Below are 42869 nucleotides of genomic sequence, written 5' to 3'. Positions count from 1 at the left end.
GATGAATCCACCCGCTTTCACCGATCCGGCGCCGATCCGGGCGGCACCGCCCAACCAACAGACCACGGCGACATCGGCTGGGAGACTCCGCGAAATTCGCTGTTTTCCGGGCTTGCCAAGGATGTTCCTCGGGCTATCTTTGCCTCGGAAACGGGTGCCGACGGGTGCCGCTTTCCATGCCGGGAATTCCATGCCTCCATCATTCCAGCACCGCCCGAAACGCCGCCCCACGCCAGTCGTCCGGGGAAATCGCGGGGTTGCCAGGCCTATCCGGACGGCCGCTCTGGTGTTTGTGGCGGTCGGAGGCTCGACTCTTGCGGCAACCGAACAGGTTCCGTCGCTTGGGATTTGCCCGGCGCCGAACGGCCAGATCGAACTGTCCTGGCATGGGGGCATGCTCCGGCCTTATCAAGTCGAGGTCAGCGAGGATCTCGTTTCCTGGACCGACTGCGGCTGCCTCCACATCGGAAACAACTCGGCCATCACGGCCCTGGTTCCGAAACCCGGGCTCCGGGGGTTTTACCGTCTGCGGGAGGGAGCGGTGAGGCCGGGCTTCGACCAAGTCGAAATGAGCCGGGGAGACGATCACTGCTACCCCCAATTCGCGGGTCCCGCGACCACGGTGGAACTCGGATTCGCCATCAACCTTTTCGGCGTCGCTCGCTCGTCTTGCTATGTGAATAACAACGGCAACATCACATGCGACGCACCCCTGTTCGTTTACACCCCGGAGAGCCTCATCAAAAAGCAGTCGGTGATGATCGCTCCCTTCTGGGCGGATGTGGACAGCCGCAACCCGCTCTCCGGCGTCACCCGCTTTTCCAGCCTTCCCGGCGTCGTCAACGGCCGCCAGGCATTCGGCGTCACATGGCGCGAAGTCGGCTACTTCAGCCAACATGTCGAGAAAACGAACACCTTCCAACTGATTCTCATCGAACGGGCGGACCGCAATCCGGGAGACTTCGACATCGAGTTCAACTACAACCGGATCGAATGGGAAACCGGCGACGCCAGCGGTGGCAGCTACGGATTCGGCGGCTCCGCGGCGCGGGTCGGCTGGACCAATGGCCAAGGGCTTTTCATGGAGTTCCAAGGATCCGGAACGTCCATGGCGCTCCTTGATCGGTTGTCCAACGATGATCCCAACCATGCGCAGGGCCTGATCTATCAGATGTGGAACAGCGGTGTACCGGGGCGCATCATTATTCCGGTGGTCAACGGCCTTCCCCAGACCGAAACCGGTTTGGATTTCTCCGTCAACGCCGGTTCGGATTTCAGCCTCATGGCGAGCGCCGGCCGGGTTTTCAACCTTAACGCCACGATGACCCCGACGGACACCACCGGCGTCACCTACACGTGGGTGCAGGAGAGCGGAACACCCGAAGCGGTCATCACCAACGGCAACACCCTCACCCCGACCATCCAGATCGCCGATACCGGCCAATACACGTTCCGCCTCTACGGTGTGAAACAGGGAACCTTCACCGCATCTTCGTCGGATGCGATCAATGTCGTCCACCCCGGGACCTTCGAGATCGCCACCGGATCCTATCAGCGCGCGTCCGCGGATCCCCTTTCGGTGCAGCTTTCCGACGCCTATGCCAAGTTCAACGGACAAAACGTGGCCACGGTGCTCTGGACCCAGACCGAAGGTGAGAAGGCCAGTATCCAGAACGCCAGCTCGATCAATCCGACTGTGGTGTTGCCGCACTCCGGCGTTTATCGGTTCAAACTGACCGCCACCACCAACCACAATCCGCCGTTTGTGAAAACGATGGAGACCTCGGTGATTCACGGCGATTGAAGCCGGTTCCAACCGAAAGTCGGCAGGAGATCGCACGCCTTCGCCGACCACTCCGCCCACTTCGCCTCCGACCACGGGCGGGGCCACTGCAACTTATCCCGGAGCCGCTCGACCCGTTGCCAGGCGTCGCCTAACACCGGAATGGGCAGCTTGGCCATCCCCGCAGCAATGGCGGAACCCATCGCCGCGCCATCCGCCAATAGAATCAGATCGCATCCGGCTTCAACCGCCTTGCGCGCGCAATCGGCCGGAGGAATGCCGGAAACCGCGGACACCTCAGCCAAATCCGCGCTGACAACGGCGTGATGATCGAAACCCAGGCGGTCCCGCAGCAGTTTGCCAACGACACCGGAAGCCATGGTGGCGGGCAGTCCCGATTCGATCCCGGCCATCTCCCCCGCCGCCATCCGGATCGCATCCAGTTCCGGCATCAGCGCGGTGTAGGGCAGCAGGGGGCCGCGTTGCAGGGTATCCGCATCATCCTCGCTGCGGGCCGCATTTCCGATGGGAAACCGTCCCGCGCAACACACCGCGCCGCGTTTCCTCAGCCAGCGGTTCCACTGCCCGGCATGGTCGATCACCCGCTGGGGATCCCTGCTCCACGCGCCCGCCGCACCGCCCGGATCGCCGAGATCCAGCACGGGTCCCAGACACATGTTGATACCTAACAAACCAAACATCTCGCCAGTCAGCATGCCGGCGGTTGCGGTCGTTTTCAAATCGCTATTTCCTATCAAATCCGCAGCCCCCGGCAGGACGGGACCTCCTCCCGCGGCCGCCAAACGCCTCGCGACTTCGAACCCCACCGCCACCACCGGCTGCCGCCCGCTCAGCTTCCGCAAGCTGTCAGTCAACGCGCGCATCTCCCGCGGCCCGGCACCCAATACGGCGTCGATCAGAAAACCGACCGGCTGCAAGTCCCTAACCAACCGTTCCTCGTCCGCCGTGAGCGTCGCCCCCGAAAGTCCCATCAGCATCAGGGCGCCATGCATTTGGATAGAGAGGGAGTTCTTCAGTTCTGAACCACCTTGACCCGCATAAAGCGGCGGGTGCTGGACCCGATGGCCGCAACGTCCTTCACCGTCACCTGCGTGCGGTCGGCCTGTGAAACGGCGGAAACCACCTGCGCATGTGAGAATCCGTCAGTCGAACTCCACACGGTAGTCCATGATCCGTCGAGGCCGGTGTTGGATTCAACCGTGTAGGTCAGCCCGGTGGTGAACTTTCGGACCGGAAATGCCAAAGTCATGTAGCGGGCACCCGGAGCGATTCCCGTCGTGCCGTTCACGGGAAGCGCCGGTTGCGCCGAGGTTGAAGGATTCCCGAAAAACGCGTATTCCTGCAGGTTGTTCAGCGCATCTCCGTCCCCGTTCTGGGTCATCGCGCTCAGATTGTTGGAAAACGTCGTGCGCGACGCCCAGGTGCTGTAGGTGTCAGAGGCGTTGACGGTCACAAGGAACGTGTCATCCACCGTGTTGCCCACGCTATCGGTCGCCCGGATTGTGATTGTGGTGGACCCGGTTTGACCGGACACCGGGGTCACGGTCAGATTGCCCGCGTTTAGGACGGCCGAGGCAAGGGCCGAATTGCTGTTGGAAACCACCGAATAGGTTAGGATCGAGGATTCCCCCGCCTGACCGGCCGGGAGGGGTTCCAGCGTGACGCTTTCGAAGAGGATCGAATAATCCGGCCACGACTGCCCGATCCCGTCCACAAACGACTGGAAAAGCGGGAGTTCGTTGAGCGCGCCACCCGCATCCCAGATCGGAAAATCCACAGGATCTCCGAAAATCTGGGCATTGCCAAAGGTGCCTTTCGTGACCCTGCCGAAAACCGTGAATCCTCCGTTCTGGGGATCCAGGGTATCCGAGTTGGCTCCCAGGCTGACAAACCACTGGCTGGTCGCGCTGTTGGGATCGCCTCCCAGTTTGGCCATGGCGATGGTCCCGAGCGTATTCGAAACCCCGAACTCATTCACCACCGGAGGATCGGTCGGAACGGATTCCAACCCACCGGTGCCAAAGCGAAACCCACCCCCTTGGATTACAAAACCCGGAACACTCCGGTGGATGATGGAATCGACGTAATCCCCACCATTCACATAATTGAGAAAATTCGCCCGGGTGGCAGGCGTTCGTTGGCTGAACAGCGCGAAGTCGAGCACCACCGGCGCCCCACTTAACGAATACCATGAGGTGAACCTCACCACCTGATCGTCGATCGCCTCGGTTCCAAAAACCTGATTGAGATTGACCACAATCGGCGCCACCTCAACGGTGGCCATATTGGCGATCGGCTGGTTGAGAACAGGCAGTCGTTTGGAACCGGCGTACGCCTGTGTCAGCAACGCGAGCACGGATAGGGCGAGAAGTTTCGATTTCATGGGATTGTTCGAACACGGAGGAGCATCGGGGGCTTCCCCCGCTCGCCCAGTGTCTATGTGTTCTGCGGATTGGTGTCAAGATCGCGCGAACTTCCCAAATCCGCGGAGGCTCCCATCCCCCTCACTTCACCCTCAGCAGGGCCACGCCGTGGCGCGGGATGGTCCGGGTGATCTTGCCGCTGGCGGGAGCTTCGTTTTTCTGGCGCCACAGATCACGGACCTGGGCGGCGCCCCTGATGTTGAGCAGCGAGAGGTCGCACGAGACCTGGAGCGGCGCGGTGCCGCGGTTGAACAATCCCACGGCCCATGATCCGTCAACCATTTGCTTGGCCCAGACTTCGCCGTTGCCATCCTTGGAAATGCGGCCTGCCTGTTTGCCGAGTTCGTCCTGATTGACTTCCAGCACTTCATCATTGGTGAGGAGACCGACGGTGAAATCGTCCAGCTTGGTGAGATCGCAGCCGATCAGCAGCGGCGAGGCGAGCAGGCTCCACAGCGAAATGTGGGTGTATTGTTCGTTAGGAGTCAGCTTGGTGGGATGCAGGGCCGGCCCCCAGCCGACATGGCCCACCACCAGCATGTCCGGATCATTCCAGCGTCCGGGTTTGGCGTATTTCTCCAGGCCCGCCTGTTTGAAACCGATCCCCGCCATGCTGCTCCAGGAGTCGTTGATGTCGCCGGTGGTGCGCCAACTGTTGCCGCCCACCATATCGCCCCATTCGCTGACATTTCCCATGCCGTATTGGCACAGGCTGTAGTGGATATCGCGCGGCTGGCGGTCCAGCGCGGCGCGCATCGTGGCGTAGGGGATCATCAGCTTGGGCTTCTCGTCGTTGGTGATGCTATCCAGCACGGAAAGTCGCGGCGCGGGTTTGGCACGGTCCTTTTCGGACTCGGGACGATACGAGCACCAATCGTGTTTCAGATAGTCAAATCCCCACTTGGCATAACTGGCGGCATCCTGTTCCTCATGGCCGAACGAGCCCGAGCATCCGCCGCAGGTCAGCGGTCCCGGCGAGGAATACAAACCGGCTTTCAAACCGAGCCCGTGAATGTAGTCGGTCAGCGCCTTCATGTCGGGAAAGCGCTTGTTGGTTAGAATATTGCCCTCCGCGTCGCGCTCGGGGCCTTGCAAGGTGGGATCATTGCTGCCGGGTTTCACCTGCCAGAAATCGTCGTTGTTCACATAGCACCAGCCGTGGTCCACCAGACTGCTTTCCGCCATCACGCGGGCGGCGTCGCGGATATTGCCATCGGTCACCGCGCCGGCGAAGCAGTGCCCGACGATGGACCCGGATTGGGAAAACCCGAACGGCGTGCCGATCCATGCCATCGTCTTTGGCGGCCGGCGCGCGGGCAGCAACGGCCTTGGGTGCCGGCGCGGCCTTCTGGGCCGCTGCCTTGGCGGCAGGCTTCTGGGCAACGGGTTTCTGGGTGGCCGGCTTGGGGGCCGGCTTGGACGCGGCAGGCTTTGCGGCCTTGGCCGGGTGCGCGGGCTGCGGCGCGGCGGAAGCATCGCTTCCGACCACCATCAGACCGAACGCCACCGCTGCCAGCGTAGCGAATAGGGGGTTCATTGGGTGTGTATCTCCTGCGAGGCCGGGCACGTCGAAACAGACGGCCGGCGGGGCGTGCACGGGTGGGGGCTGCCCACGGCACGAATAATCGGCGAATTCTACCGGAAAGTTGTCGGGCGACGGGCTTGCAGCGGCGGCCGGGTTTCTGCACCATGCGCCCTTTTTCCACGCCAGCAACCGTCCATGCTTCTGCCGATCGAACAACGCATTGCCGCCGAGTTAGGTGTACAACCCCGCCAGGTTTCTGCGGCGGTCCAGCTTCTTGACGAAGGCGCGACCGTGCCCTTCGTGGCCCGCTACCGGAAGGAAGTCACCGGCGGCCTGGACGACACCCAGCTGCGCAACCTCGAAGAGCGCCTGACCTACCTGCGCGAACTGGAAGACCGCCGCGCCGCGGTGATCGCGAGCATCGACGAGCAGGGCAAGCTCGACCCGGCCCTGCGTGACGCCATCGAGAACGCCGAAACCAAGCAGCGCCTCGAAGACCTCTACCTGCCCTTCAAGCAGAAGCGCCGCACCAAGGCCCAGATCGCCCGCGAAGCCGGCATTGAGCCCCTGGCCAACGCCCTGCTCGCCAACCCCAACCTGGTCCCCGAGACCGAAGCCGGCGCCTACCTCAACGCCGAGGCGGGCTTTGCCGACACCCGGGCGGTGCTCGACGGCGCCCGCCAGATCCTGATGGAGCGCTTTGCCGAGGATGCCGAACTGATCGGCAAGCTGCGGGAATACCTGGCCGACCACGGCGTTGTCGCCTCCACCGTGATCGCCGAGAAGGAAAACGACCCCGCTGCGGCCAAGTTCCGCGACTGGTTCGACTTCCGTGAATCCATCGAGACCGTGCCCTCCCACCGGGCCCTGGCACTGTTCCGCGGCCGCAACGAAGGCTTCCTGCGCCTGCAGTTGGGGCTGGACTCCGACCCCACTGACGGCAGCGCCCCCGGCCCCAACCCCTGCGAGGGACGTATCGCCGGCCACTTCGGCATCCGTGACGAAGGGCGCGGCGCCGACGCCTGGCTGCGCGAAACCGTGCGCTGGGCATGGAGCGTCAAGATCTCCCTGCACCTGGAACTGGAACTGCTCGGCCAATTGCGCGAAAAGGCCGAGGAAGAGGCCATCCGCGTCTTCGGCCGCAACCTGAAGGATCTCCTCCTCGCCGCCCCCGCCGGCCCCCGCGCCACCCTGGGCCTCGACCCCGGCCTGCGCACCGGCGTCAAGGTGGCGGTGGTTGACCAGACCGGCAAGCTTCTCGACACCGGAGTGATCTACCCCCACGAGCCCCGCCGGGACTGGGACGGCAGCCTGCACGCACTGGCGAAGATGTGCGAGAAGCACAATGTGTCGCTGATCGCCATCGGCAACGGCACGGCCAGCCGCGAGACCGACAAGCTCGCCGCCGACCTGATCAAGCTGCGCCCCGAGCTCCACATGACGAAGATCGTTGTCTCCGAGGCCGGCGCCTCGGTGTACTCGGCCTCCGAACTGGCCGCCAAGGAATTCCCGGACCTCGACGTTAGCCTGCGCGGTGCGGTGTCCATCGCCCGCCGCCTGCAGGACCCGCTGGCCGAACTGGTCAAGATCGACCCCAAATCCATCGGCGTCGGCCAGTACCAGCACGACGTCAACCAGACCCGCCTGGCCCGGGCCCTGGATTCGGTGGTGGAAGACTGCGTGAACGCCGTTGGCGTGGATGTGAACATGGCCTCCGCCGCCCTGCTCACCCGCATCTCCGGCCTCAACCCCACCCTGGCCGCCAACATCGTCGCCCACCGGGACGCCAACGGTCCCTTCCCGAGTCGCGAGGCCCTGCTCGACGTTCCCCGCCTCGGCCCCAAGACCTTCGAACAGGCCGCCGGCTTCCTGCGCATCAGCAATGGCAAGAATCCGCTGGATGCGTCGGCAGTGCACCCGGAAGCCTACCCGCTGGTGGAGCGCATCCTCGCCGACATCCGCAAGGACGCCCGCGAGGTGATGGGCGACTCCCGCACCATCAGCCAGCTCAAGCCCGAGCGCTACACCGATGAGCGCTTCGGCCTGCCCACCGTGCAGGACATCCTCAAGGAGCTCGACAAGCCCGGCCGCGACCCGCGCCCCGAGTTCAAGACCGCCAGCTTCAAGGAGGGTGTCGAGGAAATGAAGGATCTGGAGGTGGGCATGATCCTCGAGGGGGTAGTCACCAATGTCACCAACTTCGGCGCCTTCGTGGACATCGGCGTACACCAGGACGGCCTGGTCCACGTCTCGGCCCTGGCGGATCGCTTCGTGAAGGATCCACACAGCGTCGTGAAGGCCGGCCAGGTGGTGAAGGTGAAGGTCATCGAAGTGGACCTGCCGCGCAAGCGCATCGCCCTGACCATGCGGATGGGCGACCAACCCCAGGGCGGCGGCAAGCCGGCAGGGGATCGACGGGATGCCCCCCGCAGCACTGCCCGCCCAGCCGCAGCCAAGCCGAGCCGGGAACCCGCCATGGCCGGCTCCCTGGCCTCGGCCTTCGCCAAGGCGCTGAAGAAATAAGCCCGGGCACTGCTGCAGGCCGCTAAAATCCGCCCCATCCCCATGATTTTCCAGCGACGCCTCCCGGGGCGTCGCGCTGCTTCCGCACCATGACAACGATTTACGGCATCAAGAACTGCGACACCATGAAAAAGGCCTTTGCGTGGCTCGACGAGCACGCGGTGGCCTACACGTTCCACGACTACAAGAAGTCCGGCATCGACTCCGCCCGCCTCCATGCCTGGAGCAAGGCCATCGGCTGGAAGAGCCTCATCAACACCCGCGGCACCACCTGGCGCAAGTTGCCGGTCGAGCGCCAGGCCATCGACACCCAGAGCGCCGCCGTCGCGTTGATGCAGGAATTCCCCAGCCTGATCCGCAGGCCGGTCATCGAGACCGATGGCGGGCAACTGCTGGTCGGCCTCGACACCGCCCTTTACACCAGCTTTCTCAGCCCGGCAGGGACGACCGAATGAGCACCTCCATCCTCCAGCGCTTTCTGCTTGAAGATCTCGACATCCGCGGCGCCTTCGTCAGGCTCGACGACGTCTGGCAAGCCCTGCTGGCCTCGCGCAATTACCCGTCCACGGTGCGCGACCTGCTCGGCGCCATGAGCGCGGTAGCCAGCGTCATCGGCGGCAACCTGAAGCAGGCAGGCCGCCTCACCATCCAGCTTCAGGGCCACGGCCCCGTGAGCCTGCTGGTGGTGGACGTGACCGAGGCCCTCAACCTGCGCGGTTACGCCAAGGCCAGTGACGAGGTGGCCGGCAAGGTCAGCATCGCCGACCTGGTGGGTGACGGCCAGCTCCTGCTGACCCTGGACATGCCCGGCCTGCGCCACCCCTACCAAAGCTTCGTACCGATCGAAGGCAACTCCGTCGCCGAGATCTTCGAGCACTACCTCACCCAGTCCGAGCAGCAACCCGCAGCCCTGCACACCGCAGCCTCTTCCCGCGGCGCAGCCTGCCTGTTCCTGCAGAAGCTCCCCGATGCCGACCGCAAGGATCCGGACGGCTGGGACCGGATCACCCGCCTGGCCGCCACGGTGCGCGAGGACGAGCTCCTCGGGCTTCCCGCCGAGGAACTCCTGATCCGTCTCTTCCACCAGGAAACCGTGCGCCTCCTGGATGCCCGCGAAGTAACCCACGACTGGCCCCAGGACTGGGACAAAGTACGCGACATGTTGCGCTCCCTGGGGCGGCCCGAGCTTGAAGCCATGCTCGAAGAACACGGCGAAATCCTGATTCACGACGATCTGTCGAACCACGAATACCGCTTCGATGCCGAAGATGTGGCCGCCCTGTTCGCGGAGCCCCCCGCCGAACCCCGCATCCTGCATTGATCTTCAGTCATTTGGCGAGCGGACTTGCCCGAAACCCCGCTGAAAAGTAGACTTCACCGGTTTAAGTCCGCTAACCCTCCACCCGACATCCATGGCCGACGCTTCCCTGCAGGGCAAACTGATCGAGTTCAAAGGCGCCAGCCTGGCGGTGATGACCGCCCACCTCCGTGAAACGGAAGCCGTGCGTCTTGCCGACGCCCTGCACATGATGCTCGGCGGCATGCCGGACTTCTTCGCCGGCGAACCGGCGGTGCTCGACTTCGCCCAGCTTGTCAGCACACCGGACCGGGTGGACTGGACCGCCATCATCAGCCTGCTGCGCCGCTACCAGGTACAGCCGATTGGTGTGCGCAACCTGCCGGACTACCTGCACGACGGCGCCCGCCGCGCCAATCTGGCCATTCTCGGTCCGGAGGGCATTTCCCCCGAGCGCCCCATCGCCGCGCCCCAGGCCCCGCCACCGGCCCCAGCCCCAGCCCCCGTCGAAGCACCTCCGCCACCCCAGCCGGCTGCAGCGCCAGCCACGGCAGCGCCCACCATGGTCGTCGAACGTCCGCTGCGCTCCGGCCAGCAGGTGTATGCCAAGGGTGGCGATCTGGTCTTGCTGGCCGGCATGAGCCCGGGCTCCGAGGTCATCGCCGATGGCTGCATCCACTGCTACGGCCCTCTGCGCGGCCGCGCCCTGGCCGGCGCCCGGGGCGACACCGGTGCGCGCATCTTCAGCACCAATTTCGGCCCCGAGCTGGTCTCCATTGCCGGGGTGTACCGCACCTTCGAACGGGGCATCCCGCAGGCTGTCGCGGGGCGCGGTGCCCACGTCCGGCTGAGCGGATCCGACAATCTGCATACTCTCGAAATCATGCCGCTTCAGAACGACTGAAGCGGCGACTCATACGACTTAAGGGGACATCGTGGCACGCGTCATCGTAGTAACGTCCGGCAAGGGTGGCGTCGGCAAGACCACCACCAGCGCAAGCATTTCCACCGGTCTGGCCCTGCGTGGCTACAAGACCGCCGTCATCGACTTCGATGTGGGCCTGCGCAACCTCGACCTCATCATGGGCTGCGAACGTCGCGTGGTGTACGACCTGATCAATGTGGTGAACGGTGAGGCCAACCTGCACCAGGCCCTGATCAAGGACAAGCACTGCGAAAACCTCTTCATCCTGCCCGCCTCCCAGACCCGCGACAAGGACGCGCTGACCGAAGAAGGCGTCGAGAAGGTGCTCAAGGAGCTCGGGCACATGGGCTTCGACTACGTCATCTGCGACTCCCCGGCCGGCATCGAACGGGGCGCCGTGATGGCCCTCACCTTCGCCGACGAAGCCATCGTCGTGTCCAACCCCGAAGTCTCCTCCGTGCGCGACTCCGACCGCATCCTCGGCATCCTGCAAAGCAAGAGCCGCCGCGCCATGGAAGGCCGCGAGCCGGTCAAGGAACACCTGCTGGTCACCCGCTACTCCCCGAAGCGCGTCGAGGACGGAGAGATGCTCTCCTACAAGGACGTCCAGGAGCTGCTGCGCGTGCCGCTGATCGGCGTCATCCCCGAATCCGACGACGTGCTCCAGGCCTCCAACCAGGGCACCCCGGCCATCCACCTGAAGGATAGCGACGTCGCCACCGCCTATCAGGACGTCATCGCCCGCTTCCTCGACGAAGATCGGCCCCTGCGATTCGTCACCTACGAAAAGCCCGGCCTGCTGAAGCGCCTCTTCGGAGGCAAGTGAGATGTCCCTTCTTTCCTATTTCTTCGGCTCCAAGCAGAAGACCGCCTCCGTTGCCAAGGAGCGCCTGTCCCTGATCATCGCCCACGAGCGGGGCACCAACCGGGCACCGGACTTCCTTCCGGAACTGCAGCGCGAGCTGATCGCCGTGATTTCCAAGTACGTCAATGTGGGCCCCGACGACATCAAGGTCCAGCTCGAAAAGCAGGACAACTGCGAGATCCTCGAAGTCAACATCACCCTGCCGGAACAGCCCCAGCGCTGAAGCCCTCCCCGCCCGGATGGTGAAATTGGTAAACACAGCGGACTTAAAATCCGCCGGCGCAAGCCTTACGGGTTCAAGTCCCGTTCCGGGCACCATCGTGCACGACATCGCAAGTCGAAGCCTCCGGCCCTGGTCCGGGGGCTTTGTCGTTTCAGAGGGTGCGCAATGAATACCCTGCTGCTCGGCGGCGACATCGGCGGCACCAAAACCTTGCTGGCCCTGGCCTCTCTCGACGCCAAAGGTATCTCCATCCTGCGCGAGCAGCGCTACGCCAGTTGCGAACATGAAGGACTCGCCCCCCTGCTGGACGACTTCCTGGCGGGTGGCCCCATACCGGCGGCGGCCTGCTTTGGCGTCGCCGGGCCTACCGACGGGCAGACGGCGGACCTGACCTACCTGCCCTGGCACCTGTCCGCGTCAGCCCTGGAAAGGCGCTTCGGCATCGGGCATGTGGGGCTGGTCAATGATTTTGCCGCTGCAGCCCATGGCCTGCCCCTGGTCGCGCCGCAGCACATCGTACCGCTGCAGGCCGGCCAGCCACTGGCCCGGGCGCCCCGGGTTATCCTCGGCGCCGGCACCGGGCTCGGGGTGGCGGGCATTATCTGGAATGGCGAACGCAGCCAGGTGATTCCCGGCGAGGGCGGCCATATGGGCTTCTCGCCCCAGACGCCGGAACAACTGAAACTGGCGGAGGCGCTGCTGGCCCAAACGGGCCGGGTCAGCGTGGAGGACGTGGTGTCGGGGCCGGGCCTGGTGCGCATCCTCCGCTTCCTGGGTGGTCGGGCAGACAGCCCGGCCGGTGTGGGCGCCGCAGCCCTGGACGGCAGCGACCCACTGGCACGCCGGGCCCTTGACCTGTGGCTGGAAGCCTACGGCGCCTTCGCCGGCGACCTGGCCCTGCAGTGGCTCGCCCGGGGCGGGGTCTACCTGGCCGGGGGCATGGCCGCCAAGCTGCTCCCTGACGGTGCTGGTGCAGCGCCCTTCGTGACAGCCTTCAACGCCAAACGGGAGCATCGCCCGCTGGCCGAAGCCACGCCCATCCATCTGGTCACCGAAGAGCGCCTCGGTCTGCTCGGTGCCCTGGCCCTGGCGGCAACCCGCCTTCAGGCCGGTTGAAGGATCACCACGGCCAGGGGCGGCAGGTTTGCCACCAGACTGGCCGGCCGGTTCATCCAGGCCCCCTCGACCGCCTCAAGCCGCCCCCCGTTACCCAGATTGCTGCCCCCGTAGTGGGCTGAATCGGAGTTGAGGATCTCCTGGTAGATTCCCGCCCGGGGCACGCCAATGCGGTAGTCGCTGCAGGGCGCAGGGGTAAAGTTGGCAAGCACCACCACGAAACGGCCATCCCGGGCCAGACGCAGCCAGGCCAACACCGAATGCTCGCTGTCGTGGCAGTCTATCCATTCGAAACCCGCCTGCTCGAAATCCTGCTCGTGGAGCGCGGGCAGATCGCGGTAGAGGTGATTGAGGTCGGCGGAGAGGCGCCGGATGCCAGCGTGACCGGCGTCGGCCAACAGGAACCAGTCCAGCTCGCGGGCTTCGGACCACTCCCGGACCTGGCCGAACTCGCCGCCCATGAACATCAGCTTCTTGCCCGGGGTACACGCCTGCCAGGCCAGCAGCAGGCGCAACTGGGCCCGCCGCCGCCACTCGTCGCCGGGCATCTTGCCAAACAGCGAGCCCTTGCCATGCACCACCTCATCGTGGGACAGGGGCAGGACGAAGTTCTCGCTGTAGGCATACATCTGGCCGAACGTCAGCTCGTCGTGATGCCAGCGCCGATGCACCGGGTCACGCCGGAAATAGCGCAGGCTGTCGTTCATCCACCCCATGTTCCACTTCATCGAAAACCCCAGCCCCCCCGTGTAGGCCGGCCGCGAGACCTGCGGCCAGGCGGTGGACTCCTCCGCCAAAGTCAGAGCACCGGGAAACTCCCCGTGCACCAGGGTGTTGAGGTCGCGCAGAAAATCGATGGCCTCCAGGTTCTCGCGCCCGCCAAAACGGTTGGGCAGCCACTCGCCGGGCCGGCGGGAATAATCTAGATAGAGCATGGACGCCACTGCATCCACGCGCAGGCCGTCAAAATGGAACTCCGCCAGCCACCAGTGGGCCGACGACAGCAGGAAGCTGCGAACCTCGTGGCGGCCGTAGTTGAAGATGTGCGTCCCCCAGTCCGCATGTACCCCCAGACGCGGGTCGGCGTGCTCATAGAGCGCGGTGCCGTCGTAGCGGGCCAGGGCCCAGTCATCCTGCGGGAAATGCCCCGGAACCCAATCCAGCAGCACCCCCAGCCCAGCCTGGTGGCAGGCATCGATGAAGGCGCGCAGCTCGTCCGGTGAGCCATAGCGGGAGGTCGGCGCGAAATAGCCGGTGGTCTGATAGCCCCAGGATTCGTCAAGGGGGTGCTCGGTGATGGGCAGCAGCTCCAGATGGGTATAGCCCTGCTGCAGGGCATAGGGGATCAGACGCTCGGCCAACTCCGGCCACCGGTAGGGTGAGCCATCCGGGTGACGCATCCATGAACCCGCGTGCAGCTCGTAGATGTTGACCGGTGCATGCAACCAGTCCCAGACCGCCCTGCGGGCCATCCATGCGGCATCGCGCCAGACATGCTGCGATGGGCCTGCCACGCGGGCGGCGGAGCCAGGACGCAACTCGAAACCGCGGGCATAGGGGTCGCTCTTGCGCACACGCCCGCCGCCGTTCTGGCAAGTGATCTCAAAACGGTACAGGCTGCCGGGCCGGGCCGACGCCACCCGTGCTTCCCACACGCCGCCGCCACCCAGGCTGTGCATGGGGTCGGCATCCCCGTCCCAGCCGTTGAAGTCGCCCACCACCGCCACCGCCACGGCATTCGGTGCCCAAACCCGGAACACGGTACCGGTCGCATCCGGATGGGCGCCCAGCAACCGGTACGATTGCACGTTGCGCCCTTCATTGAAAAGATGCATGGCATCAGATAGCTGCATTTCCGCCCCCTTCGCGCAGTACCATACGGCAAAACAGTAGCAAGGGAGAACAATCGTGGCCCCGAGCAACACCTGTCCGCATCTGCCGTATTGCGAGATGCGTGATCAGACCGACCTGCGCTTCATCAGCCAGCTCACCCGCAATACCTTCGCCATCATCCTGGCCGGCGGCCGCGGCAGCCGTCTCAAGCAGCTTACCGATTTCCGTTCCAAGCCGGCGGTACCCTTCGCGGGGAAGTTCCGCATCATCGACTTCACCCTGTCCAACTGCGTCAACTCCGGCATCCGCAAGATCGGGGTGGCCACCCAATACAAGGCCCACAGCCTGATCCGTCACATCCAGCGGGGCTGGAGCTTCCTCGACGGGCGTTTCGGCGAGTTCATCCAGCTTCTTCCCGCCCAGCAGCAGATCGATGAAACCCAGTGGTACCAGGGCACCGCCGACGCCGTGTACCAGAATCTCAACTTTCTCCGCCACAACAGCCCGCGCCACATCCTGATCGTCGCCGGCGATCACATCTACAAGATGGATTACGGTCGCATGCTGGCCTTCCACGCCCGGCATCACGCTGACATGAGCGTCGCCTGCATTGATGTGCCCATTGCCGAGGCACGGGAGTTCGGGGTGATGAATGTGGACGACGAAGGCCGGGTGATCGATTTTGTCGAGAAGCCCGCCAGTCCGCCCCCCATGCCGGGCAACCCGGGACGGGCCCTGGCCTCCATGGGCGTCTATATCTTCAACGCCGACTTTCTCTATGAGCAGCTTGGCCGCGACGCGCTGACCAGGGGGTCGAGCCGGGATTTTGGCAAGGACATCATCCCCCACATCGTGCCGCGCTACCGGGTGTTCGCCCACCGCTTTGCCGACTCCTGCGTGGGCAGCGACCATCAGCAACCCTACTGGCGTGACGTGGGCACCATCGACGCCTACTGGGAAGCCAACATGGAAATGACCAAGGTCACCCCCGATCTCAATCTCTACGACCGGGAATGGCCGATCTGGACCTACCAGGAGCAGCTCCCCCCTGCCAAGTTCGTCTTCGACGACGACGATCGGCGCGGCATGGCAGTGGACTCCATGGTCTCCGGTGGCAGCATCATCTCCGGGGCCACGGTAAAGCGCTCGCTATTGTTCTCGAGTGTCAATGTGCATAGCTGGGCCCGGGTCGAGGATTCCGTGATCCTGCCCAACGTGGATATCGGCCGGCATGCGGTGATCCGGCGCTGCGTGATCGACAAGAACGTGCGCATACCGGAAGGGCTCTGCATCGGACTGGATCCGGACGAGGACCGCAAGCGCTTCTTTGTCTCGCCCGGCGGTGTCACCCTGGTCACCGCCGAGATGCTCGGCCAGGGCGCAGCGGCCCCAACCACCTGAGCCTCCGGGATCAGCACCGTGGCGGATCTCGCCTTCCTGTGGCACATGCATCAGCCGGACTACCGGCATCCGGAGACCGGCCACTTCACGTTGCCCTGGGCCCTGCTCCACGCGCTCAAGGACTATCCGGACATGGCCAGTCACCTGGAACGCCACCCGGCGATCCGCTGCACGGTCAACTTCGTGCCTGTCCTGCTGGCCCAGATCGAGGACTACTGCGACCAGCTCGCCACCCGTCAGTGGCGCGACCCGCTGCTGCGCATCCTCGCCTGGCCGAACCCCGACCAACTCGAGCCGGCCGACCGCAACTGGCTCCTGGACATGGCCTTCCGCTGCCACGCCCCGACCATGCTGGAGCCGTTTGCCCCCTATCGGCGCCTGCGTGACCTGCTTGCCTTCGTGCGCAGTCAGGACGCCGACGGCCTCGCCTACCTCTCGGGGCAGTATTACGCCGATCTGGCCACCTGGTATGTCCTTGCCTGGAGCGGAGAGAGCCTGCGTCGGAGCCCCGGCCCCATCGCAGCCTTGATGGCCAAGGGAGGCAACTTCGAGCTGGCCGACCGCGAGGCCCTGGTCAGCGAGATCGGCGCCGTACTTAACGGACTCGTTCCACGCTATCGCGCACTTGCCGACCGCGGCCAGATCGAACTTAGCTGCACCCCCTCTCACCACCCGCTGGCCCCCCTGCTGCTGGATTTCGGCGTGGCCCGCGAAGCGCAGCCCGATTGCCAGCTACCCGCGGCACCGGGTTACCCCGGCGGCCGCTCTCGGGTCGAGGCCCATTTGCAGCTTGCCCAGCACAGCCACCGACAGCGCTTCGGCCAGACGCCCAAGGGCTTGTGGCCGGCAGAAGGCGCCCTGTCGATGGCCTTTCTGCGCCAGATCGCCGACGCAGGATTCACCTGGACGGCAAGCAGCCAGGGGGTGCTTCAGCACTCCGCCGGTCCTGGCGCCGACACGGGCGTGCCGTGGCAGGCGCCGGAAGACATTCCCGGCGACCTGACCCTGTTTTTCCGCAACGAGCATCTCTCCGACCTTATCGGTTTTGAGTATGCCCGCTGGCACGGCCGCGACGCGGCGGCCCACTTCATGAGCGAAGTGATCACCCTCCATGAGCGCGCTCCGGAAGGGCTCATCCCGGTCTTCCTTGATGGTGAAAACGCCTGGGAGTACTACCCCTACAACGGCTGGTACTTCTTCAACGACCTTTACGAGAGCCTCGCCCGAAATCCGGCCATCCGCACCCTGACCCTTTCAGAAGCGAAAGAAGGCCATCGGCACCGACGGCGGCGCCTGCCCCGCCTGGTCGCCGGTAGCTGGGTCTACGGCACCCTGTCCACCTGGATCGGCAACCCCGACAAGAACCACGCCTGGGAGCTGCTCTGCGAGGTCAAGCAATGTGCCGACCGGGTTCTCGAGAACGCGGCGGCGGACGCGGGCCAACGCCAGCAGATTGTTGCCCTGCTGGCCGTATGCGAAAGCTCGGACTGGTTCTGGTGGTTGGGCGACTACAACGCCTCCGAATCCGTAAGCGCCTTCGACCAGCTGTTCCGGGACAACATCCGTGCCCTTTACCGGTTGCTCGGGCTTCCCGCGCCCAGCAGCCTCGACCACCCCATCAGCCGCGGTGGTGGCGCCCCCGAGAGCGGTGGCACCATGCGGCGCGCCACCTGACCCGACGGAGACCCATCTTGACCCGCGCCGTGACCCTGCTCCTGGGTGTGCATGCCCACCAACCCGTGGGCAATTTCCCCGAAGTGATCGAGGATGCCCACCGGCGCTGCTACAAGCCCTTCCTGGAAACCCTCAACGCCTACCCGGACTTCCGCTTCGCCGCCCATTTCTCCGGCTGGCTGCTGGACTGGCTGCGCACGCGCTTTCCGGACGACATGGAGATGCTCGCCGGGATGGTGCGGCGCGGCCAGGTGGAGATGTTCAGCTCCGGCGACACCGAACCCGTGCTCGCCGCAATTCCGCACCGGGACAGGGTGGGCCAGCTCACCGCGCTCAACGATAAGCTCACCACCTGGACCGGCATACGCCCGCAGGGTGCATGGCTCACCGAGCGGGTATGGGAATCCGCGGTCGTACCGGCCCTGGCCGAAACCGGCATCCGCTACGTGACCGTCGATGATTACCACTTCTTCTGTACCGGCCGCAGCGCCAGCGAGCTGGACGGCCACTTCAGCACGGAGGAGGATGGCACCCGCCTCGATCTCTTTCCCATCTCCGAAGCCCTGCGCTACCGCCTGCCCTTCCATCCTGCCCATGAGGTGGTGGCCTACCTGGAGCAAATGGCCGACAGTGGCCAAAGCGCCGCCATCTACTTCGACGACATCGAGAAATTCGGCATCTGGCCTGAAACCTACGACTGGGTCTACAACCGGGGCTGGCTCAAGGCCCTGATCGAAGGCGTGCTGGCCAGCCCCAGGATCCGCACCGCCACCTACGCCGATTTCCACGCCCGCCAAGCCACCCGCGGCATTGTGTACCTGCCCACCGCCTCCTACAGCGAGATGAACGAGTGGACCCTGCCCATGCCGGCAGCCGCCACCTATGCCCGGCTCCTCGCTAGCGAGAAGGCGGCGGGGCGGGGCGACCTGCACCGCCCCTTCATCCGTGGTGGCATCTGGCGCAACTTCCTGTCCCGCTACCCGGAGGCCAACTGGATGCACAAGCGCATGCAGGGCCTGTCGGCGCGGCTCACCGCACTACCCGCGCCCCCCGCGGAACTCACCGAGGCCTTGTACCGTGCCCAGGCCAACGACGCCTACTGGCACGGGCTCTTCGGCGGGCTCTACCTGCCCCACCTGCGCCGGGCCGTGTGGAACAACATCCTCACCCTCGAGGCCGGTCTCGATCGCCTGCAGCCCCGAGCCCCCGGCCGCCCTGACGATATGGACCTGGATGGCTGCCGGGAGACCCTCGTCACCACTCCACTGCTGCAGATCGCCCTGCGGGATGACGGGCTCGGCGCCGTCCACGAACTGTCCAGCTATCCCCTGACCCACAATTTCGGCGACACCCTGCGCCGCCACAGCGAGCACTACCACGAACGCATCGGTGCCGGCCCCAGCCAGCACGACGGCAGCGGCATCGCCTCGGCCCACGACATCGTGCGTTTCAAGCATCCGGTGGAGGCCTCCGATGTGCTGCCCGACCCCCATCCCCGGGTCCTCTGGCTGGACCAGCTGGACGGCCACACCCTGGCTGACTATCGACAGGCGGACGACAGCCCGGCTCTCTTCCAGCGCGAGGGCATCGACAAGACCTACACCGTGACGGCAGCCACCATCGACGTGCACTGGCAGCTGAGGGGTCTCGCGGGGCAGCAACTCACCACCACCCTCAATCTGGCCATGCCTAGCTGCGACGGTTTCCTCGGGCGCTACGTGCTCGAGGACGGACACATTCCCTGTGGTTTCGGCCAGGCCCTCGACCTGCCCGAGGCCGCGGGGCTGACCCTTGAGGACGGCGTACTCGGCGGCCTCCTGCGCCTCACCATCGCCTCCGGGGCCCGGGTCTGTGGCCGCCCCCACCACACCGTTTCCCAGTCGGAAGCGGGCTTTGAGAAAATCATGCAGGCGACCGAAGTCAGCCTTGGCTGGACGATCCCCGACGACGACTGCACCCTCCAACTCCAGATCACCATCGAGCCCCGTACGCCATGACCGGCACCGTCTATAAACTCGAAGTCAATCCCCGGATTCCCCTGCGCCTTGAACGCCTCGAAGAGGTGGCAAACAACCTCTGGTATAGCTGGGACCGCCCCACCCGCTCCCTCTTTGCCAGCCTCTCCCGTTCCCTGTGGAAGGCCGTGGATCACAACCCCAAGGCCTTCCTGAAACGTGCCGACCAGAAACACCTGGACACAGCGGCGGAGAACCCGGTCTTCCTGGGTAGCATGGCTCGGGTGCTATCCACCTACGACACGTATCACGACCTGCCATCGATGGCCCACGTGCACGGCCGGCCCTTCCGCGACGACGATCTGATCGCCTACTTCTGCGCGGAGTTCGGCTTTCACGAGAGCCTGCCGATCTATTCCGGCGGCCTCGGCATTCTCGCGGGTGACCACTGCAAGGCTGCCAGTGACATGGGGCTGCCCTTCGTGGGGATCGGCTTGCTGTACCGCCAGGGCTACTTCCACCAGACCCTGGATGCCGACGGTCAGCAACACGCCACCTACACCGATTCGGATTTCGACGACTTGCCCGTCGCACCGCTCCATGACGCCGAAGGCCGGGAGCTGAGGGTCGAGGTGGACCTGCCGGGTCGCTCGGTGCAGGCCAAGGTCTGGGAAGTGAGAATCGGGCATGTGCGCCTGATCCTCCTCGACACCTGGCTCCCCGAAAACACCGAGCACGACCGCGAGATCACCCACCGCCTTTACGGTGGTGACCGCAATACCCGCATCGAGCAGGAGATCCTGCTGGGCGTCGGCGGCGTGCGCGCCCTGACCGCCCTCGGCCTGAAGCCGACTGTCTGGCACGTCAATGAGGGCCACGCCGCCTTCCTGATCCTGGAGCGCATCCGTGGCCTGGTGGCCGCGGGCCAGCCCTTTGCCGCGGCCCTGGAGGCCACCGCCGCGAACGTGGTATTCACCACCCACACCGCCGTGCCGGCCGGCCATGACCACTTTGCGGAAGACGTGATCCGGCGCTATTTCTCCCATTGGGAGAGGGATACCGGCATCACCTGCGAGCGCCTGCTGGCCCTGGGTGCCGAGCCGGGCAAGACCGACTTCAACATGACAGCCCTGGCGATCCGCGGCTCCCGCCACCAGAACGGCGTCTCGCGCATCCATGGCGACGTGTCGGCGCGCATCTGCAGCCACTTCTGGCCGCAACTCAGCGCCGCTGAGAACCCCATGGACTACGTGACCAACGGCGTCCACCTGCCCACCTTCCTGGCCACCGAATGGCACGAAACCTTCGACCGCTATCTCGGTGTCGGATGGCAGCAACGCCAGACCGACCCCGCCAGTTGGGAGGGCATCGACCGCATCCCCGACCAGACCTACTGGAGCGTGCGCCAGTTGCTCAAGTCGCACCTGCTCTACCTGGTGCGTGACCGGGTGCGCGAGCAGCACCTGCGCAACCAGGGCTCACCGGCCCACCTGGATCGGCTGCTCAAGCTCGCCGACCCGAGCCAGCCCAATGTGCTCACCATCGGTTTTGCCCGGCGCTTCGCCACTTACAAGCGCGCCGCGCTGCTCTTTCACGATCCGGAAGTCCTGCGCAGCATCATCTGCGACGCCGACCGACCCGTCCTCTTCCTCTTCGCCGGCAAGGCTCACCCGGCCGACCATCCCGGTCAGGAGATCGTCCGGCGCATCGCGGAGATGGCGGCCCGCCCGGAGTTCGAAGGCCGCATCCTGCTGCTGGAAGGCTACGACCTGCACCTCTCGCGGCGCCTGGTGGCCGGGGTGGACGTGTGGCTCAACAACCCCATCTATCCGCTGGAAGCCTCCGGCACCTCGGGCATGAAGGCTGCCATGAACGGGGCCATCAACCTGTCGGTGCTGGATGGCTGGTGGGGCGAGGGGTACGACGACCGGGGGAACGTCCCCAATGGCTGGGCCATCAAGCCCGCTTCGGGTCACCTGGATGAAGCCCGTCGGGACGCGGAGGAGGCTCGCACCCTCTACGAACTGCTCCAGGACAAGGTCATCCCCACCTTTTACCGCAGCGGCCCGATGGGGTATTCACCCGAATGGGTCGCCATGTCAAAGCGCTCCATCGCCACCATTGCGCCCCGTTACAACGTGATCCGCATGGTGGGCGAATACGTGCAGAAGTTTTACGCCCCCGCCGCCCGCCAGGGCCGCCGACTCGGCGCCGACGGCTTTGCTCCCGCCCGCGCCCTGGCCGACTGGAAGACCCGAATCCGCAACGCCTGGGCCGGGGTCCGCCTGCGCTGCCTGGAAACCCCCACGGGCCGGGTGCCCTTCGGTCAGGCAGTACGCGTGCAGGTGGCCGTTCAGCTAGGTGGCTTGCTGCCGGAGGATGTCACGGTGGAGGCCCTCTTCGGGCGCCCGGACACGGACCACGGCCGGGCCCGGCGTTACAGCCTCACCCACAGCGGCGCCCTGGACCATGGCGAGCACCTATTCGAACTCGACCTGACCCCGGAGCAGTGCGGCAAGCTGGAATACCGCATCCGCGCCTTTCCCGAACACGCCCTATTGACCCATAAGTTCGAACTGGGGCTGATGGTATGGCTGTGAAACCTCTCTCGGTGCTGTTCGTCACCTCGGAGATGGCACCCTGGGTCAAGACCGGTGGCCTCGGTGACGTCGCTGCCGCGCTGCCCGCCAGCCTGCGTCAAGCTGGAGTGGATATCCGCGTCCTCATTCCCTGCTATCCCGCGCTGCGGGCCGCCTTTCCAGACGCCCGGACCGTGGCGGAACTGCCCGCTCTGGCCCCCGCACTGCCCGCCGCCCGCCTGCTGGCCGCCCACAGCGATGGCCTGCCCCTGCTGTTGCTGGATTGCCCCGAGCTCTTCGACCGCCCCGGCAACCCCTATCTGGACAGCAAGGGCCAGGACCAACCCGACAATGCCCGACGCTTCGGCCTTCTGTCCCGGGTCGCCGCCCGGCTCGGCCAGCCGGGTTCCCCCCTCGGCTGGCAGCCCGACGTGGTGCATGTGAATGACTGGCAGGGTGGCCTGGCGCCCGCCTTCCTGCACTACGAGGGTGGCGCGGCAAGCGTCATCACCGTTCACAACATCGCCTTCCAGGGGTGCTTCGGTCATGACATGCTCGCCGGACTGGGCTTGCCCGGGCATGCCTGGCGCTTTGACGGGGTGGAATACCACAACCAGCTATCCTTCCTGAAAGCCGGCCTGCAGTTTGCCACCCGGCTGTCCACCGTCAGCCCCACCTATGCCCGGGAGATCCAGGACCCGCGTTTCGGCTACGGCCTCGCCCCCCTGCTGCGCTACCGGGCTGACGCCCTGCGCGGCATCCTCAACGGCATTGACACCAGCGTGTGGAACCCGGCCACCGATACCGCCCTGCCCCATCCCTATTCGGCAGACGAGCCCGCCGCCAAGCAGCTCAACAAGGCCGCCCTGCAGGCGCAGATGGGGCTCCCGGTCACCAATGGGTGCCCGCTGTTCGGGGTAATCAGCCGCCTCACCCACCAGAAAGGCCTCGACCTCCTGCTTGCCATCGCCGATGGTCTGCCGGCGCTGCCAGCCCAACTGGTCGTGCTCGGCAGTGGTGACAAGGGCATGGAGGCCGGCTTCCAGACCCTGGCCCAACGCCTTCCCGCCCACGTCGCGGTACAGATCGGCTTCGACGAGACCCTCGCCCACCGCATCGAGGCCGGGGCCGACAGCTTCCTGATGCCCTCCCGTTTCGAACCCTGCGGCCTGAACCAGATGTACAGCCTGCGCTATGGGACACCGCCCGTGGTGCGTGCCACCGGTGGCCTCGCCGACACGGTCGTGGACTGCGACACGCCTTTTCCCGCCGACCGGGGTAACGGCTTTCGGATTGACGGAGACAGCCCCCACGCCCTATGGACCAGCCTTGAAAGGGTATGCCGCATCTGGCGCGATCAGCCCCGATGGGCGCACATCCAGCAGAACGCCATGCGCCAGGATTTTTCCTGGGAACAGCCGGCCAGAGAGTACATTGACCTGTATCGGGAGGCCGTCTCGGTCTGCGCAGAACTGCAGTAGAATGCGCGGCCAGCGGACGGGGGCTTGAATCCGGCCTCCCTGCCCCGACCTTCCGGGGGCTGCAATGAACCCCATGGAGTCGCCCAACCATGATCGTCCTCGACCTGTGCTGTGACCGGGAGCACCACTTCGAAGCCTGGTTTGCCTCAGGCGAGGCCTTTGAAAACCAGCTCGCGGCCGGTCTGGTGAGCTGCCCCCACTGCGGAAGCCAGGAAGTGAGGCGCCTGCCCTCGGCACCCTATGTCCAGACCTCCTCCCATTCGGCGCCTGCCGCATCCACCGCACCCAGTCCCCAAACCATCGCCACTCGCTTGATCGATGCCCTGCGCAGCGCGGCAGAAAAGTCCGAGGACGTGGGCGAACGTTTCGCGGAGGAAGCCCGCCGCATCCACTACGGGGACAGCGAGGAGCGGGCCATCCGGGGCAAGGCGGACCGCAAGGAGGTCATCGAACTGATCGAGGAAGGCATTCCCGTCCTGCCGGTGCCACCGGACAAGGACGACATGCACTGAACGTCGGCTAGGTGTCCGGCCCCCGGCGCCGGGGATCAAAGCTGGACAGGATGCGGTACGCCCTGTGCCGCAAGGGCAGCGGAAGCGCGGCACGCAGGAGCGGTACGAAGCAGGCCAGACGCGTCCATAGGGGCATACCCAGCAGGCTCGCTCCGCGATAGCCACTCATGGCCCGCTCCAGGGCATCCCGGAAGGCGTGGCGCAAATGACTGGTTTCATCAAAACGATGGAGAATCAGGGCTTCCGGGAGGTTGGCAAAACGCATCCCGGCTTTTGCGCAGCGAAACCACAGATCGTAGTCCTCACTCCGCCGCAAATCAGTGCGATATCCGCCGATGGCGAGGATACGGCTGCGCCGGTAGGCCACCGTGGGATGAATGAGGGGGCAGGCCCACAGCGTGGCGAGAATCTCGTCGTGGGAGACGGGCATTGAACGGAGCCGGCCCGGCGTCCCGGCGCTGTCCATTTCCTGTGCGTAGCTTCCCATCACGTCTACCTGCGGGACGGTCTCAAAGGCCGACATCTGACTGGCGAAACGTTGCGGAAGCGCCACGTCATCGCTGTCGAAACGGAAGACGATCTCATGGCGGCAGTGCTGCAGTCCGGCGTTGAGCGCCGTGGCCAGGCCGACATTGCGGGGCATCACGACTGACTGGATGTTGAGCCTGGCGCGATGCCGCTCGATAACGCTCCGCGAGGCATCCCCAATCGGCCCATCCTCAACCAGCACCACTTCCGACGCGGGGAGGCTCTGCTCCAGCAGACTTGCGAGTGCCTGTTCAAGATGCACTGCATCATCACGCCCGTACGTCGCCATCAATACCGAAAATTCCGTGCTGCTCAATCCAGACCTTTCAACCCTGCCAGCCCGGCGGAAATGCCGGAACCGCGCAAAGGCCCAAAGGCCTGAAGGCCCGATCCCATGCGGAACCGGGCCACAACGCGGCAAGACCAACGTAAACCTTTGAATTGTACTAGAAGGAGCCCGCCGCCATCACAACCCGCGACAGGTGAGCAGGTGCGAGACGACGCTCAGGGGCCGACTGCAGCCCTAACCCGCGCGCCCTTCAGCAGCGGAGAAACTCCCGCGGACTGGACGCCATCTCGGGCAGATCCTGGACGCCCTTTTCAGCCACGTCGAAAGCATCGGGAACAAACAGGGGTGCCCGCCACTGGCCATCCATCAGAAATGCGCTCACCTCCGGCCCAAAGGCAAAGTGGCACAGCTTTCTGGCGAGGGTATCGAGAACTTGCTTCATCCTGGTCTCCCGTCGGCCCGACCCGGAGTGGGTCGATAGCGCCGCCGACATGTTCAATCGTGCGTCAGCACCGTGACATCCTGACGACAAGAGCTTGTCAGCCGCGCTACACGCGCCAAGGACAGCGCGACCGGAAACACGAAAAGAGAGAAGAACGGAACAAAACAAAACGGGGAAAACGCATCATCGTTTTCCCCGTTACATGCTGGAGCGGCAGAAGAGTCTCGAACTCTCGACCTCAACCTTGGCAAGGTTGCGCTCTACCAACTGAGCTACTGCCGCCTTGTTCTATACCTGGAGGCGCGAGCCGGAGTCGAACCGACCTACACGGATTTGCAATCCGGTGCATAACCGCTTTGCTATCGCGCCGTGAATCAAACGGGGAAGCAAGGCTTCCCCGGGAATCTCTGGAGCGGCAGAAGAGTCTCGAACTCTCGACCTCAACCTTGGCAAGGTTGCGCTCTACCAACTGAGCTACTGCCGCTCGACAGACCGCCATTATAGGCAAAATTTTTTCGATGTCAAACCTGGAATGCAGGATTCAGCGACTGCGCCTCATCAGCTCGGGCCAGGCACAGCGCATGTAGTAACCCATGGACCACAGGGTCAGGACTGCCGCCACATAAATCAGCACGGTCCCCAGGGCCATCCCGTCAAAACCAAGCACCGGGGCCTGATAGAGCAGGAGGGGGATCGCCGACATCTGGGCAGCCGTCTTGAGCTTGCCCACGAAAGCCACCGCCACACTGCCGGCAGCGCCGACTTTGGCCATCCACTCGCGCAAGGCTGAGATGGTGATCTCGCGGCCGATGATGACCAGCGCGATCAGGGAATCCACCCGCCCCAGGTGCACCAGCACGATCAAAGCGGCAGCCACCATCAGCTTGTCCGCCACCGGATCAAGGAAGGCGCCAAAGGCAGATGTCTGGCCCAGGGTGCGCGCCAGATAGCCGTCGAACCAGTCCGTCACCGCGGCTGCAATGAAGGTCAGCGTAGCCACCAGATTCTTGTCTTCCGCTGAAATGGCGGAGTCCGGAAGATAGTAGATGCCGACGAAAAAGGGGATCAGGGCGATGCGCGCCCAGGTCAGGGAGTTGGGGATGTTGAAAAGCATGTCGGCGTTTGCAGGCTATCGCAGCGCATTGTATATCTGTTCGGCAAGGTGCCGGTTGATGCCTTCCACACGACACAGATCCTCAATCGTGGCGTTTCGCACACCATCCATGCCACCGAACGCTGCCAGCAGCTTTTTCCGCCGTGTCGGCCCCACTCCGGCAATGTCTTCCAGACGCGAGGTATTGCGGGTCTTGGCCCGTCGGGCGCGGTGTCCGGTGATCGCGAAGCGGTGTGCCTCGTCACGGATCTCCTGGATCAGGTGCAGGGCCGGGGCATCGGGGCGCAGATGCACCGGCTCGCGCCCGTCCGGGAAGACCAGCTCTTCCAGCCCCGGCTTTCGGCTCTCGCCCTTGGCCACTCCGAACATGGTGATGCTCTCCAGGCCCAGTTCAGCCAGAACCTCCCGGGCCACCCCCATCTGCCCCTTGCCACCGTCAATGAGTATCAAGTCGGGGCGAACGCCTTCCCCGGCGGCCACCTTCTCGTAGCGCCGGGTCAGGGCCTGCCGCATGGCCGCGTAATCGTCGCCGGCGGTGATGCCTGCGATGTTGTAACGCCGATACTCGGACTTCTTCATGGCCTTACTATCCCACACCACGCACGAGGCCACGGTGGACTCGCCCATGGTATGGGAAATGTCGAAGCACTCGATACGGCCGGGCGTATCGGCCAGGCCGAGTGCGTCACGCAGGGCCTCGAGACGCTGCTCTCCCCGGCTGGACTCCTGCTCCCTCACCATCAGGGCCAGGCTGGCGTTGTTCTCGGCCATGCTCATCCACGCCCGCTCGTTCTCGTAGCGTGCCACCGTAACGCCCACCTTGCCGTCGATCACCTCATCGAGGGCTTCCTTGATGGTCGCCGGATCGACATTGACCAGGATCTTGCCCGGCAGAGGCTGATCCAGATAGTGCTGCTCGACGAAGGCCGCCAGCGCATCGAGCGACGCGCAGCCCTGAGCATTGCTGGGAAACAGGGGCCGGTCGCCAAGATGGCGCCCGCCACGGATCATCGCCAGGTTGACGCACACCGTGCCACCCCGCTCAACCGCAGCCAGCACATCCACGTCCTCGTCCTTGGCGCTTTCGACAAACTGCTTGTGAAGCACGGCCTGCAGATTGCGGATCTGGTCGCGATAGACAACCGCCTTCTCGAAGGCCAGTGCATCGGAGGCCTCCTGCATGCGCCTGGACAGATCATTCACCACGTCCCCATGACGTCCGTTGAGGAACAGGCTGGCCAGTTGCACATCGGCGGCGTAGGCATCCTTGTCGATCAACCCGACGCAGGGCCCCGTGCAGCGCTGGATCTGATGCAATAGACATGGCCGTGAGCGGTTGCTGAACGTGCTGTCCTCGCAGGTGCGCAGGCGAAAGATCTTCTGCATCAGGTGCAGGCTTTCACGCACCGCCCAGCTATTGGGAAAGGGCCCGAAATAGCGCACCCCTTTGCGGAAACCGCCCCGGTGATAGTAGATCTGCGGAAAGTCGCCCCCCGACAGGGCGATGTAGGGGTAGGACTTGTCGTCCCGGAACAGGATGTTGTATTTGGGCCCGAGGCTCTTGATGAGGTTGTTCTCGAGGATCAGGGCCTCGGCCTCCGAACGGGTGGCAGTGATGTCGACGCGGGCCACCTGCCCCACCATGATGGCGATGCGCGGGCTGAGCTGGGTGCGCTGAAAATAGGACGACACCCGGCGCTTGAGGTTCTTCGCCTTACCCACGTAGAGCACGGCCTCGTCGGCCCCAATCATGCGATAGACGCCAGGCTCCTCGGTGAGGGTGCGCAGAAAGGCTTTGGCATCAAAGGCCACGGCAGCAAGCTCCGGCTCAGGCGAGGGCCAGCACGCCGTCGCGGGCCTCACAGTAAGGCGCCCAGCCGGCCAGGGTGCCAGGATCGGCCGGCGCCGTGCCTGGCCTGGGGCGCAGGGCCACGATGCGCTCGCGGCTGCCCGCGTGGGCCTGGGGATGCCAGTTGTCGAGCAGGTCTACGGCCATGTCCGGACGATTGCACACCAGCACCATGTCGCAGCCCGCCGAGTGGGCCGCCTCTGCCCGGGCGACGATGCCGCCGGCCACGCTGGCACCCTCCATGGTCAGATCGTCGCTGAAGATCACGCCCTGGAAGCCGAGCCTGCCGCGCAGGATGTCCTGCAGCCAGAAGCGGGAAAAGCCCGCCGGGCGGGCGTCGATGTTTTCGAAGATCACGTGGGCCGGCATGACGCCGCCGAGCTGGGTGGAGAGCAGGCGGAAAGGCACGATGTCCTCGGCCCATACCACCTCGAAGCTGCGCCCATCCACCGGAATCGCCACATGAGAGTCCGCCTCGACGGCTCCATGCCCGGGAAAATGCTTGCCCACCGCCCTCAGGCCGGCGTCCGCCAGCCCGGCCACGACCTCGCCGGCCAGCTCGACGGTAACCTGCGGATCCCGATGGAAGGCACGGTCGCCGATCACGCTGCTGACGCCGTAATCCAGGTCGAGCACCGGCGCATAACTCAGATCCACACCATGGGCCCGCAGCTCCGCCGCAAGCACAAAGCCGGCCTGGCGGGCACAAGCTCTGCCAACTGCCGGATCGGCAGCCCAGGCCTCGCCGAGGCGACGCATCGCCGGCAGCCGGGTGAAGCCCTCACGGAAACGCTGCACGCGCCCCCCTTCGTGATCGACGGAGATCACCAGCTCCGGCCGCGCGGCGCGGATCGCCCCGGTGAGGGCACGCAACTGCGCCGGCTCGGCATAGTTGCGGGCAAACAGGATGACGCCACCGACAAGGGGATGCTGCAGGATCTCCCGCTCTTCGGCAGTGATCTCATGGGCAGCCACGTCGAGCATGACGGGGCCTGGAAGGGCAGGAGAGGACTTCATGGTCTTTCTATGACGGCAAAGGCGACAACATAGTCGGCCTCGTCGGACAGGCTGAGATGGGCACTGAGACCCCGCTCCGCCATGTAGTCGGCAAGGCCCGGCGAATATTCGAAGTGGGGTTTGCCAAGAGCATCGTGGCCGACCCGCAGGGCATGCAGCGTGGCCGGCACTGCGACGCCGGTACCGAGCGCCTTGCCGAAAGCCTCCTTGGCCGCAAAACGCTTGGCCAGGAAGCGGGCCGGCGCGGGTGCGGCCTGGAAGGCGGCGCGTTCGGAAGCATCCAGAATACGCTCCGCAAAACGCAGGCCGTGGCGGGTCAGCGCATCCTCCATGCGGGCCACCCGCACGATGTCGGTGCCGACCCCGTGGATCACGCCTGCTCGCCGCGCTCGGCAGCTTCCCGCATGAGGCGTTTCATCTCACGAACGGCCTCCCGCAGGCCGGTGAACACCGAGCGACTGACGATGGCGTGCCCGATGTGCAGTTCACGAATCCCCGGCAGACGGGCGATGGGCTGGACGTTGTAGTAGTTGAGGGCATGCCCGGCATTGAAGCGCAACCCGAGCTGCCGTATCGCCGCCCCCGCCTGGCGGATCTTGTCGATCTCGGCCAGCACCGCCGGGCTCTCCGCGTCCCGCCCTGCGCCGTGGAAGACGTGCGCATAGGGGCCGGTATGAATCTCGCACACCTTGGCACCAATGCGTGCTGCCGCCTCCACCTGGGCAATCTCGGCATCGATAAAGACGCTGACCATGATGCCCTGCTCTGCCAGGCGCGCCACGGCGTCCTTGAGGCGGGACTCCTGGGAAACGATGTCGAGGCCGCCCTCCGTGGTCACCTCATGCCGCCCCTCGGGCACGAACATGGCCATCTGCGGCTTCAATCCGCAGGCAATACCGACCATCTCATCCGTCGCCGCCATCTCGAGGTTGAGCTTGATCTGGGTGAGCTCACCGAGCTTGCGTACATCCGCGTCCTGGATGTGACGGCGATCCTCGCGCAGGTGCACGGTGATGCCGTCCGCACCGCCGAGATGGGCCTCCACCGCCGCCCAGCACGGATCAGGCTCCCAGGTGCGGCGAGCCTGACGCAGGGTGGCCACGTGGTCGATATTGACGCCGAGTTCGATCAAGAGGGGTCTCCGGGATAGGCAAACAGTTCGGTGAATACGCGGCGGGACTGAAGCACCTGCCCGCCGAGGTAATGCTGGATGAGTCTGCGCATCAAGGCCTTGCTCTGGGCGAGGGTTTCGGGATCGCGGAAGTCCTGGTGCGCCATGTCGATGAGCGTCTTGCCACGCACGCCTATCGGGTCGTCGATCCGGTGTTCATCCAGGTGTACGGCACCGCACTCGATTATATAGGCGTAGTGCTCCTCAGGCCGGACGGGCAAACCGTCGCTATCGGACTCCAGCTCAAGGCCGTAACCCAATTCCCGAAGCAAGGCCAACTCAAACCGCCGGAGCACCACCTCCTGGGGTTCGCCCACCGCCAGCGCCCGCAGGGCTTCACCGTAGGCCTGGTAGAGGGCAGGATGGGCATCTTCCCGAGGCATCAGCCGCAGCAAGAGTTCGTTGAGGTAATAGGCGCACAGCAGGGCCTGACCACCCAGGAGCGGTTGCCCGCCCTGCCATTCGGCGCGGACCAGGGTCTTCATCTCGCCACCGCCACTCCAGTCGATGAGCAGGGGCTGGAAGGCCATGAGGACGCCGCGTAGCTGCGACATGGGACGCCGGGCACCCTTGGCCACCAGGCCGATGCGGCCGTGGTCGCGGCTGAAGACCTCGACGATCAGGCTGGTTTCCCGGTAGGGATAACTGTGCAGCACGAAACCGGGCTGCTGGTCGATGCGCTGCCTGACACTCACGGCGGGCAGTTCCGGATGGGCTTACTCGTAACCGAGGCTCTTGAGGGCACGCTCGTCGTCGGCCCAACCACTCTTGACCTTGACCCACACCTCCAGGAAGACCTTGGAGTCGAAGAGCTTTTCCATTTCGAGACGGGCTTCGGTGCCAATGCGCTTGAGACGCTCGCCCCCCTTGCCGATCACCATGGCCTTGTGAGCCGACTTGTCCACAATGATGGCCGCATGAATTCGGCGCAGGCCGAGCTCGGCCTCGAATTTCTCGATTTCAACGGTCATGCCGTAGGGCAGCTCTTCACCCAGCTGGCGGAACAGCTTCTCACGCAGGAACTCCGCCGCGAGGAAGCGCTCACTCCGGTCCGTAATGTCATCCGCATCAAAGATCGGATCCCCTTCGGGCAGATAAGGCTGGGCCGCCTTGATCAGCTGATCGGTGTTGCGGCCTTTTTCTGCGCTTACCGGGACGATCTCGGCGAAAGGATAGACGACACTCATCTTCTGCAGGAAAGGCAGCATGCGCGCCTTGTCCTCGAGGAGATCCACCTTGTTGACCACCAGGATCACCTTCGCCCCCTCGGGCAACAGCTTCACCACCTGTTCGTCCTCCGGCCCGAAACGGCCGCTTTCGATGACGAAGAGCACCAGATCCACATCGGCCAACACCTGGGTCACGGTACGGTTCATGGCCCGATTGAGGGCGTTCTTGTGACGGGTCTGGAAACCCGGCGTATCGACGAAGATGAACTGGGAAGCCCCTTCGGTGAGGACTCCGGTCACCCGATGGCGGGTGGTCTGTGCCTTGCGCGAGACAATGCTGATCTTCTGGCCGATGAGGCGATTGAGCAAAGTGGATTTGCCGACATTGGGACGGCCAACGATGGCGACAAAGCCGGTGCGGAAGGTGTGATCAGCGGCAGATACGGTTTCGGTCATTGCTTGGGGAGAAGTTCCAGCGCCCGCTGTGCGGACTGCTGTTCGGCAGCGCGGCGACTTACGCCGATGCCGCGGGTCTTGAGGCCGAGGCCGGCGATTTCACACTCGACCTCAAATTCCTGCTGATGGGCCTCGCCACGGGTATCGGCAAGGGAATAGCGGGGCAGTGCCATGCGACGGCCCTGCAGCCACTCCTGCAGGGCCGTCTTGGGATCCTTCAGGGCACGGGCCGGATCAAGGGCTGCGAGGGAGGGGGCGTACAGGCGATCAATGACGGCCTTCGCCGCCTCAAAGCCCGCATCGATGTACACCGCAGCGAAAATGGCTTCCAGCGCATCGGCCAGGATGGAAGGCCGGCGGTGTCCGCCACTTTTCAGCTCTCCTTCGCCCAGACGCAGGTAATCCCCCAGATTGAGGCTGTCGGCAAGCCGGTGCAGCGCCTCCTGGCGTACGAGATTGGCGCGCAGGCGGGACAGATCCCCTTCGCGCAATTCGGCAAAGCGCCCGAACAGGGCGAGGGCCGTCACGCAGTTGAGGACGCTATCCCCCAGAAACTCCAGGCGTTCGTTGTGGGGCGACCCGAAACTGCGGTGGGTGACTGCCTGCTCAAGCAGCTCCAGGCGGGCAAAGCGATGACCGATGGCCCGCTGCAATCCTTCCAGCTTCATCGCAGCCAACTTAGCGGGAAGACCCGGTGGTCGCCGAAAAATCGATGACAAGACTCACGTTGGAAAACAGGGGAATCTTGCGGGAGTAATCAACGGAAATCACGATCCGGCCATCTTCCTTGGTGATGTCCAGATCGGATGCTGCAACGCTCGAGATGTCATCCACGGTGGCACGCTTGGCAAACGCACTGCGCAACTGGGACACGCTCGCGTTCTGGGGGTCGGCTTCACTGGCCACCGCATTGATTGAGCGCTTGACACCGTAATACTCGGTCATCACCGGCACCAGCTTCAGGCCCAAAATGACAAGAGCACCAAGCACTGCGCCGACAAACAGCACACCGATGAGGCTGAGGCCCGACTGACTTTTTCGCGTCATGATCAATGGAAGCTGCCGATACGTTTCAGATCACTGAAATTGAACCAGATGAAGAAAGCCTTGCCAACGATATTCTGCTCGGGGACAAATCCCCAACCCCGGCTGTCGAAGCTGCCATCCCGGTTGTCACCCATCATGAAATAGTGCCCGTCCGGGACCGTGCAGGAGACACCACGGCTAGTATAGGTGCAGTTATCGCGGTGGGCGTACTGGGTGATCTGGGAAACGAAGGCCGGCGCGTCATTTTCCACAATGATGCTGTGTTCGACCTCACCGAGCTTCTCGGAACGCCGCGGTGAATAGTAGAGACGGTCCGTGTGAAGGTAGTCCCCCTCGTCCCGCTGGGACATGGCGACACCATTGATGGTGAGCTTCTTATCGATGTACTCGACCTTGTCGCCGGGCAGCCCCACTACACGCTTGATGTAATCGAGGGACGGGTCGGCCGGAAAGCGGAAGACCATCACGTCACCGCGCTTGGGCTGATTGACCTCTATGATCTTCTTGTTGATGACCGGCAGGCGCACGCCGTAAGTCCATTTATTGACCAGAATGAAATCACCCACCAGCAGGGTGGGGATCATGGAGCCGGATGGAATCTTGAAGGGCTCGACGACGAACGACCGCAGGCAGAAGACCAGCAGGATCACGGGGAAAAAGCTGGCTCCGTACTCCACCCACCAGGGCGACTTGGCTCCGACTGAACGCCGTTTGCTCGCGACAAATCGGTCCAAGGCCCACAGGGCACCGCTCAGGACCAACAAGCCGAATAGAATCAGGGCAAAATTCACGCACGCACTCCAGCTACCGGATGCACCGGCCTATTTACCTTCATCGACCCGCAGCACGGCCAGGAACGCCTCTTGCGGAATCTCCACGTTACCCACCTGCTTCATCCGCTTCTTGCCCTCCTTCTGCTTTTCGAGGAGTTTCTTCTTCCGCGTGATATCGCCGCCGTAGCACTTGGCCAGCACGTTCTTGCGCAGGGCCTTGATGGTTTCGCGGGCCACGATATTGGAGCCGATGGCCGCCTGGATGGCCACATCGAACATCTGGCGGGGAATCAGCTCACGCAGCTTGGCAACCAGCTCTCGACCACGGTACTGGGAGTTGGCCCGGTGCACGATGATCGACAAGGCATCGACCTTCTCGCTTGACACCAGCACATCGAGCTTGACCAGATCGGCCGCGCGGTATTCCTTGAACTCGTAGTCAAGGGAAGCATAGCCACGCGACACCGACTTGAGCTTGTCGAAGAAGTCCATCACGACTTCATTCATGGGCATGTCGTAGATCAGCTGCACCTGACGGCCGTGGTAAAGCATGTCCACCTGGGCACCACGCTTCTGGTTGCAGAGGGTAATGACCGACCCGACATACTCTTGGGGCAGGAAGATGATCGCCTTGATGATCGGCTCCCGCACCTCCTCCACCTTGGAAAGATCCGGCAGGCGCGAGGGGTTCGAGATCTGCTCCACGGTGCCGTCCTTCATGAGCACCTCATAGACCACGGTGGGCGCCGTGGTGATGAGGTTCATGTCGAACTCACGCTCCAGGCGCTCCTGCACGATCTCCATGTGGAGCAAGCCGAGGAAGCCGCAGCGGAAGCCGAAACCCAGGGCCTGGGACACCTCGGGCTCGAACTGCAGGGAGGCGTCGTTGAGGCGCAGCTTTTCGAGGGATTCGCGAAGCTGGTCGTATTCGTTGGACTCCACCGGATACAGCCCCGCGAATACCTGGGGCTTGATCTCCTTGAAGCCTGCCAGCGGCTCCGTCGCCTGTCTGCCCGCCAGGGTGATGGTATCGCCCACCTTGGCGGATTTCAGCTCCTTGATGCCGGCGATGATGAAGCCCACCTGCCCCGCGGAAAGACTGTCCCGCGACTGTGACTTGGGGGTGAACACACCGACCTGCTCGCACAGATGCTGGTTGCCATTGGACATGAAGAGAATCTTGTCCTTGGGCTTGAGCGTGCCATCGACCACGCGCACAAGCATCACGACCCCAACATAGTTGTCGAACCAGGAGTCAATGATGAGGGCCTTGAGAGGCGCCGCAGGATCGCCCTTGGGTGGAGGAATGCGCGCGATCACCGCTTCGAGGATGTCCTCGACGCCCATCCCGGTCTTGGCCGAGCACGGAATCGCATCGGTTGCATCGATACCGATGACATCCTCGATTTCCTGCTTGGCGCCGTCCGGATTGGCCTGGGGCAAATCCATCTTGTTGAGAACCGGCACGACCTCAACCCCTTGCTCCAGCGCCGTGTAGCAGTTGGCCACCGTCTGGGCCTCGACACCCTGGGAGGCATCCACCACCAGCAGCCCCCCTTCACAGGCGGCGAGGGAGCGGGAGACTTCATAGGAGAAGTCCACGTGCCCCGGGGTATCGATGAGGTTGAGGTTGTAGATCTGACCATCCCGGGCACGATAACTCAACGCCGCCGTCTGGGCCTTGATGGTGATGCCGCGCTCGCGCTCGATATCCATCGAGTCCAGCACCTGGCTTTCCATCTCACGGGCAGAGAGGCCGCCGCACAACTGGATGATCCGGTCGGCCAGGGTGGACTTACCGTGGTCGATGTGGGCAATGATCGAGAAGTTTCTGATGTGTTGCATGTGGGCCATGAAAAAGGGTGCCGAAGGGCACCCTGATAGATTTTGTTTGCCTGGCAAAGACTTGCATTCTAACCGATACGCCGGAAATGAGCACGAACGGCAGACTCATCAAGGAAATGGTGACAGATCTCGGTATCACCATCGAGCACCACCGGCACCCACTCGCTCCAGCGGGCTTCAAGCAGATCATCGGCATCCACATCCAAGACCTTCACCCTAAAACCGAGTTCATCCTGCAAGGGCTTGAGGGCATCAAGCAGATCGTGGCAGAGATGACACCACGCCCGACTCAGTACGGTGAGTTCGCGGTCAGCGCTCAAGGGATCGCACCGGAACGAAAGTCTGAACATCACCGCGGGCAACCAGCAGGGTCACGATCTGGCCCGCATCCAGCCCGGCCACTGCGCGGTTGAACTGCTCCACGGAGCGGATCTCGGTGCGCACACCCTTGCTGATCAGGGCAAGAATGCCGTCGCCGGACTGCAGCTCTGCGGCCCGGGCCGACGCGCTACGCAGCGCATCCACTACCACGCCCCCGGCCGCGAAACGGCCATCCCGGCGCTGCTCGGCACTAGGCTCGACAACGGCGATCCCCAGCTTGTTGGGCGCGGCAGGCTCTGGCCGGGGGGCGCGGGCCACGGGCTTGCGGGGTTTCTCTTCGGCCATCTCGGCCACAGCCACCGTCAGCACCCGGGTTCCACCACGCCGCCATACCTGCACAGGCACCCGGTTTCCCGGGCGGGTGCCGCCGACGAGCCGCGGCAGATCAGCAGACTCCCCCACCGGACGGCCATCGAAACTCAGCACGATATCGCCCTGTTCAAGGCCCGCCTTGTCCGCCGGGCTACCCTTCTCAACCGAGCTAACCAGCGCACCGGCCGGCTTCACGAGCTTGAAACTGTCGGCAAGCTCGCGGGAGACTTCCTGGATCACCACACCGATTCGCCCGCGGTGAACCCGGCCGTTGGCCCGCAACTGCTCCTGCACTTCCATCGCCACGTCGATGGGTATCGCGAAGGAGAGCCCCATGAAACCCCCGGTTCGGCTGTAGATCTGGGAGTTGATCCCGACCACCTCGCCCTTCAGGTTGAACAGCGGGCCTCCGGAGTTGCCCGGATTGATGGCCACATCAGTCTGGATGAAAGGAACGAAGTTCTCCTGGGGCAGGGAGCGCCCTTTAGCACTGACAATGCCCGCAGTCACTGAATTCTCGAAACCAAACGGCGAGCCGATCGCCACTACCCAATCCCCGACACGCAGCTTCGAGGGGTCGCCAAAGCTCACCCGGGGCAGACCGCTTGCATCAATCTTCAGCAAAGCCAGATCCGTGCGAGCATCCGCCCCTATCACCCGAGCACGGAACTCCCGTTTGTCGGTCAGCTTCACAACGATTTCTTCAGCCCCTTCGACAACGTGTGCGTTGGTCAGCACATAGCCGTCACCGGAGACGATGAACCCCGAACCGAGGGAACGGTTGTCGGGCTCTGGCCCGCGCTGCAAACCGGGATGGCGAGGCACGAGGCGCCGGAAAAAGTCGAACATGGGATCGTCTTCATCCAGACTCGGCACGCCGGGACGCACCTGCCGAATCGCCTGAGTCGTACTGATATTCACCACGACCGAACCCTGCCGCTCGGCCAATCCGGCAAAATCGGGAAGATCTCTTGCCGCCAGTGGTGCACACACGAAGAGGCAAAACAGTAAAACAAGGCCACGGGAGAGCCGCGCGCAGACCGAACGGATCATCGCCCGCAGCCTCCAGCGCCTGCCCCCTGGGGCCGCTCAAGCTTCATGGGCATCACTCCGGCCTGCCCCGCACGGGCGCGTCCAACGAGATACATCACCGCCCCCCCAGCGCCTGCGCCAATCGCCGCCGACAAATCGACATTGCCTGCAGCCAGAGCTGTGCCTAGCCAAGCGCCTGCAAGCACGCCGAGAATGGGAAATCCGTAGGTCAGGAGCGCCGCCTTGAGCGGCACCGCATCATCAACCACGACGCTCACCGGATCCCCCGGCAGCGCATCGATGTCGTTGAGCAAACGCAACTCGCGCTGCACGCCGCCGAAGGGCCTGGCAATATTCACGCCCCCACACCCCCCAGCCTCGTGGCAACGCCCGCAGCCGCCGGAAACCGAAACCACCACCCAGGCACATTCGCCATCAACCCGGCTGACCACACCCTGCACCCGCATCACCGCTTCCGCATCTCCACGCCGTCCGCAATCCGCACCAGGGCCTGGGCAGGAACCTCACCAAGCACGGTGATCCGATGATCCGCGACGCTGCGGCGGAAGATGTTGAAGGAGCCGGATGCACTCAGACCACTCTGGGCAGCCCCCTTTCCAGACTCCGGCTCAATGAACACCGAGATTGCAGCAAGTCCATCCGAGAACACCACGTGATAGGCCTCCCCCCGCTCCTTGCGCGCCTGACGCGCCACGGAGACGACTTGCCGGAAACCCGGAATGGTGTTCCGGAAAGTCCAGCCGATGTCCTCGACACGCACATCGTTACCACGGGCGTTCACCACCTTCCAGTCGGCGGAACGGGTGAAACGGGGGCGCACCTTCTCCTTGTCAAAAGGCGCGCCAATCTGGACCTCCGTGAACACGAACTGTTCGATGCTATCGCCCCTCTCGCCAACAAGACGGGCCCGGAGCAACAGTCCCGAGGACACATCCGCCCAGAAATGATGGCCAAACCGCATCTCGTCCCGTGGCTCAAGGATGATTTGCTGACTCTCCATCCCGGCAATCCGGGAAACCTCCCCTTTGCGGATGCGGTAATTCTCGGCCAGCGCATTGGGTGACGGAGGCAGCCGCGCCGGGAAACTGCGGCGGGCACCGAACTGGTCGACAATCAGGAGCTTCTGCTCTGGGAGGAAGCACTGCACTTCATCGTTGTTACGGACCACCTCCCGGGGGCTTCCATCAAGAGCCTCAAGCTTTTCGTACTCGCCGCTCGTATCCACCAGATGGGTGATACGGGAAGTCTCCACATGTTTGCCACTTTGGTAGGTGAAGGTACCCGTGTAGTTCAGCTTGTGGGCAGCGTTTGAGATCCTGCCCAGCCAACTGAGCGGATCATTGGGCGCCTGAGCCAGCGCCGAACCGCAACCGGCGAATACGAACGCCAGACAGCACAGGAAGCGCGTCATCACTCGCCAGCCACCCGCGTGTCGGAAACCGACCGCACGTAGAGGGCCACACCTGGCATCGCAGCGGACGGTGCCATGGCCTGATGGGCAATGAGGTACTCACGCACGGAAGGCTCGGTGGTGGCGGCCGCAAGGCGTGCCGATGCTGCCGAATCCACGACAGCCACAACCGGCTGAGGCTTCTTGAGTGCCGCCAGCGCAGCCGCAGGGGAGCTTGGATTGTTCAACGTCATGGCAACCCACCCCACCGCCGCAACGCCCATCACCGATGCCGCAATCGGCATGAGGTGGCTGGCCCAGCCGGTTCGCGGCTCAGCACGTGCCGGAGCCAGGACGGTAGGCTCGGCCTCCAGCTGCAGCATGATTCTGCTGGTGAAGTCAGCCGACAGGACTGGCTCGTCCCGCAGCACATCTCCGATAAGACTGTAGCGCTCCCATTCCCGCCTCAAGCCGGCATCCCGCTTGAGGGACTCCAGCATCCGGACAGAGGCCGCCTCGTCGAGCGCACCATCAAGCAGTGCAGAAACTTTCTCTTTCATCCTCTTACCACCTTTTGTTCGGAGCCGTGTCGAGCAACGGCTTGAGCTTTTCTGAAATTGCTTCACGCGCACGAAAAATCCGTGAGCGCACCGTGCCGATCGGGCATTCCATGATTGAGGCGATCTCTTCGTAGCTCAGCCCCTCGATCTCTCTCAGGACGATTGCCGTTCTAAGCTCCTCCGGAAGGGCCTCCATGGCCACATTGACCGTATCACCGATCTGCTTGGTCATCAGAAGACGTTCAGGCGTATTGATATCTCGAAGCTGATCTCCCTCTTCGAAGGTCTCGGCCTCCTCGGAATCAAAATCCGTGGATGTGGGCGCCCTCCGCCCCTGGGATACTAGGTAGTTCTTGGCAGTATTGATTCCGATCCTGTATAGCCACGTATAGAAAGCACTGTCCCCGCGAAACGAAGGCAAGGCCCGGTAAGCCTTGATGAACGTTTCTTGGGCAACATCCTCCACCTCGGCAGGATCCCGGATCAATCTCGACAGCAGGCGGCCTAGCTTGCGCTGATACTTGGAGACCAGAAGGCCAAAGGCCTGCTTGTCGCCGCGCTGCACTCGCTCGACCAACAGCTGGTCAATTTCGCGATCGCTCATGGTCGGGGAACGTGATCCTTCGTTGTCGTGACCAGAAAGGTCACCGACCGCCGAGTATACCGCGAGACATCCCCATTTCTCACCGAAGTAATCGCTAGACCCTGGACCAAGCTTATAGTTCAGTTGCCCACAAGGCCTTCGGCGTTCAGTGTGACTAACCGCCCATGTTATAGTCGGCACTCCGTAATATCGCCCTCTGCGGCAATTCCCGAAGTGACCGCTTTCGATGTCCTTATTCTGGGCAGTGGCCTTGCCGGGCAGTCTCTCGCGCTGCGTCTCGCTGACAAGCTCAAGGTTGCCCTCATTACCAAGCGAACCCTGGAGGACAGTGCCAGTGCGTGGGCTCAGGGTGGCATCGCCGCCGTCCTCGACCCGGCTGACAGCACTGAAGCCCATATCGCTGACACCCACATGGCCGGAGCGGGCTTGTGCTCGGACAAGGCCACCCGCTTTGTGGTCGAGAACGGCCCCCGCGCGATCCGCTGGTTGATCGAGCATGGCGTGGCGTTCACGCCCGACAGCCACTCTCCGATCGGCTTCCACCTCACGCGGGAAGGCGGGCACGGACAGCGCCGGGTCATCCACGTTGCCGACGCCACCGGGGCGGCCGTGCAGGCCACGCTCACCGAGCAGGTGCGGGCCCACCCGAACATATTCATCTTCGAGCAACACATTGCCGTTGATCTCATCGTCGGCGACAAGATCGGCCGACCGGGCACCGGCTGCCTGGGTGCTTATGTGCTGGACATTGCCGGCGATGAAGTCCGCACGTTCTCAGCCCCCCACACCGTGCTCGCAACCGGCGGCACCGGCAAGGTGTATCTCTACACCACCAATCCCGACACCGCCACCGGCGATGGTGTCGCCATGGCCTGGCGAGCCGGGTGCAGCGTGGCGAACATGGAGTTCATCCAGTTTCACCCCACATGTCTGTACCACCCCCAGGCGAAGTCTTTCCTGATCTCGGAAGCTGTACGCGGTGAAGGCGGGCTGCTGCGCCGCCCCGATGGCTCACGCTTCATGCCCGAACACGACCCTCGTGAGGAGCTCGCGCCCCGCGATGTGGTGGCCAGGGCCATCGACTTCGAGATGAAGAAGCATGGCCTCGACTGCGTGTTCCTTGACATCAGCCACAAGCCGGCCGACTTCCTTGAGGCCCACTTTCCCAACATCCTCGCACGCTGCGCGGAGCTGGGCATCGACATCACTCGCCAACCCATCCCGGTCGTACCCGCCGCCCACTACTCCTGCGGGGGGATCGTCACAGATCTGCATGCGCGCACCGATGTGGCCGGCCTGCACGCGGTCGGAGAGTCGGCATGCACCGGTTTGCACGGTGCCAACCGCCTGGCGAGCAATTCTCTCCTGGAATGCCTTGTTTTCAGCGAAGCGGCGGCCGATGACATCCTGAAAAATCCACGCCCCCACCCCGGCGAATTGCCCCAGTGGGATGAAAGCCGCGTAACGGACGCGGACGAGGCCATCGTGATCTCCCATAACTGGGACGAATTGCGCCGCTTCATGTGGGACTACGTAGGCATTGTGCGCACCAACAAGCGCCTACAACGGGCTCAGCATCGCATTCGCCTTCTGGCCAGCGAAATCAATGAGTTCTACAGCCACTTCCGCATTTCGAACGACTTGATCGAATTGCGGAATTTGGTAGTGACAGCCGATCTCATCGTTCGGAGCGCACTCAAGCGGAAGGAAAGCCGCGGACTGCACTTCAGTCAGGACTACCCGGAGACGCAAGCCAAAGCCCGGGACACGGTCATCCGTCCCACCAGACTCAAGAACTGAGCCGACCACCCGCATCCGCTGCCGCCTGGGAGCTCACGCCCAGGCGAAGCCACACCTGCAAGCTGCGCCACTCGCGCGCCGACATCTGATCCCGGCAAAGCAGGATTGCCCCCGAAGACCAACCCGGGCTCTTCTCCCACGCCAGCCAGATGGCACCCGCGCTGACCACTGTCGATGGCGAGACGCGGGCGGGCAAATATTCCTGCACCGCATGCACGAAATGCAAGGCGCCGTCCGGTGTCAGTCCAAGCTGAGATGGCGCCCGACGCGGCCCGCGCAGCGCATGCACCAGCGACAGGCCAAGCACCAACAGCCCGCAGCCCTGCAGCCACTCCCCCGGTAAATACAGACACGAAAAAGCCGCCAGCGCATGCCCACCTGCAAGCAGCAGGCGAAGACAGCGTGACGGCCTGAGATCGATCACGTTCAAGGTGTGCACGGCCACCGTGCGGCAACCTTGTCAGATTTTGCGGAACACCAGCGTACCGTTGGTGCCACCAAAGCCAAAATTGTTCTTCATGGCCACATCAATCTTCATGGGACGGGCAACATTCGCGCAGTAATCCAGATCACATTCCGGATCCTGGTCGAAAATGTTGATGGTCGGAGGCGACACCTGGTGATACACCGCCAGCGTCGTGAGCACGGACTCCAGCCCACCTGCGCCACCGAGAAGATGACCAGTCATCGACTTGGTCGAATTGACAACGAGCCCCTTGGCAGCATCAAGCCCGAAAGCCAGCTTGATGGCCTCCGTCTCATTCTTGTCACCCAGCGGAGTGGATGTTCCGTGGGCATTCAGATACTGCACCTCATCCACATTGACCCCTGCATTGCGGAGGGCATTGACCATGCTTCGACGGGGTCCGTCAGTATCAGGCGCGGTCATGTGGTAGGCATCACCACTCATGCCAAAACCCGCCAGCTCAGCGT

Annotated in this window: 39 protein-coding genes, 4 tRNA genes and 2 pseudogenes; 17 read left to right on the top strand and 28 right to left on the bottom strand. The window is 64.0% G+C overall.

The annotated features are described in order from the left end of the window. Positions 1-1804 (top strand): nidogen-like domain-containing protein (locus J0L98_RS11125; protein ID WP_296411862.1); only part of this gene is annotated, 1804 nt, incomplete at its 5' end. Here J0L98_RS11125 and J0L98_RS11120 read toward each other — a convergent pair. The 3 genes from J0L98_RS11120 to J0L98_RS11110 all read right to left on the bottom strand — a co-directional run bounded on the left by J0L98_RS11120 (position 1792) and on the right by J0L98_RS11110 (position 5448). Beyond that, a complete protein-coding gene (locus tag J0L98_RS11120; protein WP_296411861.1) occupies positions 1792-2781 on the bottom strand; it encodes a glycoside hydrolase family 3 N-terminal domain-containing protein in 990 nt (329 codons plus the stop codon). The two genes, J0L98_RS11125 and J0L98_RS11120, sit on opposite strands and share 13 nt — an antisense overlap. 35 nt (positions 2782-2816) lie before the next feature. Further along, positions 2817-4187: a peptidylprolyl isomerase gene (locus tag J0L98_RS11115; protein ID WP_296411860.1), complete on the bottom strand. Its 1371-nt coding sequence runs from the start codon at positions 4185-4187 to the stop codon at positions 2817-2819. Between the two features lie 121 nt (positions 4188-4308). After that, positions 4309-5448: a glycoside hydrolase family 27 protein gene (locus tag J0L98_RS11110; protein WP_296411859.1), complete on the bottom strand. Its 1140-nt coding sequence runs from the start codon at positions 5446-5448 to the stop codon at positions 4309-4311. Between J0L98_RS11110 and J0L98_RS11105 the strand changes: the two are divergent. The 9 genes and pseudogenes from J0L98_RS11105 to J0L98_RS11065 all read left to right on the top strand — a co-directional run. Then, a pseudogene (locus J0L98_RS11105) lies at positions 5447-5542 on the top strand (phosphoenolpyruvate carboxykinase domain-containing protein); the annotation flags it as partial. The gene J0L98_RS11110 and the pseudogene J0L98_RS11105 overlap by 2 nt on opposite strands. A gap of 405 nt (positions 5543-5947) precedes the next feature. Then, positions 5948-8275 carry a Tex family protein gene (locus J0L98_RS11100; RefSeq protein ID WP_296411858.1) on the top strand — a complete coding sequence of 776 codons (2328 nt, stop codon included), beginning with the start codon at positions 5948-5950 and terminating at the stop codon, positions 8273-8275. Positions 8276-8364: 89 nt separating this feature from the next. Next, positions 8365-8730: an ArsC family reductase gene (locus tag J0L98_RS11095; protein WP_296411857.1), complete on the top strand. Its 366-nt coding sequence runs from the start codon at positions 8365-8367 to the stop codon at positions 8728-8730. Further along, positions 8727-9596, top strand: coding sequence for an Hsp33 family molecular chaperone HslO (locus tag J0L98_RS11090; RefSeq protein ID WP_296411856.1), 870 nt, complete (start codon positions 8727-8729; stop codon positions 9594-9596). Before J0L98_RS11095 ends, J0L98_RS11090 begins: the two co-directional genes overlap by 4 nt. A 91-nt stretch (positions 9597-9687) precedes the next feature. Further along, positions 9688-10476, top strand: coding sequence for a septum site-determining protein MinC (gene minC, locus J0L98_RS11085; RefSeq protein ID WP_296411855.1), 789 nt, complete (start codon positions 9688-9690; stop codon positions 10474-10476). Between the two features lie 31 nt (positions 10477-10507). Further along, positions 10508-11323 carry a septum site-determining protein MinD gene (gene minD, locus J0L98_RS11080; protein WP_276660735.1) on the top strand — a complete coding sequence of 272 codons (816 nt, stop codon included), beginning with the start codon at positions 10508-10510 and terminating at the stop codon, positions 11321-11323. A 1-nt stretch (position 11324) separates the two neighbouring features. Beyond that, entirely contained in the window at positions 11325-11585 is a 261-nt protein-coding gene (gene minE, locus J0L98_RS11075; protein ID WP_296411854.1) for a cell division topological specificity factor MinE, read from the top strand. 10 nt (positions 11586-11595) lie between these two features. Beyond that, positions 11596-11680, top strand: a tRNA-Leu gene (locus J0L98_RS11070). A 70-nt stretch (positions 11681-11750) separates the two neighbouring features. Then, positions 11751-12701 carry a glucokinase gene (locus J0L98_RS11065; RefSeq protein WP_296411853.1) on the top strand — a complete coding sequence of 317 codons (951 nt, stop codon included), beginning with the start codon at positions 11751-11753 and terminating at the stop codon, positions 12699-12701. On the opposite strand, the gene glgB is transcribed toward J0L98_RS11065, so the two are convergent. Further along, complete coding sequence (glgB, locus tag J0L98_RS11060) at positions 12689-14554, bottom strand: 1,4-alpha-glucan branching protein GlgB (protein ID WP_296411852.1); 1866 nt, start codon at positions 14552-14554, stop codon at positions 12689-12691. The two genes, J0L98_RS11065 and glgB, sit on opposite strands and share 13 nt — an antisense overlap. Positions 14555-14609: 55 nt before the next feature. Here glgB and glgC point away from each other — a divergent pair, with 55 nt between their 5' ends. The 6 genes from glgC to J0L98_RS11030 all read left to right on the top strand — a co-directional run bounded on the left by glgC (position 14610) and on the right by J0L98_RS11030 (position 24136). Continuing rightward, positions 14610-15935 (top strand): glucose-1-phosphate adenylyltransferase, encoded by a 1326-nt coding sequence (gene glgC / locus J0L98_RS11055; RefSeq protein ID WP_296411851.1) that lies wholly within the window; start codon positions 14610-14612, stop codon positions 15933-15935. Between the two features lie 18 nt (positions 15936-15953). Continuing rightward, entirely contained in the window at positions 15954-17609 is a 1656-nt protein-coding gene (locus J0L98_RS11050; protein WP_296411850.1) for a glycoside hydrolase family 57 protein, read from the top strand. Positions 17610-17626: 17 nt separating this feature from the next. Then, positions 17627-19606: an alpha-amylase/4-alpha-glucanotransferase domain-containing protein gene (locus tag J0L98_RS11045; protein ID WP_296411849.1), complete on the top strand. Its 1980-nt coding sequence runs from the start codon at positions 17627-17629 to the stop codon at positions 19604-19606. Then, the gene (gene glgP, locus J0L98_RS11040; protein ID WP_296411848.1) at positions 19603-22164 is read left to right on the top strand and encodes an alpha-glucan family phosphorylase; all 2562 of its coding nucleotides are present in this window, start codon (positions 19603-19605) and stop codon (positions 22162-22164) included. Before J0L98_RS11045 ends, glgP begins: the two co-directional genes overlap by 4 nt. Further along, positions 22155-23624: a glycogen synthase GlgA gene (glgA, locus tag J0L98_RS11035; protein WP_296411847.1), complete on the top strand. Its 1470-nt coding sequence runs from the start codon at positions 22155-22157 to the stop codon at positions 23622-23624. The genes glgP and glgA overlap by 10 nt, the downstream gene beginning before the upstream one ends. 89 nt (positions 23625-23713) lie before the next feature. Further along, positions 23714-24136, top strand: a complete 423-nt coding sequence (locus tag J0L98_RS11030; RefSeq protein ID WP_296411846.1) for a DUF1178 family protein — start codon at positions 23714-23716, stop codon at positions 24134-24136. Between the two features lie 7 nt (positions 24137-24143). On the opposite strand, the gene J0L98_RS11025 is transcribed toward J0L98_RS11030, so the two are convergent. The 22 genes from J0L98_RS11025 to rpoE all read right to left on the bottom strand — a co-directional run bounded on the left by J0L98_RS11025 (position 24144) and on the right by rpoE (position 40136). Next, the gene (locus tag J0L98_RS11025; RefSeq protein WP_296411845.1) at positions 24144-24980 is read right to left on the bottom strand and encodes a glycosyltransferase; all 837 of its coding nucleotides are present in this window, start codon (positions 24978-24980) and stop codon (positions 24144-24146) included. A gap of 223 nt (positions 24981-25203) precedes the next feature. Then, a complete protein-coding gene (locus J0L98_RS11020) occupies positions 25204-25395 on the bottom strand; it encodes a hypothetical protein (protein ID WP_296411844.1) in 192 nt (63 codons plus the stop codon). Between the two features lie 206 nt (positions 25396-25601). After that, positions 25602-25677: transfer RNA gene (locus tag J0L98_RS11015), tRNA-Gly, on the bottom strand. Positions 25678-25690: 13 nt separating this feature from the next. Then, a tRNA-Cys gene (locus J0L98_RS11010) sits at positions 25691-25764 on the bottom strand. A 39-nt stretch (positions 25765-25803) separates the two neighbouring features. Continuing rightward, positions 25804-25879: transfer RNA gene (locus tag J0L98_RS11005), tRNA-Gly, on the bottom strand. A gap of 57 nt (positions 25880-25936) precedes the next feature. Beyond that, entirely contained in the window at positions 25937-26509 is a 573-nt protein-coding gene (gene pgsA, locus J0L98_RS11000; protein ID WP_296411843.1) for a CDP-diacylglycerol--glycerol-3-phosphate 3-phosphatidyltransferase, read from the bottom strand. Positions 26510-26524: 15 nt separating this feature from the next. Beyond that, entirely contained in the window at positions 26525-28321 is a 1797-nt protein-coding gene (gene uvrC / locus J0L98_RS10995; RefSeq protein ID WP_296411842.1) for an excinuclease ABC subunit UvrC, read from the bottom strand. A 16-nt stretch (positions 28322-28337) separates the two neighbouring features. Next, positions 28338-29375, bottom strand: coding sequence for a beta-N-acetylhexosaminidase (gene nagZ / locus J0L98_RS10990; RefSeq protein WP_296411841.1), 1038 nt, complete (start codon positions 29373-29375; stop codon positions 28338-28340). After that, positions 29372-29749, bottom strand: a complete 378-nt coding sequence (gene acpS, locus J0L98_RS10985; protein WP_296411840.1) for a holo-ACP synthase — start codon at positions 29747-29749, stop codon at positions 29372-29374. The genes nagZ and acpS overlap by 4 nt, the downstream gene beginning before the upstream one ends. Next, a complete protein-coding gene (locus J0L98_RS10980) occupies positions 29746-30507 on the bottom strand; it encodes a pyridoxine 5'-phosphate synthase (protein ID WP_296411839.1) in 762 nt (253 codons plus the stop codon). The genes acpS and J0L98_RS10980 overlap by 4 nt, the downstream gene beginning before the upstream one ends. Beyond that, positions 30504-31241, bottom strand: coding sequence for a DNA repair protein RecO (gene recO, locus J0L98_RS10975; protein ID WP_296411838.1), 738 nt, complete (start codon positions 31239-31241; stop codon positions 30504-30506). Before recO ends, J0L98_RS10980 begins: the two co-directional genes overlap by 4 nt. Before the next feature lie 21 nt (positions 31242-31262). Further along, the gene (gene era, locus J0L98_RS10970) at positions 31263-32171 is read right to left on the bottom strand and encodes a GTPase Era (RefSeq protein WP_296411837.1); all 909 of its coding nucleotides are present in this window, start codon (positions 32169-32171) and stop codon (positions 31263-31265) included. Beyond that, entirely contained in the window at positions 32168-32839 is a 672-nt protein-coding gene (gene rnc, locus J0L98_RS10965) for a ribonuclease III (protein ID WP_296411836.1), read from the bottom strand. The genes era and rnc overlap by 4 nt, the downstream gene beginning before the upstream one ends. Positions 32840-32849: 10 nt before the next feature. Next, positions 32850-33218: a DUF4845 domain-containing protein gene (locus J0L98_RS10960; RefSeq protein WP_296411835.1), complete on the bottom strand. Its 369-nt coding sequence runs from the start codon at positions 33216-33218 to the stop codon at positions 32850-32852. A 2-nt stretch (positions 33219-33220) separates the two neighbouring features. Next, positions 33221-34009, bottom strand: a complete 789-nt coding sequence (gene lepB, locus J0L98_RS10955) for a signal peptidase I (protein WP_296405495.1) — start codon at positions 34007-34009, stop codon at positions 33221-33223. A 30-nt stretch (positions 34010-34039) separates the two neighbouring features. Beyond that, positions 34040-35836: a translation elongation factor 4 gene (lepA, locus tag J0L98_RS10950; protein WP_296411834.1), complete on the bottom strand. Its 1797-nt coding sequence runs from the start codon at positions 35834-35836 to the stop codon at positions 34040-34042. Positions 35837-35904: 68 nt separating this feature from the next. Next, positions 35905-36156: a glutaredoxin family protein gene (locus J0L98_RS10945; protein ID WP_296405500.1), complete on the bottom strand. Its 252-nt coding sequence runs from the start codon at positions 36154-36156 to the stop codon at positions 35905-35907. Next, positions 36146-37582: a Do family serine endopeptidase gene (locus J0L98_RS10940; RefSeq protein ID WP_296411833.1), complete on the bottom strand. Its 1437-nt coding sequence runs from the start codon at positions 37580-37582 to the stop codon at positions 36146-36148. The genes J0L98_RS10945 and J0L98_RS10940 overlap by 11 nt, the downstream gene beginning before the upstream one ends. Then, the gene (locus J0L98_RS10935; RefSeq protein ID WP_296411832.1) at positions 37579-38028 is read right to left on the bottom strand and encodes a SoxR reducing system RseC family protein; all 450 of its coding nucleotides are present in this window, start codon (positions 38026-38028) and stop codon (positions 37579-37581) included. Before J0L98_RS10935 ends, J0L98_RS10940 begins: the two co-directional genes overlap by 4 nt. Then, positions 38028-38993: a MucB/RseB C-terminal domain-containing protein gene (locus tag J0L98_RS10930; protein ID WP_296411831.1), complete on the bottom strand. Its 966-nt coding sequence runs from the start codon at positions 38991-38993 to the stop codon at positions 38028-38030. Before J0L98_RS10930 ends, J0L98_RS10935 begins: the two co-directional genes overlap by 1 nt. After that, entirely contained in the window at positions 38993-39532 is a 540-nt protein-coding gene (locus tag J0L98_RS10925) for a sigma-E factor negative regulatory protein (RefSeq protein WP_296411830.1), read from the bottom strand. Before J0L98_RS10925 ends, J0L98_RS10930 begins: the two co-directional genes overlap by 1 nt. A gap of 4 nt (positions 39533-39536) precedes the next feature. Then, positions 39537-40136, bottom strand: coding sequence for an RNA polymerase sigma factor RpoE (gene rpoE / locus J0L98_RS10920; RefSeq protein WP_296405511.1), 600 nt, complete (start codon positions 40134-40136; stop codon positions 39537-39539). Positions 40137-40349: 213 nt separating this feature from the next. Here rpoE and nadB point away from each other — a divergent pair, with 213 nt between their 5' ends. Next, a complete protein-coding gene (nadB, locus tag J0L98_RS10915; RefSeq protein WP_296411829.1) occupies positions 40350-41936 on the top strand; it encodes an L-aspartate oxidase in 1587 nt (528 codons plus the stop codon). Here the strand turns inward: nadB and J0L98_RS10910 are convergent. Both J0L98_RS10910 and J0L98_RS10905 read right to left on the bottom strand, forming a co-directional pair. Continuing rightward, on the bottom strand, positions 41926-42375 hold the full coding sequence (locus J0L98_RS10910; RefSeq protein WP_296411828.1) for a protein YgfX: 450 nt from the start codon (positions 42373-42375) through the stop codon (positions 41926-41928). The genes nadB and J0L98_RS10910 overlap by 11 nt on opposite strands. A gap of 21 nt (positions 42376-42396) precedes the next feature. Further along, positions 42397-42869: pseudogene (locus tag J0L98_RS10905) on the bottom strand (beta-ketoacyl-ACP synthase II); the annotation flags it as partial.

The sequence above is a fragment of the Zoogloea sp. genome (genome assembly GCF_017302315.1).
Classification (GTDB): domain Bacteria; phylum Pseudomonadota; class Gammaproteobacteria; order Burkholderiales; family Rhodocyclaceae; genus Zoogloea.
This window is presented reverse-complemented; position numbering and strand designations above follow the sequence as displayed.

Excerpts from the sequence above, each read along its gene's own strand:
- J0L98_RS11120 (WP_296411861.1), bottom strand. The coding sequence starts at position 2,781 with ATGCTGATGGGACTTTCGGGGGCGACGCTCACGGCGGACGAGGAACGG.
- J0L98_RS11115 (WP_296411860.1), bottom strand. The coding sequence starts at position 4,187 with ATGAAATCGAAACTTCTCGCCCTATCCGTGCTCGCGTTGCTGACACAG.
- J0L98_RS11100 (WP_296411858.1), top strand. The coding sequence starts at position 5,948 with ATGCTTCTGCCGATCGAACAACGCATTGCCGCCGAGTTAGGTGTACAA.
- J0L98_RS11095 (WP_296411857.1), top strand. The coding sequence starts at position 8,365 with ATGACAACGATTTACGGCATCAAGAACTGCGACACCATGAAAAAGGCC.
- J0L98_RS11090 (WP_296411856.1), top strand. The coding sequence starts at position 8,727 with ATGAGCACCTCCATCCTCCAGCGCTTTCTGCTTGAAGATCTCGACATC.
- minC (WP_296411855.1), top strand. The coding sequence starts at position 9,688 with ATGGCCGACGCTTCCCTGCAGGGCAAACTGATCGAGTTCAAAGGCGCC.
- minE (WP_296411854.1), top strand. The coding sequence starts at position 11,325 with ATGTCCCTTCTTTCCTATTTCTTCGGCTCCAAGCAGAAGACCGCCTCC.
- J0L98_RS11065 (WP_296411853.1), top strand. The coding sequence starts at position 11,751 with ATGAATACCCTGCTGCTCGGCGGCGACATCGGCGGCACCAAAACCTTG.
- glgB (WP_296411852.1), bottom strand. The coding sequence starts at position 14,554 with ATGCAGCTATCTGATGCCATGCATCTTTTCAATGAAGGGCGCAACGTG.
- glgP (WP_296411848.1), top strand. The coding sequence starts at position 19,603 with ATGACCGGCACCGTCTATAAACTCGAAGTCAATCCCCGGATTCCCCTG.
- glgA (WP_296411847.1), top strand. The coding sequence starts at position 22,155 with ATGGCTGTGAAACCTCTCTCGGTGCTGTTCGTCACCTCGGAGATGGCA.
- J0L98_RS11030 (WP_296411846.1), top strand. The coding sequence starts at position 23,714 with ATGATCGTCCTCGACCTGTGCTGTGACCGGGAGCACCACTTCGAAGCC.
- J0L98_RS11020 (WP_296411844.1), bottom strand. The coding sequence starts at position 25,395 with ATGAAGCAAGTTCTCGATACCCTCGCCAGAAAGCTGTGCCACTTTGCC.
- pgsA (WP_296411843.1), bottom strand. The coding sequence starts at position 26,509 with ATGCTTTTCAACATCCCCAACTCCCTGACCTGGGCGCGCATCGCCCTG.
- nagZ (WP_296411841.1), bottom strand. The coding sequence starts at position 29,375 with ATGAAGTCCTCTCCTGCCCTTCCAGGCCCCGTCATGCTCGACGTGGCT.
- era (WP_296411837.1), bottom strand. The coding sequence starts at position 32,171 with ATGACCGAAACCGTATCTGCCGCTGATCACACCTTCCGCACCGGCTTT.
- rnc (WP_296411836.1), bottom strand. The coding sequence starts at position 32,839 with ATGAAGCTGGAAGGATTGCAGCGGGCCATCGGTCATCGCTTTGCCCGC.
- J0L98_RS10960 (WP_296411835.1), bottom strand. The coding sequence starts at position 33,218 with ATGACGCGAAAAAGTCAGTCGGGCCTCAGCCTCATCGGTGTGCTGTTT.
- lepA (WP_296411834.1), bottom strand. The coding sequence starts at position 35,836 with ATGCAACACATCAGAAACTTCTCGATCATTGCCCACATCGACCACGGT.
- J0L98_RS10940 (WP_296411833.1), bottom strand. The coding sequence starts at position 37,582 with ATGATCCGTTCGGTCTGCGCGCGGCTCTCCCGTGGCCTTGTTTTACTG.
- J0L98_RS10935 (WP_296411832.1), bottom strand. The coding sequence starts at position 38,028 with ATGCGGGTGCAGGGTGTGGTCAGCCGGGTTGATGGCGAATGTGCCTGG.
- J0L98_RS10930 (WP_296411831.1), bottom strand. The coding sequence starts at position 38,993 with ATGACGCGCTTCCTGTGCTGTCTGGCGTTCGTATTCGCCGGTTGCGGT.
- J0L98_RS10925 (WP_296411830.1), bottom strand. The coding sequence starts at position 39,532 with ATGAAAGAGAAAGTTTCTGCACTGCTTGATGGTGCGCTCGACGAGGCG.
- rpoE (WP_296405511.1), bottom strand. The coding sequence starts at position 40,136 with ATGAGCGATCGCGAAATTGACCAGCTGTTGGTCGAGCGAGTGCAGCGC.